Below are 55411 nucleotides of genomic sequence, written 5' to 3'. Positions count from 1 at the left end.
CGCCAACCCGCGGCGTAACCGAGATCCCATGCCCTGGCCGCCGGATGCATCGGTCACCCGCCTGCGGCCTGCGTCGTTTCGTCGGTCGCCATGGCAGGAGTTGCGGCGATAGCGTCGCTGAATACGGGCAGATCGACCGCGCCCGGCATCGGCGCGCTGGTATCGACCGGCTCGCTCCGATGGCTGAACAGGTCAGATGAGGGTCGGTTACTTCGATACATTCCGGGGTTCTCCGCTCACTCGCGATCGATGGCACCCGACTGGGTGGCGTACCGCGAAGACACGATCGCCGCCGCCGCGAATTCGGCGGTCACCTCGAGAACTCCACACTACGCCTGCGCAGATCAAACGGAATGGTTTTATCGGAAGTGCGCCGAACCGCTCCTTGGAAGAGATCCGCGATAATGGCGACGACCGCGGCCGGTTCCCTTCGCGATGTCCGACGACGAGGACAACCACCGCGGCTGCTGTCGACGGGCAAGCCGCTGCATCGATGTGTCAATGACACGATCACGCCAATCCACGTTCATCCCTGGACAGACGCGCCCCGGCCGAGGCAGCCTATCGCCCTGAGTCGCTGGATCGACGAATCAGCGGACGTCTCTTCACTCGAGCAGTACCAGCAAACTTCAAGGAGAACTGGTTATGCAACGATTGAGTTTCACGCGTCGCCTCGCCACCGCTTTGGCCGCCTCGGCAGTGTTGGCAGCGCCCTTCGCCGGACACGTCGCCGCCCAACCCGCTACGGTCGATTGGTCCGCCGCCGCGCAGCAACTGCGGACCGCCGCGGCCGGTAATCCGGCGGCGGAGCAGGCGGTGGATCGGCTGATCGCCTCCGGACAGCTCGCGAAGGCAGGTCAGGTCGCCTTGCCCGCCCAGCCGTTCCAGGTTCCGGCGCAGTCGGATATCGGACGCGGTGAGGGGCCGGGCGTGTACGGATCGGGAATCGCCCTCGGGATGGACGGATTCCGCATCGGGTTCTTCGGCGGGCCCGGCACCATCTCGCCGAACCAGGGCGGCGCGAAGCTCGAGGCGCTGTGGATCAATCTCGCGAACGGACGCAGCGGCACCGAGTTGCTCTACGAACACAACGACGTTCCGGTGGACACCACCATTCGCAGCCGCGCCCTGGACACCGGCGCGGGCCCGGTGGTCGCCGCGGTGTACGGATCGCTGTGGCATCGTTGGTCGGTGCCCGTCAGCGACATGAACCCGGATGGGTACGCCTACCGGTTGGGCACCATCTCGGTCCCGTCGTTCGGCGCCGTCTACAACTGAGTACGAAAGCCCCGGCTCCCGCCGCCACGGGAGCCGGGGCCATCGGTTTGTCGGAAGTTATGGAATTCCGTAGCTTTTGGGTTCGTGAGCCTGGAAGACCGAGTCGCCGAGTTGGAACGGCGGCTCAGCGCGCTGGAAGAAAGAATTCGCCCCGAAGATCTCCCGCCGGGCGCCGAGCAGTGGGCGGTGGCTCGTCTGCGGGACGAGTTCGCCGCGGCCGACGAGCCCGACGGCGGCGTGGTCTTCGCCGGGTCGGTCCGTCTGCCCAACGACCAGCAGCGCGAGTGGCAGGCCCGGTTCACCACCGGCGACCTCATCGAGGACGACTGGGCCGAGACGGCGGAATGCCTTGCGGCGCTGGGCAGCCCGGTGCGGCTGCGGCTGCTGCGCGAGATCATGGGCGGGCGGCGAACCGCGGCCGAACTGGCCGGAGTCGACGGTGTCGGCGACTCCGGCCAGATCTATCAGCACTTGCGGCAACTGGCCGCCGTCGGCTGGCTGCACACCGCGGGGCGCGGGCGATTCGAGGTGCCCACCGCCCGGGTGGTGCCCTTACTCGTCGCCCTGGCCAGCGCTCGCCGCTGATTCCGGCGGCACTCCGGCGGCCACGTATCCGGCGGTGGCGAGCATCCCACCGATCTGCTCGTAGGTCGCCCGCTCCTTGGGCGCGACCGTCGCCAGGCCGTCCACATAGCGGTTGAACATGCAGAACGCCGAAGCGATGAGGACCGCGTCGTGGATGTCCTCGTCCTTGGCGCCCGCGGCGCGCGCGTTCTCGACGTCCTCCGCGGTCACCTCGAGTCCCGACCGGCGCACCTTGTCCGCGATGCGCAGCAGCGCACGCAGTTTCGGATCGATCGGGGCGGAGTCCGCGTCTTCGATGACGGCGTCGATCAGCTCGCGACCGCCGTCGACCAGCGCCGCCGCGGTCGCCGCGTGCGACTGGGTGCAGAAGTAGGTCTGGTTGCGCGACGACACGTACGCGGCGATGGTTTCGCGCTCCCCCGGCGTCAGCGGGGACGACCCACGCAACAGGGTCTGCGCGAATTCGCTGAGCGCCGTTCCGGTTTCGGGCTTGAAAGCGAACAGGCCGCGGATGCCGGGCAGATCGCCGGGAATGTCGATGAACGGTGCACGGTCCTTCGGGTCGGACATTGGCCGCGTCTCCCTTCGAGCGGTCTCGAGACGTTGCGAGGGTAGCGCTACCGGCCGGTAACGGCGGGCGAAAAGACCGAAATCGGACCGGCGACCGCTCTCACCTGCGGTGGCCGCGACCGAACCGAGACGGGTTTGTCCGTTTCTGTTGTGACCTGTCACACTCCGCACTGCTACGGTGTCAAGTCACACGCCGTACCGGTTCGCTAGGTCGAGGACCGACGCGAGGGTTTTGTGGAGGTTGTTCGACATGAATTTGGCCCACACGCTGGAGGCCGTGAAGGCGCTGGGTGTGCTGCGCAGCCGGGGTGTCACCGATCCCCGGAAGCCGCTGGAGACACTGCGGACCATGAAGGAGTCGCGCATCCTCGGCCCGCAGGCCACGCTGATCCGGCACTCCGCGCGGGTGGCGCCGGACGCTCCGGGCATCGTGGACGAGGCGGGCGCCCTGACCTACCGCGAACTGGACGACCGGTCGACGGCCGTCGCGCGCGGCCTGCAAGCGGCGGGCATCTCCGAAGGCCAGGTGATCGGCGTGCTCGCGCGCGACCACCGCGGGCTCATCATCGCCATGGCCGCCGCGGGCAAGCTCGGCGTGCGAGTCGCGTTGATGAACACCGGATTCGCGAAGCCGCAGTTCGCCGAGGTGTGCGCCCGCGAGAAGGTCAAGGCGGTGCTGCACGACAGCGAGTTCCTCGGCCTGCTCGACGCGTTGCCCGCCGACTTGCCGCGCTACATCACCTGGGTCGACGAGGGCGCCACGCTCCCCGAGGGTGCGCAGACGCTCGACGACCTGGTGGCCGCCAACTCCGCCGAGCCGCTGCCCGCGCCGAGCAAGCCCGGTGGCTTCATCATCCTCACCAGCGGCACCACCGGCCTGCCGAAGGGCGCTCCGCGCACCAAGGTCACTCCGCTGTCGACGGCGCAGATGGTCGACCGCATCCCGTTCCCGCAGCGCGGCACTCAGGTGATCGTCTCGCCGATCTTCCACAGCACCGGACTGGCCACCTGGCTGGTCGGCGCGGCGCTGGCCAACAAGGTCGTGGTGCGCCGCAGGTTCGACGCCGAGGCCACGCTCGCCCTGGTCGCCGAGCACAAGGCCGACATGCTGGTGGCGGTGCCGACGATGCTGCACCGGATGGTCGAACTCGATCCGGCGATCCGGGCGAAATACGACACGTCCTCGCTGAAGTCGATCGTGCTGGCCGGTTCGGCGCTGTCGCCGGAACTGACGATCAAGGCCACCGAGGCGTTCGGTCCGGTGCTCTACAACCTTTACGGCTCCACCGAGTGCGCCGTGGCGACGGTGGCCAACCCGGAGGATCTCGCCCTCGCGCCCGGCACCGTCGGTCGCGCGCCGATCACCTGCGAGGTTCGGCTCTACGACGACAACGACCAGCGCGTCACCGCCACCAACACCACCGGCCGCATCTTCATCCGCAGCGGCGCTCCGTTCGAGGGCTACACCGACGGCAGGCACAAGCAGATCATCGACGGCTACATGTCCAGCGGCGACGTCGGCCACTTCGACGAGAACGGCCTGCTCATGGTGGACGGCCGCGACGACGACATGATCGTGTCCGGCGGCGAGAACGTCTTCCCGCAGGAGGTGGAGAACCTGCTGCTGGAACGGCCCGACATCTTCGACGTGGCCGTGGTCGGCGTGGACGACGTGGAGTTCGGCAAGCGCCTGCGCGCCTTCGTCGTTCCCGAGCCGGGCTCCTCGCCCGACGGCGAGGAGATCAAGGCGTACGTGAAGAACAACCTGGCGCGCTACAAGGTGCCGCGCGAGGTGGTCTTCCTCGATGACCTGCCGCGGAACGCGACCGGCAAGTTGCTGCGCCGCGTGCTGGCCGAGTACGAGGTCAAGGCCTGATGAACAGCGGGCCGGGCCACCGTGCCCGGCCCGTTACCAGCGGGTAGCGTCCGCTGAGATACATGACACAACCGGTTACACAAGCTTGCTAGTGTTAGCACCAGCACTGGGTATCGAAATTGCGGTCCGCACCACCCGGAGGATCACCGGGTGATACCGCCGGAAGGTTGTCGTCGATGTCTCTTTCCCTCCCCGCGTTGGGCGGCGCCGCCCGCAAGGCGGGCGATCTGGCCCTTGGCGTGAACGTGATGGTCAAGCGGCGGCTGTTCAATCCGCTGCGCCCCGACCATGCCGCTCGGTCGGCGTTCAACATCTTGAAATTCGGGCCGTTCGCGGGTGTCGTCATGCATGCCGCGCAGACGAGGCCGCACGCCGTCGCGATCGTCGACGAGCGCGGGGAGCTGACTTTCGGCGGTCTCAACGAACAGTCGAACGCCTTGGCCCGCGGCTTGCAGAGCAAAGGCATCAATCCCGGTGACGTGGTGGCGATCCTGGCGCGCGACCACCGCGGCATGGTGCTGAGCCTGCTGGCCACCGGCAAGCTCGGCGTGCGCGGCGTGCTGATGAACACCGGGTTCGCCAAGCCGCAGTTCGCCGACGTCGCCGAGCGCGAGAACGTCAAGGCCGTGCTGCACGACAGCGAGTTCATCGACCTGATGAGCGCCATCCCCGCCGCGATCCCGCGCATCCTCACCTGGGTGGACGAGAAGGACAACGCCGACCCGGCGATCCCGACCGTCGATTCGCTGATCAGCGGGCAGTCCGGCGCATCGCTGCCCGCCCCGGCCAAGCCCGGCGGCATCGTCATCCTGACCAGCGGCACCACCGGCACCCCGAAGGGCGCCCCGCGCGACCGGGTCAGCCCGTTCGCCTCGGCTCAGTTCGTCGACCGGGTGCCGCTGCCCGCCAACGGCACCATGATCATGGCGGCGCCGATCTTCCACGGCACCGGCTTGTCCCAATTCACCCTCGGTCTCGCGCTGGGCAACCGGGTGGTCTTCCAGCAGCGCCGCTTCAATCCCGAGCAGACCTTGGCGAACATCGAGAAGTACCGGGCGGATTCGCTGGTCGTGGTGCCCACCATGCTGCAACGCATCCTGGACCTGGATGCGGACGTGCTGGCGAAGTACGACGTCAGTAGCATCAAGGTGATCTTCGCGGCGGGCTCGGCCATCGCGCCGGACGTGGTGACCCGCACGCTGGACCACTTCGGCGACAGCCTCTACAACCTCTACGGCTCCACCGAGTGCGCCGTCATGACCGTCGCGACGCCCGAGGACCTGCGCAAGGCGCCGACCACCGCCGGTAAGGCTCCGGTCGGCATCCGGATCGTGCTGCTCGACGAGAAGCGCAAGCCGATCACCGAGCCGAACGTGACCGGAACCATCTTCGTGGACAACGGCTTCGCCTTCACCGGCTACACCGACGGTCGCGGCAAGGAGATGGTCGACGGCATGATGTCCAGCGGCGACGTCGGGCACTTCGACGCCGACGGCCTGCTCTACATCGACGGCCGCGACGACGACATGATCGTCTCCGGCGGCGAGAACGTCTTCCCGCTCGAGGTGGAGAACCTCATCGCCGGTCGCGACGACATCTTCGAAGCCGCGGTCGTCGGCGTCGAGGACCGCGAGTTCGGCAAGCGGCTGCGCGCGTTCGTCGTTCCCGGTCCCGATTGCAAGCGCGATCCGCAGGAGATCAAGGACTACGTCAAGGCGAATCTCGCCCGCTACAAGGTGCCGCGCGAGGTGGTCTTCCTCGACGAGCTGCCCCGCAACGCGACCGGCAAGCTGCTGCGCAAGCCGCTCATCGAGATGGAGATCGACGCGGGCTGAGCGGCGCGCGTCCACGGTCTTCCTGGCGGTGCGCCTGCCGACCACGCTGGAGGCCTGAGTATTTTCGGGGCCTGCCGATGCGGTCGGACGCGTGCAATCGGTCCGCTATCATCAGCGGGTGAGTTACGAGTTCGACCGGTCTGCCGCGGGACGTCGCGGCGCCGTCGCGCGGGTGCGCGGTGGCTCGGCCGGTGCGATCTCGGGGGCCATTTCCGTCGCGGCGCACGGCTGGGCTTCCGGCGGCATGCTGCCGGACACCACCGCGCTGGCCCTGCTCGCCGCCGCGTCCGCCGTGATCGGCGCGCTGGTCGCCGGCCTGGCGCCGCTGCGCGAGACGTCGTCCGGGCTGGTCGCGGCGCTGGTCGCCGGGCAGCTGCTCGGGCACTTCACCATGGGGATCAGCTCGGGACACCTGCATCACGGTGATGCCCAGCTGACTCCGGCTATGCTGGCCGCGCACGTGTGCGCGGCATTCGCGGCGGCCATCGTGATCCGGGGTGCGGAGGCCGCCTACCGGATCGGCACAGCGGTGCTGCGCCAGGTGCTGCCGGTGCGGCACACCCCGCCCGTCGTCGCGGACCGCGCTCCTTTGCGTACGGCCCATCGTGACCGGGTCGTCCTGCGTGTTTTCGCCGCCGAGGCGCTGCGCACACGCGCTCCGCCGCTCGCGGTCGTTCTCTGAATTCTTTCCACACCCGGTGCACGCGTGGCGTGAGTATCGCTCATCGTCACGGTCTTTCCTCGTGCAGCGCAGCGTCGCCGCGCACTCTCGTGCCCACGCCTGAGCGTGCCGACGCGACGCCGTCCACCGGGTCGCACACCTTCCTTCCGTGCGGTGCCGAGATCGCGCTTCCGTCGAATGAGCGCGTCCGCAGGTGATTCCGCGACGGCTGTCCGCGCAGGACGGTCGCCGCGGCGGTCGCGTGCCCACGGCCGTCAGGAAAAGGGTTGCGTCCCACCCGGGTTCCGCCGTCAGAAACGAAATGATCGTGAGCACAACAGAAACTATTTCCGACGCCGACTTATCGGAGCCGTCGGATTCCTCCGGCCCACGCCGGGCCACCGCGCGTAACAGTTTGTACGCGCTGGCCATGCGGCTGCACTTCTACGCGGGAGTGTTCGTCGGGCCGTTCATCCTCATCGCCGCCGTCACCGGTGCGCTCTACGCGATATCGCCGACGCTCGAGTCGATCGGGTCGCGCGACCTGCTGACGGTCACCGCGACCGGAACGCCGAAGCCGCTGTCGGAGCAGGTCGGCGCGGCCGTCGCCACGCGGCCGGATCTCCAGCTCGTCGCCGTCGCCCCGGCGGGGGGCGCCGAAGACACCACCCGGGTGCTGTTCAGCGACCCGTCGCTGGGGGAATCCGAGCGGCGGGCGGTGTTCGTGAACCCGTACACCGCGCAGCCGGTGGGTGATTCCGTCGTATACGGCAGCTCGGGTGCGCTGCCGATGCGCACCTGGATCGATCGGTTGCACCGGGACCTGCACCTCGGCGAACCCGGTCGGCTCTACAGCGAGCTCGCCGCGTCCTGGCTGTGGATCGTCGCGCTGGCCGGGCTGGTCATCTGGGTGCGCCGGGTGCGCAGCCGACGGGCCCGCAACGGCTGGGGCTGGCTGTTCGCGGCCGATCGGTCGCAGCGCGCGCGAGGCCGCACCCTGAACTGGCACGGTGCGGTCGGCATGTGGGTGCTTCCACTGGCGCTGCTGCTGTCGGCGACCGGCATGACCTGGTCGACCTACGCGGGTGCGAACGTCACAGAACTGCGTGAGCAGCTCAGCTGGACCACACCCGCGGTCAGCACCGCGCTGCCCGGAACCGCTGCTTCGAGTCATGATTCGGGTTCCGAGCACCACGGCGGCGGACACGCCGGGCACGCGCCCACCGCCCCGGCCGAGCGGATCGCCCAGCTGGACCGGGTCTACGCGACCGCCCGCGCCGAAGGCATCACGCAGCCGGCCGAGATCGCCGTACCGGCCGCGCCGGGCAAGGCGTTCGCGGTGAAGGAACGCCGGATGCCCGGCACCTACACCGTCGACTCCGTGGCCGTCGACGGCGCGACCGGCGCGGTCACCGACCGTCTGCCGTACGCCGACTGGCCGCTGATGGCCAAGCTCACCAACTGGGGCATCCAGTTCCACATGGGGCTGATGTTCGGGTTGTTCAATCAGTTGTTGCTGCTCGCGGCGATGATCGGCCTGATCACCGTGATCGTGCGCGGCTACCTGATGTGGTGGCGGAGGCGGCCGACCCGCGATACGGGGCGGTTCGTGCTGGGCCGAGCCCCGCGACGCGGCGGGTTGCGCAAGACCTCGCTCTGGCTGGTCGTGCCGCTGGTGGCCGCCGTGCTGGTGGTCGGCTGGTTCATCCCGCTGGTCGGGTTGAGCCTGCTCGCCTTCCTCGCGATCGACGTGCTGCTCGGCCTCGCCGGGCGGATGCGCGCCGCCGCTTAACCACACATTCGCGGGCGAAGGCCCGTCACCCTCAACGACCTACCGAAACGTCACAGGTATGGCCGTCGCTTCGCCATGCCTTCGAAACCAAGGATTCCCCATGCAGATCACGAAACTAGCCCTGGCCGCCGCGTTCACCACCGCTGCCGTGAGCATCGCCGCTGGCACGAGTTCCGCCGCCCCCGAGGTCGCTGCGGTGGACAGCGCTTCCGTCGAAGCCACATCCACGGAGGCCGCCGAGGCCGTCGGTTTCACCGCCCACGCCACCGAGACCGCCAGCATCATCAGCGTCGATTCCGGCTCGCTTGTGGTCGAGGACCAGATGCTGAAGGTGAAGGCCGCCGACGGCACCGTCGTCGCGGGCACGCCGTTGACCTTCCTGGTCGACGAGTTCGAATTCCCCATCGCCGCAGAGATCTCCGGCCGCACCGCGACGCTGACCCCGCAGTTCGACATGGCGCACGCGGTCTACAAGCCGGTCGCCCTGCCGTTCGAGGACAAGGCGCCGTGGAAGACGGAGTACGACCGTGAGCAGGCGGCCTGGTCCCGGATGACCAGCACCATCTCCATGGGCGCCACCATCGGCACCCTGGTCGGCGGCATCGGCGGCGCGGCGGTGGGCTGCGTGCTCGGCGGCATCGCCGGAGCGACCGTCGCCGCCGCCACCATCGTCGGCATGTTCGGCCCGTTCATCCCGGCCGCCGCCGTCGGCTGCCTCGGCGGCATCGTCGCCGTCGGCGCGCTCGGCACGGTCGCGGGCCAGATCCTGGTGACGGCCCCCGTCGCCATCGGCGCGGCGATCATGTACTTCTCCACGATCAACGCACCCATGCCCGCTCCGCTGAAGTGATCTCCGGCCCGGCATCGAGCGCGAGTCACTCGGTGCCGGGCCCCGCTTCATCCGTTATCCGAAGACCGATTTCGGCGAGCAGGTCGCGGACGTGTCGTTCTATCTCGGTGCGGATCGCGCGCACGGTGGCGCGGTCTTGTCCGGCGGGGTCGTCGAGCTTCCAATCGAGATAGCGTTTTCCGGGGTAGTAGGGGCATGCGTCGCCGCAGCCCATGGTGATGACGACGTCGGATGCTTCGACAGCTTCGGGCGTCAGGATCTTCGGCTTCCGGTCGGTGATGTCTATGCCGATCTCGTTCATGACTTCGGCGACGACAGGGTTGATCTCGTCGGCGGGGGCCGAGCCCGCGGAGCGGACCTCGATTTCGTCTCGAGCGAGGTGGGCGAGCAGGGCGGCGGCCATTTGGGAGCGTCCGGCGTTGTGGACGCAGACGAACAGCACGCTCGGTGTGGCTGACATCGCGGCCTCTCAGTGCGTGTCGATGGTGTCGCGAGGGATGACGGCGTTGTCGGCAGCGGCGGCGGTGGCCGGGTAGAGGATGGCGACGAGGGCAAGGCCGGTCAGTGCGCCGAGGAGTTGGGCGGCGAGGTAGCCGGGCACGGAGGCGGGGGCGATTCCGGCGAAGGTGTCGGAGAAGACGCGGCCGATGGTGACGGCTGGGTTGGCGAACGAGGTGGAACTGGTGAACCAGTACGCCGCTCCGATGTAGGCGCCGACCGCTGCCGCAGACAGGGCCGCTCGCCCGCTGCGGGCCAGGCCGAAGACGACGGCGATCAGTCCGGCCGTGGCGACGACTTCCGCGATCACATGACCGGTGGTGATGCGATGGTGGGTGGAGATCTGCATCGCGGATCGATCGAACATGACGTTGGCGAGAATCGCTCCGACGACGGCTCCGGTCGTTTGGGCGAGGATGTAGCCAGGGAGGTCTCGGCCGGAAAGGCCGGTGCCTTGGCTTCGCCCGAGTAGCCAGTCCACCACGGAGACAACGGGATTGAAGTGTGCGCCCGACACCGGCCCGAAGACCAGGATCAGCACCGCGAGTCCGAGAACGGTGGCGGTGGAGTTCTCCAGTAGCTGCACGCCGACGTCATCGGGCGACAGTTGCTCGGCTGAGATGCCGGAGCCGACGACGACCGCGACGAGTAGAGCGGTGCCGAGGAATTCGGCCAGTAGCCGCCGCGTCAGGTCGGTCATCGCGCCGCTTCCGGAACGGTGATGTCGAGCAGGCGGGACAACTGCCGAAGCGCGGCGGGTTCGATGCGGTAGTACACCCACGACCCACGCCGCTCGCTGCTGAGCAGTCCGGCTTCGCGCAACACCTTCAGGTGATGGGAAATGGTCGGCTGGCTGACGTCGAAGCCTTCCGACAGGTCGCACACGCACGCCTCCCGCCCTGCATGGCCGGCGACCACCGACAGCAGCCGCAAACGGACCGGGTCCGACAGCGCTTTGAAGACGCTGGCCAGCTCGATGGCGGCGTCGGCGGTCAGCGGTTGGCGGATCATCGGCGTGACCTCACACGATGGCGCGGCCACGCCGACGAGCGGTAACTCCTGTTTCGACACGGATCGATATTGATATATATCGAATCCACAGGCAAGCGAACACCTGGTGAACGCCGCCCGGGGTCAGTGGCAGCAGGTGACGCCCGAGTCGATTGCCTCCTTCTTGGCGGCCGAGCCGCAGCACGCACCTTCGGCGGCGGCTTCCTCGGCCGTGCCGCAGCAGGCCTGAACCGCCTCGGCGTCGGAAGGCATGGCCGCACCGGCGAGTTCGGGTGCCGTACCGAAGGTTTCGCTGTCGGCCAGCACGGTGTAGACCTCCCAGCGTTCGGCGTCCGGCGCGGTGACCCAGACTTTGTCCTGCGTGGCGAAGCAACAGGTGGTGGCGATCTGCTCTTCGGTGAACAACCCGGCTTCCGACAGGCGGGCGATCTCGGCGTGCACCTGGTCGGAGGTTTCGACCTCGACGCCGAGGTGGTTGACGCTGCCGCCGTGGCCGGGGTTCTCGATCAGCACGAGTTTCAGCGGTGGTTCGGTGACGGCGAAGTTGGCATAGCCGGGCTTGCGCTTGGCGGGCTCGGTGCCGAACAGGGTCGAGTAGAACCGCACGGCTTGGTCGATGTCGTCGACGTTGAGGGCGAGTTGGATGCGGGACATGACTACCTCCACTTGTGTTACATATATCGAAGAACCGGTTCGATGCCGAGTCTGCCACCTTTTCGACATATGTCAACAAAGTGGGTAGAGTCGATCGCATGCCCAAGACGCTGCCCGTGATCGACATGTCCGCCCCGGTCTGCTGCACGCCGGTCGCGGCCGGGCCGATCGACGACGACGCCGCGCTCGCGGTGGCGCTGCGGTTGAAAGCGATCGCCGACCCGGCGCGAGTGAAGCTGCTGTCACTGCTGTTGACCAGCACTTCCGACGAGGAGAACGGCGGCGATCTCGCCGCGGCGGTCGGATTGTCGGAGTCGACGGTGAGCCATCACCTCGGCCAGCTCCGTAAAGCCGGGCTGGTGGAATCCGAACGGCGCGGCATGAACACCTTCCACCGCGCCCGCCGGGACGCCCTAGCGGCACTGTGCTTCGTCCTCGACCCCAACTGCTGCCGCTGACCCTGTTCTGAACAACAAGATCAACGGCACATGGTGGAGCGGCTTACTCGCGAAATGCCGCAGTCATGCGCCGTTGATCTTGAACTTACTTGGGAAGCGCGGTGACGCATTCGTACATGTGGCCGTCGAAGGAGCCGAGCGGGGCCACGCTCCAGAGCATTCCGGTCTCTTCCATGCTGGGGGTGTAGATTTCGCTGCCCGCGCTGTTGAAGTAGCCGAAGGACGTTCCGGGGAACTTCTTGCCGGAGGAATTCAGGTATTCCGTCATCGAGTCGACGAAGGCGGAGAAGCGCGCGGAGTCGCTGGATTCCTCTTCCGCTACCGCGGCGGCGTTCTGCGACCAGTCGTCATATTGCTCCATCAGCGAACCGGAGGGCGCGGGTGTGCCGGACGGGAAGGCGATGGCCTCGTAGATTCGGGAGCGGTCGCGGAACCCCGACAACGTCCAATAGATCGACGACGCGTCGCCACGATCGACGCCCGCGTTGTCCGACATGTGGCACACGCCGTACGCATGGACGTCAAGTTTCAAGCCGAGGCGGCTCAGCCAGCCGGGGAGCGCGTCTTCGAATTGGCTCAGACACGCCTCGTCGTCGCTGCCGTCCTCTTCCGCCTCGGTGGCAGCCATCAGGCAGGCGAGCTGGTACGCGCCGTAGGCGTCGTCCCGGCCGCCGTTGGAGCCCTGAATGCGCTTCTTCAGTGCCTCGGGATCGCGCCTCTCACTGCGGGTGGGCATGTCGAAGATCTCGACCTTCTTCATTGGAACCCTCCTTCACTCGATCATCCGGCATCTGTTCGTCCTCAACCCTGACCACACGCGGGCCTGCCGTCCTCGCACATTCCGGGTGGTTCTCACGCTCGGGATGTGTGGCACGTCGGTTCCGGAGACGCCCGGGGCGGGCTGGTTGGGCCGGTGGCGGGAACGGCGGAGCATGGCGAGACCGCCATGCTTCCCGACGCCAGGCGGCAATACCGCTGAAACGATCGCGCGAGCCCTCGATTGTGTTGTGCCAGAAGGATTGTCTGAACCAGGGGGCATCTCGATGACGTCGAAGTCCGTACTCGCTGGAACAGTCGTCCTGTGCGTGCTGGCTGCCTGCGGTAACGACAGCCGATCCGATTCGAGCCCCGAGGATCAGAGCAACCCAGGAACCTCCGACACAAAGCTGGCAGTGCCCGAACTGTACGACGCGAACAAGGGCTGGCGGATAGAAGTACGCGAGGAACCGGCCATCTTGCCCCACTCGAAGGCCGTCGCGGTCTGGCGCGGCGAGCCGGCTGGACGAAGGCGCTTTCGCCGTGCTGGACGCGACCACCGGGAAGGCGCGCTGGAGCCGACAGCGGTACGCGCGCTGGACGCGTTGGCCGCCGACGTCCTCGTCTGAATTGATTCGGGAAGAAAACATGGCCTGATCGGGCCGGAGACCTGGTCCGACGGCGCTGGGCGGCACGTGTGACGAGGGTTCCGCTCTGTTTGCCCCCCAACGACCCGGGTAAGCGACCAATGTCCCGAGTCGCCCCACAAGGGAGCGCTTGTCAACCGAGAGACGCCGACCCGCGAAAGACGCGGGTGGGCGAGGAAAGGGGTAGCAAGTGAGCACAATGGCCGCCACGGTGGACGTCGAGGTTCCGGTTCGCACCGCCTACAACCAGTGGACGCAGTTCGAGTCGTTTCCGCAGTTCATGGAGGGTGTCGAAGCGGTACAGCAGATCGATGACCGGCATATGCACTGGCGTGTCCATGTCGGCCCGTCGACGCGGGAGTTCGACGCGACCATCACCGAGCAGCATCCCGACGAACGCATCGCCTGGAAGTCCGACAGCGGACCCAAGCACGCGGGCGTCGTCACGTTCCATCGGCTCGACGACACCCACACCAGGGTGACCACGCAGATGGACGTCGACCCGGAAGGGTTCGTGGAGAACGTCGCCGACAAGCTCGGTGTGCTGAAGCACCGGGTGAACAGTGACCTGGAGCGCTTCAAGCACTTCATCGAGCATCAGGGCAGCGAGACCGGCGCGTGGCGCGGCGACATCCCGCGTCCGGACGCCGGCGGCACCGCGACCGAACGCGGCACGGCTCCCCGGCCCGGCGTCGGCGGAACCGGCATGCCGGGCGCAGGCGGAACCGGGACCCCGGGAACGGGCGGAACCGGCAGCCCGGGTGTCGGTGGGACCGGCACACCCGGCACGTGGCCCGGCGGAACCGGTAGCCCGGGCGTCTGACCAGTGCGATGACGACGCCCCCTGGGTCTCCCAGGGGGCGTCGTTCGCGTCAGGCTGAGTCGCGCTCCTCATCGGTGTCCGCCGGATGCGCTTCCGGTGGCACCTGGACCGGGCGCAGCAGCGCCCAGGCCACGAAGGCCACCGCCACCACGCCCATGCCGAGCCCGGCCCACAGGTTCACGTTCACCCCGCCGGTCTTGGCCTGCTCGGCGGCGGTGTCGTGCACCAGTCCGGTGACCACGAGAACGATCGCGTAGCAGCCGAGCAACCCGCCGACGATGGTACGGATATCGAAAAACATTGCGGCGATTCCTTATCCGACGAAGATGTTGAGCGCGATCACGAGCACGAGCGCGATGCCTGCCAGCAGGACCGGGCGCTGGTACCAGGGCAGCGTGTCGGCCTCCGGGTCGGTGCGCACTTCCTTCGGCGTCTCCGAGTACACCAGCCCGATCAGTTCCGCCGCCGGTTTCGGCTGGGTCACCTGGGTGACCAGGACACTGACGAGGATGTCGACCACGAACGCGACACCGGCGGCGACGAAGCTCGCCCCTTGGCCGGACAGCTCGAAGACCTTCGTCTCGTGCAGGATGAAAACGACTATGGCGGAGGCTGTTCCGCAGACCAGGCCGGTCCAGCCCGCGGTCGGCGTCATCCGTTTCCAGAACATGCCGAGGATGAACGTGGCGAACAGCGGCGCGTTGAAGAAGCTGAACAAGGTTTGCAGGTAGTCCATCATGTTGCTGAATCCGGAGGCGATGAACGCGGTGAAGATCGCGGCCACGGTCGCGCCGATCGTCGCCAGCCTGCCCACGCCGAGGTAGTAGCCGTCCGCCCGGTCGCGCCGCACGTACTGCTGCCACAGGTCGTAGCTGAACACCGTGTTGAACGCGGAGACGTTGGCCGCCATGCCCGCCATGAACGCCGCTAGCAGGCCGGCCAGCCCCACACCCAGCAGGCCGTTGGGCAGCACGTCCTTCATCAGGTACAGCAGCGCCTGGTTGTAGGTGGTGTCGCTCTCGAAGTCGGGATTCGCGGTCACCGCCGCCTTGTACTCCGCCATCTGCGGCACCAGCACCGCGCTGATCATGCCGGGGATCACCACGATCAGCGGGATGAACATCTTCGGATACGCGCCGATGATCGGCGTGCGCCGCGCCGCGGAGATGGAGTGCGTCGCCATCGCGCGCTGTACCTCGACGAAGTTCGTGGTCCAGTACCCGAACGACAGCACGAATCCGAGGCCGAACACGATGCCGAGGATCGACAGGAAATCGTTGGAGAATCCGCTGAGCGCGTTACCGGGCCACGATTCCAGCTGCGCCGCGCCGCCCGGCGACGCGGTCACTTTGTCGCGCAGCCCGTCCCATCCCCCGACCCGGTGCAACCCGACCAGGGTGAGCGGCAGCAACGCGGCCACGATGACGAAGAACTGGAGCACTTCGTTGTAGATCGCCGCGGACAGACCCCCGAGGGTGATGTAGGACAGCACGATCACCGCGGCCACGATCACCGAGACCCACAGCGGCCAGCCCAGCAGCACGTTCACGATCGAGCCGAGCAGGTACAGGTTGACCCCGGCGATGAGGATCTGCGCGACGGCGAAACTCAGCGCGTTCACCAGATGGGCTCCGGTGCCGAAGCGGCGGCGCATGAATTCCGGCACGCTGCGGACCTTGGAGCCGTAGTAGAACGGCATCATCACCACGCCGAGGAACAGCATGGCGGGCACCGCCCCGATCCAGAAGTAGTGGAAGGTCGGGAAGCCGTACTCCGCGCCGTTGGCGGACATGCCCATGATCTCCACCGCGCCGAGGTTGGCGGAGATGAACGCCAGGCCGGTCACCCAGGCAGGCAGCGAGCGCCCGGACAAGAAGAAGTCGATGCTGGATGACACCCGTTGCCTGGCCAGAAGGCCGATGCCGAGCACGAACACGAAATACAGGGCGACCAGCGCGTAGTCGACGGGCTGCGCGTCCAGGCGGAGGGTCTCGGCGGCTTCGAGGTGCGGTGGCGAAGCGGCCGAGTGCAGGCCGGGCACGGCGGCGAGAACGGACGAATCGACGAGCGGCACAGCGTTCCTCCTGGCGGTGAAACCGGGGCGGCGAGCGAGGTCGTTCGTCGTGCGAGAGCCGCGTCGTGCTGGTCCTGCCCGGCGCGCGCGACCTCCTCGTCGCCCGCCGAATGGTGTCGGCAGACACCACTGTGCGCGATCATGCCCAACGGCGTGGCACATTCGCGCACAAATCCGGTCGGTCGCTCAGTCGACCCGGTGGGCTCCAGAAGCGGGGACCACCACGAAAGTGCGCGGATCGGGCAGATCCGCGTCGGCGAAACGCTGCCGCACCGACTCCGCCACCGCCGCGGTGCGGTCCCGGTCGACGAGCGCGATGACGCTGCCGCCGAATCCGCCGCCGACCATCCGCGCGCCGTGCGACCCGGCCGCCAGCGCGGCGCCGACCGCCGCGTCGAGGGTCGGAGTGGACACCTCGAAGTCGTCCCGCAGCGAGACGTGTCCGGCGGTGAGCACCGGGCCGATTCCACGCGGGTCGAGCCCTTCCCGCAATTTTTCGGCAACTGCGACCACTCTGGCGTTCTCCGTCACCACATGCCGGGCGCGCCGACGCAGCACGTCGTCGGCGATCCGGGTGGTGTCCGTCGCCGACGCCACGTCGCGCAAGGTCTCGACGCCGAGCGCCTCGGCCGCCGCAGCGCATTCCGCGCGGCGCTCGGCGTAGCGGCCGTCGGCCAGTTCGTGCGGCTGGCCGGTGTCGACGACAAAAAGTTCCAGCCCGAAAGCGCCGAGATCGAAAGGGATCTGCTCGACGCCGCGCGGCGCGGCGGTGTCGGCGGCGAATGCCCGCACGTCCAGCAGCAGCGCGTGCCCGGCGGTGCACAACATCGCGGCCGATTGGTCGAGCAAGCCGGTCGGCGCGCCGACGTAGTCGTTCTCGGCGGCGCGGGCCATGTCGATCAGCGTGCGATCGGTCAGGCCCGGCGCGAACAGATCACGCAGCGCGATGGCCACCGCGCAGGACAGCGCCGCCGAGGACGACAGGCCCGCACCGATCGGCACCGCGCCGTCGAGGTCGAGATCCACGCCGGTGATACGGTGTCCGCGCCGGGTGAACTCGGCGACCACGCCGAGCGGATAGCGCGACCAACCAGGCACCCGCGCCCGCACGCCTTCGATGTCGGACACCGCGACGAGCACCGGCTCGCCGGGACGCTGCCGCGAGCCGACCCGCACCAGCCCGTCCGTGCGCGGCGCCGCCGTACACCGCGCCACCAGCGGCAACGCGATCGGCAGGACGTAGCCGTCGTTGTAGTCGGTGTGCTCACCGATGATGTTGACCCGCCCCGGCGCCACCCATGTCCGCACACTCGCTCCTCGCTGTCCCGGTCGGTGCCAGGGTACGAGACACGCCGCCCGGACATCGTTTTCGACCCGGTTGGCTGCGGGATCGGCGTTCGTGCCGCAGAGTCGAATTCGACGCAAGTCCGGCCTGCGAAATCTGGTGGCCGCGGCGGATCGGGAGGGCACCATGATTCACGACACCTCACGCGGCGACCTACGCGCGCGGCCTCGCCCGGATCGGCTGCGGCCGCCGCTGGAGCGGACGTTCCCGGCTTCGCTGACGATCGAGATCGGCGCGGCGACCGGCGTGGGACCGACCGCCATGTCGGCGTTCGACGCGGCGCTGCGCGATCTCGGGGTGGGTGAGGCGAACCTGATCCGGTTGTCGTCGGTCATCCCGCCGCGCGCCACCGTCGAACGGATCGGCCGGGTACGCAAGCCGATACCGTGGGGTGACCGGCTGTACTGCGTCTACGCGGTGCGGCACGCCTGCGAACGCGGCGCGACCGCCGCGGCGGGCATCGGCTGGGCGCTGCGCGACGACGGCTCCGGCGCGGGATTGTTCGTCGAGCACGAGGCCGACACCTGCGACGAAGTCGCCGCCCTGATCCGCGCCAGCCTGGCGGACATGACCCGCCACCGCGGCGGCGGCTTCGGCCCCGTCCAGTTGTGCACCGTGGACGCCACCTCCGACGGTGACCCGGCGTGCGCGCTGGTCCTCGCCGCGTATCACACCATTCCGTGGGGTCCGCGATGAGCGAGATCACCGTGACCGTCGAGGCGGCGATTCCGGAGGAACGGATCGCGATGTTCCATCGCCTGTACGAGGAGGCGTTCGGCCCGTTGCGCGCGAAGGCCATCGCACGGCAGGTGCTGCACCCGGAGGAGTTCCGGGAGGAGATGGTGGATCCCCGCGTGCAGAAGTACGTGGCGCACGCCGACGGCGAGCCGATCGGCGTCACCACGCTGACCAGGCATCTGGAGACCGTGCCGTGGATCAGCCCGGACTATTTCGCGGCCCGCTATCCCGAACACGCGGCGCGCGACGCGATCTACTACGCGGGTTTCACCCTTGTTGCGCCAAGTGCCCGCCAAGGGGCGGCGTTCCATGCCATGATCAAATCAGTTGTCCAGATATTGGTTGCCGAGCGCGCCGCGGTCGGTTGGGACATCTGCTCGTACAACAACACTCGGTTCTCGTTCGCCGACAGCATCAGGGCGGTGCTCGACGAACAGGCGAACGTCGAAGTCGCGGTGGAGGATTCACAGACCTATTACGCGGCCCGGTTCACCGGGGATGGAGCGACCAAGGGGGGCTGATGACACCAAGTGAACAGCCACAGACCAGCCGTCCGCGCGGCATCGGATCGGGCTGGTACGCGGTACTTCTGGGGGGAAGCGCGGCCGCGATCGCGGTCCATCTGGCGCTGGACTCGCACGTGGCGGCGTTCGTGACGATGACGATCATCGTCGGCGCGACCCTCGCCATGATCGCGGTCGGCGTGCGCACGCACCGGCCCGCGCACCCGTTGCCGTGGTATCTGCTGTCCGGCTCGGCGATGCTGTTCGCCACCGGCACCACGCTGCGCGACATCGGCGACCACACGGTCCATCCGCTCGACGACGCGTTCACTCTGCTGGGTTATCTCGGCGTCGGGCTCGCGGCGCTGATCTGGTTGTGGCCGCGCCAAGTGCACGGCGACTACGACCTGCTCCTGGACTCGGCCCTGATCGGGCTCGGCGCGCTGCTCGCCTCCTGGACCTTCCTCATCTCCCCGATCCTGCAATCCACCGCGACCGGGCTGGACGCGCTGTTGGCGGCGACCTACCCGGTACTCGACGCGCTGCTGCTGACCTTGGTGGCGCACTCCATGGCGACCTCCACGCGCGCGGAGACCTCGCTGTGGTTGCTGCACGCCGGACTCGTCGCGGTGCTGCTCGGCGACTTGGGCTACAGCCTGGAGACCGCGGGCGCGACCGTGTTCGGGCGTGAAGTGCTGCTGGCTCCCCTGCTCGCCGCCTACGCCACCGTGGGCGCCGCGGCGCTGCACCCGACCATGACCGCGCTCGGCACGCCACGGCGCATCCACCCACACCACTCCAGGCAGCGCGCCAGCCTCATCGCGATCGCGCTGATCGTGGCCTCACTGGTGCCGGTGGTCGGGTCGAGCCTGCGCCCGCTCGATCGCGTGGTGGTGTCGTCGCTGTTCGGGTTACTGCTGATCGGCATGCTGGTGCGCAGCGAGCGCGCCATCGTGCGCAGCGCCCGCAGCGAGCGGCGCGCGCAGTACCAGGCCGACCACGACATACTCACCGGATTACTGAATCGAGCCGCACTGCTGCGCGCGCTGCGGCAGCGCGGCGAACAGTGGGCCGAGCAACCGATCTCGCTGCTGTTCATCGACCTCGACGGCTTCAAGCGGGTCAACGACAGCTACGGGCACGCCGTCGGCGACGAACTCATCTCGACGGCGGCCGGCCGGATCAGGCGAGTCGCGCGCCACGAGGACGTGGTGACCCGCTACGGCGGCGACGAATTCGTCGTACTCGCCCGGCTCGCCCGGCCGGAGGCCGCCGTGCTGGCCGAACGGCTGCTCGGCGCGTTCGTCCGGCCGTTCGGGCTGAGCGCCGGGGAGATACCGATCACCGCGAGCGTCGGCGTGGCGTGCGCCGGTCCGCGCAGCTCGGACACCGACGTGCACGGCCTGCTCCGGGACGCGGACGCGGCCATGTACCACGCGAAGCAGTACTCGCTCGGTTACGCGTTCCACGACGACGTGCGGCACACGCCTCCCGGCACCGAGCGACGGATCTGGCGCACGGCTGCCCGATCCGCCAGTCCCGCGGTGTGACTCAGTCGCTCAGCTCGTTCAGCAGGCGCTTGGCCTCCTCGAGCTCGGCCTGTAACTGCTGCACCTTGGCCTCCTGCACCCCGCGCAACGCGTCCAGGACGCCCGCGACCACCTCGGCGACCTCCGGATGCAGGATCTTCGCCGCCTGCGCCACCGTGGAACCGGCCACCGGAAGACCGCGCAGGGTGCGCTTCTTCCCGCTGACCACGTCGATGGACCACTCGCCGTCGGCGGTGCCGGTGAGCGTCACGGTGACCTCGGGCGCCTTGGCCTTGCGGGCGGCGGCCGCTTTGGCCGGTTTGGGCGCCGCGGCCTGCTTGGCCGCGCTGTCGGCTCGACTCGCTTCCGCGGCCGCCGCGGGCTTCGGGGTGGCCGCGGGCGCGGGTGCGCTCGGCCGCGCGGGCTCGGTCGTGGTGCTCGTCGTGGTCGACGACTGCGTCACAGGGGATTCCTTCCGTGTTGTCGACTTCTGCTGGGCGGTGGCGCCCGCCGCCCCTCGCGGCGGCTTGGTCAAGGTCACCTCGGTGGGAGAGAAGGACAGTACATCCTTCGATCCGGTCGGCCGGACCTGGAGGAAGTCACCGTCGGCAGGGTCGCCGAGCGCGATCACCTTGCCAGAGCGCCCCTCCGGCACGCCGACCGCGGCGGAGGTGAACCACACCATGGGCGGGCTGCCACCGGCTATCTCCGCGGCGATCTGTTGAATCTCGCTGTCCGACAAGGGCTGCGGCTTGGTTCGTGGGGACGACATGGGTAACTCCGAGCGATTTCGTGGTTGGCTGCGTGCACAGATGATGCCGCACGACGCCGACAGATTCGCGAGCCACCGTCGAATAGGGGCGGCGGACGGCACCGTTCACGCATCCAGCGAACAGTGGGCAACACATGCCGTCACCCTGCGGACAGCCCCACAGACCACAACGCTTCGGCGTCCTTTGCGAGAAAACCAGTGCTGGAGGCCTTCTCGCACCTCAACCGGCCCGACGTCACCGACTGGCCTGCCCAGGTAGGTCGACTGCGCCGAACAAGCCCGCTCAACTCGCGTCCGTCGGCGCGCGCAGCGCCGGAAACCAGATGTCGGTGAGTACTTCGACGGCTTGCTCCACCGAGACGTCGATGGTGCCCTGCATCGCCCATCGGGTGAAGAACCGCTCCAGTTGCGCGACGAGCAATTCCACGCGTAACCGCGCCTCGTCGCGCCGGTCGGCGGGCCACGCCGCGAGGTAGGCGGTCATCGCGTTGGGCAATGCGAGGATGCCGTCGCGGGCGATCTCGCGAAACTCCGGTTCCAGCGCGGTCGCCTCGTCCCAGGCGGGCAGCAGGTCTTTGTACTCCTGGAACCACTCGATGGCGCGGGCCATCCAACGGGCGAACTCGGCGCGCGAACCGGTCTCCAGCACCCGATCGAGGTCCTGATAGGAGTGCAGCACGGTAGACAGGGTTCCCTGCTGGGCGATCGCGCGCAGGATCTCCTGCTTCCCCGCGAAGTGCAGGTAGAACGTGGCGCGGCTGCAACCGACGGCGGCGACGATGTCGTCCACCCGCACCGCCGCGTAGCCGCGGGTGGCGAACAGCTCCTTGGCGCCCTCCATCAGCCGGACCCTGGTCTGCTGCTTCTGCTCGTCCCGCAGGTTCGCGCTCGCGTTCGTACGCATGGTGAACAGGTACCCCGTATCCGTGAAAAGAGGGACTGACGTGCGGTTGACGCCGCCCGAGTCTACGCGGCAAAGGGATTGATGGACAGTGCGTCACTCACTAGACACAGTGTCTAGCGAGTGTTACTTTGTTGCCTACGTCACTCCGGCGCGTGAGCCGCACCGGACGGTTCGGCCGTCACCGACGACGGCCTCCAGCACGAGGACAGTGAATGACGTCAACCGCACTCCCCCGCGTCTGCGTGATCGGGGCGGGTCCCTCCGGGATCACCGCCGCCAAACGCCTGAACGATTACGGCATACCGTTCGACTGCTACGAAGCGTCCGACGAAGTCGGGGGCAACTGGTACTTCAAGAACCCCAACGGCATGTCGGCGTGCTACCAGAGCCTGCACATCGACACGTCCAAGTTCCGCCTGGCCTTCGAGGACTATCCCGCGCCCGACGAGTGGCCGGACTTTCCCCACCATTCGCAGCTGTTCCAGTACTTCCGCGACTACGTAGACCATTTCGGCATCCGCGACCGGATCGTGTTCGACACCAGGGTGACCGCCGCCGAGCGCGGGACGGACGGCCGCTGGCTGATCAGCACGAGCGACGGGAGCACCAAGGACTACGACGCGCTCATCGTCTGCAACGGGCACCACTGGGATCCCCGCCTTCCGGACTACCCGGGCGAATTCGACGGCACGCTGCTGCACAGCCACGCCTACAACGACCCGTTCGACCCGGTCGACATGCGCGGCAAGCGCGTCGTGGTGGTCGGCATGGGCAACTCGGGCCTGGACATCGCCTCCGAGCTGTCGCAGCGGTTCATCGCGACGAAGCTCTACGTCTCCGCCCGGCGCGGAGTCTGGGTACTGCCGAAGTACGTCAACGGCAAGGTCGGCGACAAGCGCTCGATGCCACGGTGGATGCCGCCGAAGCTGGGCCTGAAACTCAAGCAGCGTTTCGTCCGCAAATTCCGCGGCAACATGGAGGACTACGGCCTGCCCAAGCCCGACCACCTGCCCTTCGAGGCGCATCCATCGGCGAGCGAGGAGTTCCTGCACCGCGCGGGCTGCGGCGACGTCACGTTCAAGCCCGCGATCACCGCGCTGGAAGGTTCGCGGGTGCGCTTCGCCGACGGCAGCGCCGAGGAGGTGGACGTGATCGTCTGCGCCACCGGTTACCGCATCTCCTTCCCGTTCTTCTCCGATCCGGAACTGCTGCCCGACAGCGACAATCGCTTCCCGCTGTTCAAGCAGATGGTGAAGCCCGGCATCGACAACCTGTTCTTCCTCGGGCTGGCCCAGCCGCTGCCCACGCTCGTGAACTTCGCCGAGCAGCAGAGCAAACTGGTCGCCGCCTATCTGACCGGCCGCTACCACCTGCCGCCCGCGGAGGAGATGCGGGCGGCCATGCGGTCCGCGGAGTCGGCCAGGTCGGGGCGCTACTACGACTCGCCCCGGCACACCATCCAGATCGAATTCGAACCGTACGTGCGGGACATGCGGCGGGAGCTGGCGCGCGGCGCGAAACGCGCCACCGCCGCGGGAAACGCGCTGCCGGTTCCCGGCCGCACGCCCGAACACGTGTGAGGCGGCGATGACCACTACCACGGGCACCGAAATCTCGGGATTCTGCGCCGAACGATTCGCACGGGTCCGCACGGAACTGGAGTCCCGGCTCGCCTCCGGCGACGAGCTGGGCGCATCGATCTGCGTCACCGTCGACGGCGAAACGGTCGTCGACCTCTGGGGCGGCTACCGCGACCGGGAACGCACGCAGCCGTGGACCGAGGACACCTTGGTCAACGTCTTCTCCATCACCAAGACCATGACCGCGCTGTGCGCCCTGCTGCTGGTCGAGCGCGGCGAACTGGACGTGCACGCGAAGGTGGCCAGGTACTGGCCGGAATTCGCGGCGAACGGCAAGGGCGACATCGAGATTCGTCATCTGCTCGCGCACACCTCCGGCGTCTCCGGGTGGCAGCCGCCGATCGAGCTCGCCGATATCTACGACGCGGAAGCCTCCGCCGCCCGTCTCGCGAGCCAGCCGCCGTGGTGGGAGCCCGGCACCGCCTCCGGCTACCACGCGCTGGCCTACGGCCACCTGATCGGCGCGGTGATCCGCCGCGTCACCGGACGCTCGCTGGGCGAGTTCTTCGCCGAGGAGCTCGCCGGGCCGCTGGGCGCGGACTTCCACATCGGCACCGCGCCCGAGCACCACGGGCGGATCGCGACCTTGATCCCGCCCGCCATGCCGGAATTCGACATGGCCGCGCTCGACCAGGAAAGCGTGCTGGTCAAGACGCTCACCAGCCCGCTGCTCGACATCGCCGAGACGGCGAGCGCCGGGTGGCGGCAAGCCGAGATCGGTGCGGTGAACGGCCACGGCAACGCCCGTTCGGTGGCGCGGGTGCAATCGCTGGTGTCCTGCGGCGGCGAACTGGACGGACGGCGGCTGCTGTCGGAGCGGACGATCGAGCTGATCTTCCAGCAGCAGTCCGACGGCGTGGATCTCGCGCTTGCGGTGCCGCTGCGATTCGGCATCGGCTACGGTCTGCCGCAGCGGCAGACCGCCCCGGAGGTTCCCGACGGCCGGGTGTGCTGGTGGGCCGGGTACGGAGGCGCGATGGTGGTCAACGACCTCGAGCACCGCACCACATTCGCCTACGCCATGAACCGGATGGCGCCGGGGCTGATCGGCTCCGACCGCGGCGATGCCTATCTGCGCGCGACGTTCGCGGCGGTGCGCGGATGATGCGGGCACTGCAGCTCACCGAGCCCGGTGTGCTGGAACTGCGCGAGGTACCGATTCCGGAGATCGGTCCCACCGATCTGCTGCTGCGGGTGGGCGCGGCGGGCATCTGCCATTCGGATCTGCACGTGCTGCACATCCCCTTCCGGATGCGCGAGGAACCGTTGACCCTCGGCCACGAGATCGCGGGCACCATCGAAGCCGTCGGCGCCGGGGTCGGCGGCCGCCGGGCGGGCGAGCGCGGCATCGTGTATCTGTGCTGGTCGTGCGGGGTCTGCCGGGAGTGCGTCGGCGGCAACGAGAACGTCTGCCTCGCCGCGGGCCGCACCGCCATGCCGCCGTGCCCCGGACTCGGGCCGGACGGCGGGATGGCCGACTACGTCCGGGTGCCCGCGAGTTCGTTCGTGCCGATCGGCGACCTCGATTTCGCCGAGGCCGCACCGCTGGCCGACGCCGCGCTGTCGAGCTACCACGCCATCCGCGGCGCCCGTGATCGGCTGCGGCCGGGGTCGGTGGCGGTGGTCGTCGGGATCGGCGGCCTGGGCCACCTCGCGGTGCAGATCCTCGCCGCGACCACGGCGGCCAGGGTGCTGGCCGTGGACGTGAGCGCCGACAAGCTCGAACTCGCCGCGCGGTGCGGTGCGGCCGAAGGACTTCTCGCGGGCGACGACACGGCGAAGGAGATCCTCGACCGGACCGCAGGTCGCGGCGCGGACGCGGTGTTCGACTTCGTCGGCGTCGACGCCACCGCGCGGCTCGCGGTGGAATCGGTGGCGCCCGATGGGGCCTACCGCATGGTCGGCCTCGGCGGTGGCGCGCCGGAGATCACGGCGGCGCCCGCCACCGGCATGGGCTGGCCGTGGGGCGCCACGGTCCGGAAATCCTACGGCGGCACCAGGTCCGACTTGATCGACTCCGTGGCGTTGGCCGCGGCGGGCAAGCTGCGCGCCGAAGTGGAGCGCTATCCGCTGGCCGACGGCCGCGCGGCCCTCGACCGGCTGGAGCACGGGCTGATCACCGGCCGCGCCGTGCTGATCCCAGAGCCGTGACGAATCAACCCTTGCGCAGTGACGAGGAAGTATCCGATATGACAAAAGCAATCGACCCGCAGACGTTCGTGGCACAGGCCGCGAGCAGGCTCACCGGACCCGGCGGTCGATTCGAGATGGTGGTCGAGGACGTGCTCGGCGCGCCGCTGCCGGTGGTGCGCCATCGCAAGTCCTCGCTGCGGGAAGTGCTCGTCGCCGCGCCCGCGCACGGCGACCGGGACTATCTGGTCACCGCGGACCGCAGGATGTCGTTCACCGAGCACGCCGCCGCGGTCGCGGCGCTGGCCACGGCCCTGCGCGACCGCTTCGGCGTCGGCAAGGGCGACCGCGTGGGCATTCTCGCCGCGAACACCCCCGAGTGGGTGCTCACCTTCTGGGCGGCCCAAGCGCTCGGCGCGATCGCGGTGGGTTACAACGCGTGGTGGGCCCCGCGCGAGATCGCCTACGGCGTCGAGCACACCAGCCCCACCGTGCTCGTGGTCGACGCGAAGCGCGCGGCGCTGGTGGCGGAACTGGATATCCCGGTCCCGGTGCTCACCATGGAACACGACATACCCGCGCTGCTGGCCGAATACCGCACCGACGACCTGCCCGACACCGAGATCGACGAAGACGATCCCGCGGTGATCCTGTACACCAGCGGCACCAGCGGACGACCCAAAGGGGCGGTGCACTCGCACCGAAACCTGGTGGCGGTCACCGACTATCACGTCTTCAACGACGCGCTGGCCGCCGCGCTCACCGGGGCGGGCGAACTGCCGAGCGGGCGGCGCTTCCTGCTCACCTCGCCGCTGTTCCACATCGCCAGCCTGCACAACCTGGTGGTTCCCCGGCTGGTCACCGGCGACGCGGCGGTGATCCACCAGGGCTCGTTCGACGCCGACCGGGTGCTGCGGCTGATCGAGGCGCAGCGGGTCACCAACTGGGGCGCCATGCCGACCATGGCGACCAGGATGCTCGAACTCGACCTGTCCGACTACGACCTGTCCTCGCTCGCTTCCTTCTCGCTGAACTCCGCGCCGTCCTCGGCCGCGTTGCAGGAGAAGCTGCGCGATCAGCTGCCCGTCGCCCGCAACGCGCTGGTGACCAGCTACGGGCTCACCGAATGCAGCACCGCCGCGACGCTGGCGAGCCCGGCCGAGCTGGCGGCGTTCCCGGACACCGTCGGTCGTCCGGTCGTCGGGGTCGCGCTGGAGATCCGCGACAGCGCGGGCAACGTGGTCCCCGACGGCACCGAAGGCGAGATCTGCGTGCGCAGCCCTTACGTGATGCTGGGCTACTGGCAGAACGAGGCGGCGACCGCCGCGGCGATCACCGCCGACCGCTGGTTGCGCACCGGCGATATCGGGGTGCTGGAGGACGGCAGGCTGCGCTTGTCCGGGCGTCGTTCGGATCTCATCCTGCGCGGCGGGGAGAACGTCTATCCCACGGAGATCGAGCAGTGCCTCGAGGAGCATCCCGCGGTGCGCGAGTGCGCGGTGCTCGGGGTACCCGACGCCGACCTCGGACAGCAGGTCGCCGCCGTGGTCGTGGTCGAAACCGCCACGGCGGCCAGCGAAGAGGAGCTGCGCGCGTTCGCCGCCGAGCGGCTCGCCTACTACAAGGTGCCCGCCCGCTGGCGGCTCACCACCACCGCACTACCGCGCAACGCGACCGGCAAGGTCATACGCGCCGATCTCGAGGTGTAAAGCCATGTACGACATCATCATCGCGAACGGCCAGTGGTTCGACGGCACCGGCGCGCCCTCGGCGATCCGGCACCTCGGCATCCGCGACGGGCGCGTCGCGACCGTCTCGGCCGACCCGATCGAGGACCCCGACTGTCCGAACATCGTGGACGCCACCGGGAAATGGGTGATCCCGGGCATGCTCGACATCCACACCCACTACGACGTGGAGGTGCTCCAGCATCCCGCGCTGACCGAATCGCTGCGCCACGGCATCACCACGGTCCTGCTGGGCTCGTGCTCGCTGTCGACCGTCCACGTCGACGCCTCCGACGCGGGCGACCTGTTCGCGCGGGTCGAGGCGATTCCGCGCAAGCACGTCCTCGCCGCGGTCGGCGAGCACAAGACCTGGCGCTCGGCGCACGAATACGCGGCCGCCCTGGAACAACTGCCGCTGGGCCCGAATGTCGCCGCGTTCATCGGGCATTCGGACATCCGCGCCGCGGAAATGGGTCTGGAGCGCGCGACCCGCAAGGACGTCCGGCCCGATGCCGCCGAACTGGCGGGGATGGCGGCGAAGCTGACCGAGGCGCTGGACGCCGGGTTCGTCGGCATGTCCTCCCAGCAGCTGCTGTTCGACAAACTCGACGGCGCGGTGTGCCGATCGCGCACCCTGCCGTCCACCTACGCGACCACCCGGGAACGGCGCAGGCTCAACGCCATCCTGCGCCGGCGCGGGCGGGCACTACAGGGCGGACCCGACGTGTCCCGCCCGCAGAGCCTGGTGACGATGGCGGCCGGTAGCCTCGGCCTGTTCCGCAAGCCGCTGAAGGTCAGCCTGCTCTCGGCCGCCGACCTCAAGGCCATTCCCGGCATCGCGTACCTTTTCCCGCTGATCGCGCGAGTGCTCAACGCGCTGGGCGGCGATTTCCGCTGGCAACACCTTCCGGTGCCGTTCGAGGTCTACGCCGACGGCATCGACCTGGTGGTGTTCGAAGAGTTCGGTTCCGGCGCCGAAGCGCTGCACCTCGCCGACCAAGTGGACAAGCGCCGGGAACTGTTGCGCGACGCGCAGTACCGGCGCCGCTTCCGCAAGGACTACGACAAGAAATTCGGTCCACGGGTGTGGCACCGGGATTTCTTCGATGCGCGGATCGTGGAATGCCCGGACGCGAGCGTGGTCGGCAAGACCTTCGGCGAGGTGGGCGCGGAGCGCGGCGGCACGCACCCGGTGGACGCGTTCCTCGACCTCGTGGTGGAACACGGCGGGAAGGTCCGCTGGCGTACGACGATCTCCAACCATCGACCCGAGGTGCTCGATCGGCTCGCCGCCGACCCCGGCGTGCAATTGGGCTTCTCCGACGCGGGAGCGCATCTGCGCAACATGGCGTTCTACAACTTCGGGCTCCGCTTCCTGCGCCGGGTGCGCGACGCCGCGAACGCGGGCCGTCCGTTCCTGTCGATGGAACAGGCGGTGCACCGGCTCACGGGCGAACTCGCGGACTGGTACGGCCTGGACGCCGGACATCTGCGGGTGGGCGACCGAGCGGACGTCGTCGTGCTCGATCCGGCTCGCCTGGACGATTCGCTGGACGCCTACCACGAATCCCCCATCGCGCCCTTCGACAACCTGTCGCGCATGGTGAACCGCAACGACGAGGCGGTCACCGCGGTCTTGGTCGGCGGCGTGCCGGTGTTCGGCGGCGGCGCGCCCGCCGCGAAGCTCGGCGCCCGGCGGACCGGCCGTTTCCTGCGCGCGGCGACCGCCACCGGATAGTCCAACCGCCCGCTCGGTCCGGTTCGTCCACGTAAAATCGCTGGTACTCGGCGCTTCGTTCGCCGGTGGTTCGTAGGGAGTCAGCGTGGACGTATTCGAACATCGGGGCAGGTCCGTGGTCTTCGACCGCACGGGCAGCGGGTCTCCGGTCGTGTTCCTGCACAACGCGGGCACGCAACGCCGCATCTGGGACGACCAAGTCGCGGCACTGCGGGACTCGCATGAGGTCTTCGCGCTCGACCTGCCCGGCTACGGGCAGTCCGACCAGCCCGCGACCGGCTACCGCCTCACCGATTACGTCGACATGCTCACGGCGTTCCTCGACGCCCAACGCGTCACCGACGTGGTGCTGATCGGCAACTGTCTCGGCAGCGCCACCTCGCTGCGCTACGCCATGGGTCATCCCGACCGGGTGCGCGCGCTCGTCCTGATCAATCCGCTCACCTTGGACACCGTGAGTTCGGGACAGTCGGCGGGCCTGGCCTGGCTGGACGCGCGGCTGCCGCTGGCGCCGCTGGCCCGCCGGATCAGCCTGCCGAACCCGGTGGTCTCGCTGATCGTCGGCAATCAACTCGGCCCCCGCGGCCGGCGCCTGCGCACTCAGCACGAGCCGCGCGTGCGGGCGTACTGGACCGATCGGGGCAGGCTGCGAGCTCTGCACGGCTTGGTGCAGGATTTTCCGTCCTACCGCGCGTTGGACACCTTCGAGCCGCCCGCCGGTTTCCCGCCGATCTGCACGATCTGGGGGCGACGTAACCGCATCCTGTCGGCGAAGGCGGGCGGACGGCTGAACGGCAAGCTGCGCCCGCACACGGCGGTGGAACTACCGGACTGCGGTCATCTTCCGATGGTGGAGGCTCCGGAGCGAGTCGCTTCGATCATCACCGGCTTCCTGGCCGCGACCGACGTCCCCGCGCGCGAGCGGTCCGGCGGCCGCTGAGCCACACTCACAGCGGTGCCACGGTCGGGCACAGTTCGGCGAAACTGGCCGAGCGCACCCCGCATCCGGCGCATTCGAACACCATGCCCATGTCCAGCATCCAGTGGATGCGGGTATGGCAGGTCTCGCAGAGGAAATCCACACCCGCCGGATGGCAGCAGGACCGTTTACGGATGAACCATTCCGCGCGATGACGGCAGGGCACGGAATCGAAGCGGAACGTGCACTTCGGCGCGGCGGGCAACTCGGCGACGACGGCATCGAAAGCCGTTGTGGCCGTACGGGTGTTCACAGCGGATACCTTCCGGCGGAGCAGGGGCGGGAGAACGAGCGGTGCGGCGGCGCCTTCTACCCCCTGGATCGATCTCTCTCGATCAGCTGTTACCCGGATGAGTCCGCTTTCACACGGCGGCGGACCGGCTTGTTTGGTCACGAATCGCGCGGGAATCCGAATTGTGACGCCATCGAGGGAAGGGGTTCTATCATGTTGTTGCGCCGACTCGCCCGGCCGCTACTGGCCACCGTGTTCGTGGTCGACGGGGTCGATACGCTGCGGCACCCGGACGAGCGGGTGAAGTCCGCGAACGCACTGCTGGAGCGGGGGCAACGACAGCTGCCCGCGGAGGTCGCCGCGAAATTGCCATCGAATCCGTCGACCGTCGTGCAGGTCAACGCCTTCGCTCAGGTGGGCGGCGGCGTTTTGCTTGCCCTCGGCAAGGCACCGCGACTGGCCGCCTTGGTGCTCGCCGCGACCGTCGTGCCCGCGGCCGTCACCGAGCAGGACTTCTGGAACGAACAGGATCCCGCCCGCAAGTCGGCGAAGCGCAACGCGTTCCTCAAGGATCTCGGGCTGCTCGGCGGACTGATGATCACCGCCGCCGATACCGAGGGCAAGCCTTCGCTGGGCTGGCGCGGCCGCAGGGCCGCACGCGATGCCGCCGCCGCGGTAACCGCGGCGTTGCCGTTCGGCGCGGCCTCTGACACCGCCACCGGCGCGGCACTGCGCAAGCACGCGCACGAGGCCGCGGACAAGGCGCGGGCAGTGGGCGCGGTGGCCGCGAGCAAGGGGGCGGAACTCGCCGAATCGGCCCAGCGGCACCGGCCCGGGTGGGCGGAATCGGCGAAAGAGCACGGCAGCGACTGGGCCGAGACCGCCAAGACGCACGGGCAGGAGTGGGCCGAGATCGCCAAAGAACACGGTGCCGACTGGGCGGAGATCGCCAAAGAACGCGGCGCGGACTGGGCGGAAATCGCGAAAGAGCGCGGCGCGGAATGGGCCGAGATCGCCAAGGAGCGCGGCGCCGAATGGGCGGAGGTCGCCAAGGAGCAGAGCGTTCACCTCGCGGATCTGGCGAAGCAGCGCGGCGCCGAATGGGCGGAGATCGCGAAAGAGCGCGGACCTGAGCTCGCCGACGCCGCCAAGGAACGCGGTGTGCACGCGGCACACCTGGCGCGCGAGCGTGGAGCCCAGACCGCGCACGCGGCCCGCGACGCGATCGAGTCACGTCGCCACTGACGCTTCGCGACAGGCTTCGCCTCGGCCCGGCAGCGAGGGACGTGCCCGGCGAGCCAGTCGTGCACAAGCGGGCCAGCTGGGGCCCGGCTCGGCCTCATGAGCGTTCGGTAGCGGGCGTCGCGCGACGCCCGCTACTTCGCGGACGAGCATCCGTTTCTTCGCTCACGCCTTCGAGCGACTTGCGGTTGCGCGCCGGTCGGGCGGTCTCGCCGTAATCGTGCGCGAGGTCGATGAGTGCCGCGCCGAGCGAGGAGACCCGCTGGAACCGGTCGGCCAGGCCGGTGATCTCGATCGCCCGGTAACCGGCCGCACGGTGGTGGTTCAGCATCATCCGGCCGCGCGAGCGCGCCGCCTCGGTCTGCGCCTCGACCAGGACGCTCAGTCCAGCCGCCGCAAGGAAGGCGACCGGCGAGAGTCAGCGCCACCGCGCGAACTTCGTGCGGGAAGCACTTTTGCGGCCGGAGCCCTAAGAGGTGCTCGCGCTCCCGCCGCAGGAGATGGTGACGGCTTCGCCGTTGAAGTGGCGGCCGTGCTCGGAGACCAGCAGCAGCATCGCCTCGGCCACCTCGGCGGGCTGGATCAGATCACCGTTGGGCGGCCCGGATTCGATGATCGCCATCCAGTCCTCCCTGGTGGGATTCTCCTTGTCCGGCATCATGAGCCGCCAGGTCGCCGGATTCTGGATCATGTCGGTGTCCACGCCGGAGGGCAGCAGCGCGTTCACCGTGATGCCGTACTCCGCCACTTCCAACGACAGTGACTTCACCAAGCCGAGCACGCCCCATTTGCTCGCGGCGTAGTGCGCCGCATTGCGCACGCCCATCTTCGCCACGATGGAGGAGGTGGCCACCACGCGACCCCAACGGCGCTCGATCATGTGCGGGACGACCGCGCGGAAGCTGTGGAACACGCCCGTCAGGTTCGTGTCGATCATGTCCCGCCACAACCGCTCGTCCATCTCGGCTACGGGCGAGTTGGACGCGATGCCCGCATTGGCGACGAGGATGTCGATGCGGTCGAACTCCTCGAGCGCGCGCTCGGCGACCGTCCGCATCTGTTCCAGGCTGCGCACGTCGGCTCGGACGGCGACACAGCGGCGGCCGGTCCGCTCGACCAGCGCGGCGGTCTCGGCCAGGTCGCCGGGGGTGCTCAGCTCGTAGGGCAGGCCGGGCACCGGTGCGGCGATATCGCACACCACGATGTCCGCGCCCGCGTTCGCCAGCGCCAAGGCGTGCGCGCGCCCCTGTCCGCGGGCGCCGCCGGTGATCACCGCCACCCGGTCGTCGAGGTTGCCCATGACTGGCCCTTCGTCGGTCGGTACCTGCTTCGGCCGCCCCCATCGTGTCATGGGCGAACGAGCTGAACTCCCGGTTTTCCGCCGGCCGCGTCGCCAAGGCGATATTTCCCAGAGTTGGGAACCGAGCCGCACCCGCTGCCGGGCACGACGTGCGCTTCTGCGTGCCGCAGCACGTCCGCAACCTGCGTAGACGGGGGTCGCTGCGCCGAATTGTCCAGGGAGAGTGGAACAATGGGCACGATCTCGGCGCCGGAGCGGGCACGGCCATGGCACGGACGAGCCGACCCGACTGCGGCACGGAGACCACATGCACCCATTTCGACCCGGTCCAGCGACCGACCGTCCGCGATGTACGCTGCGCCCCGGAACGATCTCGCCCGTGCCCACGCGTCGTTCCAGGCACGAGCATCGCATTGACATGGTTTCCTGGGGGCCCGATGACCGATTGTGAGTACCTTCCCGTGAATCTCGACCGACAGCTCGACGCCGAACCGACCGAGCACGACAACACCCTCGCTGACCGGCTCGCCAGCCCGCGGCTGCGCAGGCTGCTGCACACGGCCATCGGCCTGTCCGAGGACTCCGTCGACCTGCTGACGACCATGACCACGCGCCTGCGCGCGGCCGAGGGCATGATCCTGCGCGACCCGCTCGAGGACTACTGACCCACGGGCGGTCGCGGCCGGGGACACCGGGCGGGCAGCCGGCGGGGCGGGTTGCCGAACCGGCAACGATATTTGCCGTTCCGGTCGGCCCGATGGATGGTGGGACGCATGAGTGCGACACCCCATCACCACGCCGACCGGACGACGCCGACGACTGTCGAGTACTGGGAGGCCTTCTACCAGGAGCGCGACCAGATCTGGTCCGGACGGCCGAACTTCTTGCTGGTGCGTGAGCTCGAAGCCGTCCCCCCTGGCACCGCACTGGACCTGGGCTGCGCCGAGGGCGCCGACGCGATCTGGCTGGCCGGGCGCGGCTGGCGGGTCACGGCGGTCGACGTGTCGGAGACCGCGCTGGCCCGAGCCAGGACGAACGCGGCCCGCCAGGGAATCGACGGCGAAATACATTGGCAGCGGCACGATCTGGACCACACCTTCCCCGCGGGAAGTTTCGACCTCGTCACGGCGCAGTATCTGCACTCACCGGCGGCGAAGGACGGCGAACGGACGCGCATCCTGAGCCGGGCGGCCGATGCGGTGGCTCCCGGCGGGCTGTTGCTGATCGTCGGTCACGCGCAATGGCCCTCCTGGGTACTGGAACCACCCGCCGACGTGCATTTCCCGACCACTGCCGAAGTACGGGCCGGTCTCGCGCTGGATCCGGCCGAATGGCACGTGGAAGTGGACGAGGAGGTCGAGCGCGAACACGCGAGCCCCGAGGGCAGGCCGGGCACGCGAAAAGACAACATCCTACGAATTCGCCGCAGCTGACGGGGAAGAGCAAATAACGGGCCAATCTCCTTGCAGCCGAGGAGAATTCGCGGAGCCCGCGCACGGAATTAACTCCGATATTACTCAGGATTCATGGTGCCGAGACGGATTTCTCGCTACTGTGGACGAAGCCTACAGTGCGGTGGGAATCGAGAATCTCACGTCGGTCGGGGGGAAATTCGCCCGTAGGAGAGTTCCCAGTGAAGTATCCCGTATGCGCTCGCGTGCTAGGCCCGTTGACGCTTGCCCTGAACAATCACAATGCGACGCCGACCGCGCAGAAGCAGCGGCAGTTGCTGGCATTACTTTTGGTCCGGCACGACACCGTTGTCCCGGTGACGACCCTGATCGAAGAACTGTGGAACGACGATCCGCCGCGCAGCGCGGTGACGGTCGTGCAAACATATGTGCTCGGCATCCGCAAGAAGATGGCGGAGCAACTCGGAGTCGGACAGGCGGAGGTGGCCGAACGCTATCTGCGCACGCGCAGCAAAGGCTATTCCTTCGACGTGCGGGACTGTGTATTCGACCTGCGTGACTATCAGTCCATGTCCGACGCAGCCCGATGCGCCGCCAAGACCGGCGACGACGAGCGCGCGGTGGACCTGTTCAGCGCCGCGGAAGCGCTGTGGAGCGGTCCCGCGCTGGTGGACGTGGAGGGTGGCATCCCGCTCGCCGCCGAGATCTCGCATCTGGATCACCTGCGGCTGACCAACATCGAGTTGCGCGTGGAGGCGGAATTGCGACTGGGCAGGCATCGTGAGGTCTGTCCCGACCTGGCGCGGCTGACCATGCAGCATCCGCTGCACGAGCGGCTCCAGGCGTACTACATGTTCGCCCTGTGCCGGTCGGGCCAGCGCGCTCGCGCCCTGGCCTCCTACCAGCGGTTCAGCCGTTCCATGCAGGACGAACTGGGGCTCGACCCCTGCCAGAAGCTGCAGAAGTTGCACCGGGACATCCTGACCGCCTCCGACGACTCGGTGAGCGCGATGCTCAACAGCCGCCACGCCGGTTACCTGATCGGGTGGTACTCCCCCGAGCACCGCGCCGCCGCCGAGACCGCCTGACGCCGACGCCCGGCCGCGATCGCCGCGGGCCGGGCGAACCTCCGGCGCGCTCATCCCCGCCCGAGGAGCTCGTCCACCAGCCCGGTGGTGTGCGTGGCGGCGCGCATGGCTGGATGGTCGAGCACCTCGTACAGGAAATCCCGGGTGGTCGCGACGCGGGCGCCGGAAATCCGGAATTCCGCCAGCGCCCGCCGCATCCGGGCCAGCGCCCGGTCCCGGTCCGGCGCCCACACCACCAGTTTGGCCAGCAGCGAATCATAGTGCGGAGGTATCGAATATCCGGCGTGCGCATGGGTGTCGACGCGGACGAAGGGGCCGCCGGGCGGGGTGAATTCCGCCAGGATTCCCGGAGCGGGCGCGAATTCCGCGGCAGGGTCTTCGGCATTGATCCGGCATTCGATCGCCGCGCCGCGCAGGACGATATCTTCCTGATCGATGCCGAGCGATTGCCCCGCCGCGACTCGAATCTGCTCGGCGATGAGATCTATACCTGTCACCATTTCGGTGACCGGATGTTCGACCTGAATTCGGCAGTTCACTTCCATGAAATAGTAATTGCCGTCCCGATCGACCAGGAATTCCACGGTTCCCGCGCCGGTATACCCTGCCTCGAGCACACCGTGCACGGCGGATGCGCCCATTCGCTCGGCCAGACCGTCCGGCAGCAGCGGGGCAGGCGATTCCTCGATCAATTTCTGGTGCCTGCGCTGCACCGAGCAGTCGCGTTCACCCAGGTGCACGCCATTGCCGTAGGCATCGCACAGCACCTGGATCTCGACGTGCCTGGCGGCGGCGAGGTACTTCTCCAGGTACACCCGGCTGTCGCCGAACAGCATCCGCGCCGTCGCCCTGGTCTCCTGATATGCGCGCGGGAACGCCGCACTCTCGTGCACCACCTGCATGCCGCGCCCGCCTCCGCCCGCGGCCGCCTTGACGATCACCGGGTAGCCGATCGAATCCGCGAGCGCGTGCGCCTCGTCGAGTTCGAGCGGATCGAGGCTGCCCGGCAGCAGCGGCAGTCCCGCCTTCGCCATCAGCGTGCGCGCCGACTGCTTGTCGCCGAGCTGGGCCATCACGTCGGCGGGCGGCCCGATCAACGTGACGCCCGCCGCCCGGCACGCGTCGGCGAAATCCGGTGACTCGGAGAGGAATCCGTATCCGGGATGGATCGCGTCCGCGCCGGTGAGCTCGGCGGCGGCCAGGATCGCCGCGGCGTTCAGATAACTGCGCTTGGCCGCGGACGGGCCGATCTGCACCGCCTCGTCGGCGAAACCCACCACCGCCGACTCGGCGTCGGCGACCGAGTGCACCGCGACGGTGCGCACGCCGAGTTCGCGGCAGGTGCGCGCGACGCGCAGCGCGATCTCACCACGGTTGGCGATCAGGATCTTCTCGAACATTGCGCCACTCCTACGCGACCGACCGGACCAGGACCTGCCGCCGCGCGCCGAAGCGCCGGAACCGGGCGCGGCGCTCGTCGGCCAGCTCCGCACCGCTGCGACCGGACAGTTCGCCGAGGGTCGCGGTCAGGGCCCGGTGCAGCTGTTCGGCCGCGGCCACGGGGGTCGCGCCCACATCGTCGCCCGGCTCGGGCAGCACCGCGTCGACGACACCGAGACGCAGCAGGTCCCGCGCGGTCAGCGACAGCGCGGCCGCGGCCTCCGGTGCGGCGGCGGGATCGTTCCACACGATCGCCGCGCAGCCTTCCGGGCTGATCACCGAGTACGTGCCGTTCGCGAACATCAGCACCCGGTTGGCGACGCCGAGCGCCAGGGCCCCGCCGCTGCCGCCCTCGCCGATCACCACGCTGATCACCGGCACCCGCAGCGCGGACATCAACCGGATGTTCTCCGCGATGACGATCGCCTGCCCCTGCTCCTCGGCGGTCGCGCCCGGATACGCGCCGGGCGTGTCGATCAAGGTGACCACGGGCAGCCCGAGCTTCTCGGCCAGGCGCATCAGACGAGCCGCTTTGCGATAGCCGGCCGGAGTCGGCATGCCGAAGTTGCGTTCCATCAGCTCCTTGGGGTCGTGTCCTTTCTGGTGGCCGATCACCATGACCGGCCGCCCGCCGAGCCACGCCGTTCCGCCGACCACCGCGGCGCAATCGCCGGAGATCCGGTCGCCGCGCAACTCGCGGAACTCGTCGAAGGCGAGTGCGAAGTAGTCCAGCGCGGTCGGCCGCTGCGGAGACCGCGCCCGGCGCACTTGTGTCCAGGGATCGGTCGCGGGAACGCGGGCCGGATCGGTGATCACGCCCGCGTCGGCGGGGACGAAGGTCTCGGCGGAATCGACCGGTCCTGCGGCCCGCAGCAGTGCGCCGAGCGCCTGGCGCAGGCCCGCGCGCGGCACGATCATGTCGACGAGCCCGCGTTCCAGCAGGAATTCGGCGGTCTGGAACTTCGGCGGCAATTCCTGCCGGATAGTCTGCTCGATCACTCGCCGTCCGGCGAACCCGAGCCGGGCGCCCGGTTCGGCGATCAGCACGTCGGAGAGAGTGGCGAAGGAAGCCGCGACGCCGCCGTAGGTGGGATCGGTGATCAGGGTGACGGTGAGGATGCCCGCCCGGTCCAGTTGCTCCAGCGCCGCGCTGGTCTTGGCCATCTGCATCAGCGACAGCGGGCCCTCCTGCATCCGGGCGCCTCCGGAGGCGGTGACAATGATCAGCGGAACACGTTGGGCCAGCGCGGTTTCGGCGGCGGCGGTGATCATTTCGCCGACCGCGGTGCCGAGACTGCCGCCCAGGAAGCGGAAGTCCATGGCGGCGATCACCACCGGCCTGCCCTCGATCGCGGCCAGCGCGCACAGCACCGCGTCGTGCATGCCGGTGCGGGAGCGCGCGGCGGCCAGCCGGTCCGGGTAGGGCTTGGTGTCGGTGAAGGTCAGCGGGTCTTCGTCGGTGGCGGCGACCGGCAGCGGCTCGAAGCGTCCCTCGTCGGCGAGCTGCTCGATGCGCTGCCGCGCGGTGATCGGCGTGTGCCTGCCGCATTCGCCACAGACGCCGAGGTCGCGGGCGAACCGCTTGCCGTACAGCGGGATCAGGCATGCCGGGCAGAGCACCCAGTCCGCGGCGCCGTGCTGGCCGTGTGCTGACTTCATCACGCGTGTCTCCTGTGCTCGGGAACAGGTGATCGGTCCGGGCGGCGCCGGCCGGGCGATCACAGCGACAGCCTGCGCCCCACCGCTCGAGAACAACTCGACTCGCTCGCTCGAGCGAGGTTCGAGGACCGTCCCCGATGCTCGATCGCACCATCGAAGGGAGAACGCCATGAACACCAATGCATCCGGTGGTGTGCGATGAGCCGCCGCGTTGTCGTCACCGGGCTCGGCGTCCGCGCGCCCGGCGGGTCGGGCAAGGACGAGTTCTGGAAGCTGCTGTCCGAGGGCCGCACGGCGACGCGCCGGATCTCGTTCTTCGACGCCTCGCCGTACCGGTCCCAGGTGGCCGGTGAAGCGGACTTCGACGCGGCGCTGGAAGGGCTGTCTCCCAGGGAGATTCGTCGCATGGACCGGGCTGTGCAGTTCGCCGTGGTCTGCGCGCGGGAGGCGGTGTCCGACAGCGGGCTCGACCTCGCGACGGTCGATCCGCACCGTCTCGGCGTGAGCCTCGGCAGTGCGGTCGCCGCGGCCACCAGCCTGGAGCGCGAATACCTGGTGCTGTCGGACTCCGGGAAGAACTGGCTGGTCGACGAGACGTATCTCTCTCCGCACATGTTCGACTACATGATCCCCAGCGTGATGCCCGCCGAAGTGGCCTGGAGCGTGGGCGCCGAGGGACCGGTGGCGATGGTCTCCAACGGATGCACCTCGGGACTGGACTCGGTGGGCCACGCGGTGCAGCTGATCCGCGAGGGCTCCGCCGACGTCATGGTTGCGGGCGCGTCGGACACCCCCATCACACCGATCGTGGTGGCCTGCTTCGACGCGATCAAGGCGACCACCCCGCGCAACGACGAGGCGGAGGTGGCCTCGCGGCCGTTCGACAACTCGCGCAACGGGTTCGTACTCGCCGAAGGCGCCGCGATGTTCGTGCTGGAGGAGTACGAGAGCGCGCGCAAGCGTGGCGCGCACATCTACGCCGAGATATCCGGGTACGCGACCAGGTGCAACGCCTACCACATGACGGGCCTCAAGGCCGACGGCCGCGAGATGGCCGAGGCGATCCGGGTCGCGCTCGACGAATCCAGGATCGACCCGACCGGTGTGCACTACATCAACGCGCACGGCTCCGGCACCAGGCAGAACGACCGGCACGAGACCGCAGCGGTGAAGCGCAGTCTCGGCGCGCACGCTTACGCCACGCCGATGAGCTCGATCAAGTCGATGGTCGGGCATTCGCTCGGCGCGATCGGCTCGGTCGAGATCGCCGCCTCGCTGCTGGCGCTGGAATACCAGGTGGTGCCGCCGACGGCGAACCTGCACGAACCCGATCCCGAATGCGATCTGGACTACGTGCCGCTGGTCGCCCGCGACCATCGGATGGACACCGTGCTCACCGTGGGCAGCGGGTTCGGCGGCTTCCAGAGCGCGATGGTGCTGCGTAAGGCGGAGGCGGTGGCGGCATGATCCTCGTGACCGGAATGGGAGTGCTCGCGCCGAACGGCATGGGCGTGGAGCGTTTCTGGGACGCCGTGCTGGCCGGGCGCGGCGGGATCGCGCCGCTCACCCGGTTCGACACCAGCGGTTCGTCGGCGCGACTGGCCGGACAGGTGGCCGATTTCGACGCCGGTGAGCACCTGCCGAGCAGGCTGCTGCCACAGACGGACGTCTCGACCCGGATGGCGCTGGTCGCCGCGCAGTGGGCGCTGGACGACGCGAAGGTCGACACGGCGACGATGACCGACTACGACATGGGCGTGGTGACCGGAAACGCTTCCGGCGGTTTCGAATTCACCCATCGCGAATTCAACAAGCTGTGGTCGCTCGGCTCCGAGCACGTCAGCGTGTACGAGTCCTTCGCGTGGTTCTACGCGGTCAACACCGGCCAGATCTCCATCCGGCACGGCATGCGCGGGCCGAGCAGCGCCTTGGTCGCCGAGCAGGCGGGCGGACTGGACGCGATCGGCCACGCGCGGCGCACCGTGCGGCGCGGGACGCCGCTGGTGGTCACCGGCGGCGTCGACTCGGCGCTGGACCCGTGGGGCTGGGCCTCGCATCTGTCCAGCGGCGGGGTGAGCGCCGCGACCGACCCCGACCGCGCCTATCTGCCTTTCGACGCCCGCGCCGCCGGCTACGTGCCCGGTGAAGGCGGCGCGATGCTGGTCGTGGAGGACGCCACCGCCGCGCGTGCCCGTGGGGTGCCCAAAGTGCACGGTGAGATCGCCGGCTACGCCTCGACCTTCGACCCGCCGCCCGGCTCCGGCCGTCCGTCGGGCCTGCGCCGCGCCGCCGAACTCGCGCTGGCCGACGCCGGGATGACGCCAGGTGACATCGACGTGGTGTTCGCCGACGCCTCCGGCATACCCGATCGCGACCGCGACGAGGCCGCCGCCATCGAGGCGCTGTTCGGGCCGGGCGGCGTTCCGGTCACCGCGTCGAAACCGCTGACCGGACGCCTGTTCTCCGGTGCGGGTCCGCTCGACGTCGTCACCGCGTTGCTGGCCATGCGCGACTCGGTGATCCCGCCGACCGCCCGCACCTCCACGCTCGCCGAGGACTACCGGATCGATCTGGTTCTCGGCGCCCCGCGCTCCGCCACCGTCGGCGGCGCGCTCGTCCTGGCACGCGGGCGCTGGGGTTTCAACTCCGCGGTCGTCGTGCGCGCCGTGTCCGATCGAGATCTGCCGAGGAGCGAATCATGACCATGACCATCACCGAACTACGCCGCATTCTGGTGGACTGCGCGGGCGGCGAGGACCTCGCCGAACTCGGCGGCGACATCGCCGCCGTGGAATTCGAGGAGCTGGGCTACGACTCGCTCGCGCTCATCGAGACCGCGGCGCGGATCCAGCGCGATTTCGGCGTGACGATCCCGGAGGAAGAACTCGTCGAGGTCAAGACGCCGCAAGAGCTGGTCGACATCGTGAACGCCCAACTGCGCGGTGCGGCATGAGCGGCGAAGTGATGTCCCACAGCAGGGTGGTGCAGGCCGCCCCGGACGTCGTCTACGGTCTGGTCGCCGACGTGACCAGATGGCCGGTGATCTTCGAGCCGAGCGTGCTGGTGCGCCACCTGCACCAGGGGCCGGACGAGGAGCGCTTCCGGCTGTGGGCGACCGTCGGCGGCGCGGTGAAGAACTGGACGTCGCGGCGGGTGCTGGACGCCGAGCAGCGCCGCATCGTGTTCGAGCAGGAACGCAGCCAGGCGCCGTTCGCGTCGATGGGCGGCGGCTGGTCGTTCCGCGAGATCGGTCCCGGCGCGACGAAGGTCACCTTGGACCACCACTTCGCGGTGGTGGACGGGGCCGATGCCGCGCAGGTCGCCGCGTCGGTCGATCGCAACAGCGTGGTCGAGCTCGCGGCGCTGGCCCGCGTCGCCGAGCTCGGCCACCCGGTGGACGAGGTGATCCACACCTTCGAGGACACCGTGACGCTGGAATGCTCGTCCTCCGAGGCGTATGACTTCGTCTACCACAGCGAACGCTGGCCCGAGCAGGTGCCGCACGTCGGCCGTATCGAGCTCACCGAGGATGCCGAGGGCGTGCAGCTGATGGAGATGGACACGGTGACGGCGGGCGGTATCCCGCACACCACGAAGTCGATCCGGGTGTGTGTGCCCGGCGAGCGAATCGATTACAAACAGCTGGTGCCGCCCGCGATCCTGTTCGGCCACAGCGGTGCGTGGGAATTCGCCGAGGGTCCGGACGGCGCGGTGGTGACCGCGCGGCACACGGTCGCGATCAATCCCGAGGCCGCGCGCGAGATCCTCGGCGCGAACACCGATCTCGCCGACGCCCGCGCGTACCTCACCGAAGCGCTGTCCGCCAACAGTCGCAACACGCTGCGGTGCGCGGAACGCTGTGCCGCGACGACGAAGTCACCGACATGACCGCCACCGAGACGACCGCGACGCCGCGCGTACAGGAGATCGCCGACGGCGTCCACGCCTACACGCACAGCCGCGGCGGCTGGTGCGTCAGCAACGCCGGCGTGCTGACCGGGCCGGACGGCGCGGTGGTGATCGACACGCTGGCGACGGAAGGGCGCACCCGCGCACTCGTCGAGTTCGTCGACGGGCTGGGTACCGGCCCGGCCCGCGTCATCGTGAACACCCATCACCACGGCGACCACAACTTCGGCAATCACCTGTTCGGCCCGGCCGCCGTCGTCGTCGGCCACGACCGGATCCGGCCGGAGATGATCGAGACCGGCCTGGCGCTGACGAAGCTGTGGCCGGATGTCGAATGGGGCGATGTGCGGGTCACGTTGCCGAGCATCACGTTCAGCTATCACCTGACCTTGCACCAGGGCGAGCGCCGGGTGGAGCTCATTCACTTCGGCACCGCCGCGCACACCACCAACGACGTGGTGGCGTGGCTGCCCGAGGAGCGCGTGCTGTTCGCCGGAGACCTGGTGATGGCGGGCGCTGCGCCGTTCTGCCTGATGGGGTCGGTCAGGGGTTCCGTCAACGCGATCCGGCGGCTGGCCGCGCTGGGCGCCGAGACGGTCGTCGCCGGACACGGCCCCGTCACCGGACCTGAGATCTTCGACCAGACGCTGCGTTATCTGCGCTGGGTGCAGGACCTGGCCACGGAGGGACGCGCACTCGGGCTGACGCCGCTGGCGATCGCGCTGGAGGCCGATCACGGTGAGTTCGCCGACCTGGTCGACCAGGAGCGGTTGGTCGGCAACCTGTATCGCGCCGATGCGGAACTGTCCGGCGGCGAACTCGGCGAGCCGCTGGACGTGCTGGCGATTTTCGACGAGATGGTGCTCTACAACGGCGGGCAGGTCCCCACATGCCTGGCGTGAGCACCGAATCCGTGCGGGTCTGCGTGATCGGCGGCGGCCCCGCCGGACTGATGACCGGCCTGCTGCTGGCGCGTTCCGGCGTGGAAGTGCTGGTGCTGGAGAAGCATCCGGACTTCCTGCGGGATTTCCGGGGCGACACCGTGCACACCTCGACACTGCTCGCGATGAACGAACTCGGCTTGGCCGAGGAATTCCTCGCGCTGCCGCACGTCGAGCTGCCCCGGCTGCCGATGGCGACCGCCACCGGTCCGGTGGTGTTCGCCGACTTCAGCGCGCTGCCCGGGCCCTTCCCGTTCGTGGCGTTCATGCCGCAGTGGGATGTGCTGAATTTCCTCGCCGAGGCGGGCGGGCGCTATCCCGGCTTCCGGTTGGTGCAGGAAGCGGAGGTCACCGAGCTGATCCAGCGCGGCGGTGCGGTGGCGGGCGTACGCGCCGAGACCGCTGACGGTCCGCTGGAGGTCAGCGCCGACCTGGTGATCGCCGCCGACGGGCGGCACTCGATCGTGCGCCGGTCGGGGCTGCTCGAGGTCGCCGCCAGCGCGGCGCCCATGGACGTGCTCTGGTTCCGCGTCGGCAAGCCGGAGGGCGAGCGCCTGCCCACCGTGCGCAGCGGGAAGGGATTCTTCATCGTCTGTATCGATCGCGGTGACTATCTCCAGGTCGCGTACATGATTCCGAAGGGAGGGTTCGCGACGATCCGGGCGGCGGGGCTGGCGCGGTTCCGTGCGGATCTGTCCGGCATCTATCCCGTGCTCGCGCCGCGTCTGGAGGCGGAGATCCTGGACTGGGACGACGTGAAACCCCTCGACGTCCGGGTGGATCGGCTGCGCCGCTGGTACCGTCCCGGCCTGCTGGCGATCGGGGACGCGGCGCACGCGATGTCCCCGGCGGGCGGGGTGGGCATCAATCTCGCGGTGCAGGACGCCATCGCGACCGCTCGCCTGCTGGCGCCGATCCTCGCCGCGGGCGCGACCGCGTCCACGACGCAGCTGCGCACTGTTCAGCGCCGCCGCGAATTCCCGATGCGCGTGGTGCAATTCGCGCAATTGCACTTGCTGTCGGACCTGTACCCCAGTGCGGGACGGCCCGGGACCGACAAGCCGCTGCTGGTGCGGCTGCTGCGCCGTTTCCCGCGCCTGCCCCGGCTGGTGGCCAGGGTGATCGGCCTCGGCATCCGCCCGGAGCCGGTGCCGCCCGCGACCGAAACCGTTGCGACCCTAACGAAACTCAGGGAGAACTGATCGTGTCGACCTACCTGCTCATTCACGGCGCCTTCCACGGCGGATGGGTCTGGCAGCGAGTGACTCCGCTGCTGGAAGACGCCGGTCACCGCGTGCTGGCCCCCTCGCTGGTCGGTCTGGGGGACCGCGCGCACCTGCTGACCCCGGATGTCGGGCTCGACACCCATGTTCAGGACCTGATCGAGCTGGTCACCGCAGAGGACGCGACCGAAGTCGTCCTGGTGGGTCACAGCTACGGCGGCATCGTCGTCACCGCGCTGGCCGACGCCGTGCCGGACCGCATCGCCGAACTCGTCTACATCGACACGTTCGTGCCGCGCGACGGCGAGGCGGTGGCCGACATCATGCCGGGCATGGTCGACGCCTTCGCCACCGCGGCGGCCGCCACCGGCGACGGCTGGCTGGTGCCGCCGCAGACCGAACCGACCGGCGACGGCGGCCTCTACGGCGTCACCGAGGAGCCCGATCTCGGCTGGCTGGCGTCCATGCAGACGCCGCAGTCGCTGAAGACCTTCCAGCAGCCGATGACACTGACGAATCCCGCGGCACTGGCGAAGATTCCGGTGACGCACGTCCACTGCGGCGAAGGCGGCGAGGACTTCAAGGCGATGCGCGCGGCCATGCCCCGCACCCTGCCACCGGCCGATCTGCCTCCCGCCCGCCTCCATGTACTCCCCACCGGGCACGACTGCATGATCACGATGCCGCGCGAGTTGGCCGGATGCCTGCTCGAACTCGCCGCTCGACCAGCGCCCGCACCGTAGCGCCACCGCGCTCGGCGCTCGTCCGCGATGGCCGGCGCAGTGACAGCGGCCGCCCTGGACCACGGATCACTCGTGTCTTCGGTAGGGCGGATCAGCCCGGGGTCTCTCCCGCGTCGTAGGCGGCGCGGGCCGCGAGGACCTCGCCGAGGTGTTCGGACGACCAGGTCACGATGCTGCTGAACACCGGGGTGAGCGTTCTGGCCAGTGGGGTCGCCTCGTATTCGACGCGCGGCGGGACCTCGGGGTGGTAGGTGCGCGCGACCAGGCCGTCGCGTTCGAGCTGGCGCAGGCGCTGGGTGAGGACCTTGGGTGTCAGGCCGGGAATGCGCTGTTGCAGTTCGGTGAAGCGCAGCTTGCCGTCGTGGGTGAGCACCCAGAGCACCTGGGTGGACCAGCGGCCGAACACCAGGTCGATGACGGGTGTGATCGGACAAGGGTCGACCGGCGCGGTTGTCATACGTCCTCCCGGTAAGTCACTTTCCCCTTGGTTACTACTATACTTTGGAAAGTAATGTGTTTCCAGGGGTCGCGAATACGCGAAATCCGAAGGGAGCACAGTCATGACGACGACAACAGTGGACGGCCGCCTGGATCTGCCACGGCGCTCCGGTGACCGGCCGCGCACTCGTGCGCACAATCCGCACCAGCAACTCGACCAGATCGCTCCGCCGGAGTTGCAAGAGGAGCTGTGGTCGCGGATGACCACGCTCGACGGCGTTCTGCTCGGCCGCAGTGGAGTCTCCCTGCCCGACACCCGGGCCCTGCACCTGCGGCCGACGATCGCCCATGGACCCCGCGAGGCGTATCTCGCGGGCACCGAATTCGCCCACCTGCACGGGCACGGGGACGGCAGTCTGCACATGTGCCTGCCGAAAGACACTGTGGCGCAGCCGGTTCGGCTGGGCTGGGCGGAGGCGCATCCGATGGCCCGGCGGGGATACCTGCCCGGGACGCTGGTGATGGTGTACGGGCCGCGCGATCGCGAGGAGCTGGACGTCGTCTGGCAGCTGGTGCGGGCCAGTCACCGCTTCGCCCGGCAACCGGCTACAGCGTGATTAGAGCGGCGGCCGCCATCGTCGGTGTCATGAACGCAACCGATCTTGTCGGCACCTGGGAACTGGTCTCCTACTACGACATCGACGAGCAGGACGTCACCAGCACGGGCCCGCTCGGTGACGCACCGCGCGGCCTGCTGATCTACGGCGCGCACGGTTACATGTCGGTGAGCATGATGCGCACCGACGGAGCCCAGGGAGCCACCCCGTTCATGGGGTACGCGGGCACCTGGCGGCGCACCGGCACGGAGGTGGTGCACGCGATCAGCGTCTGCTCCAACCCGGCATGGGCGCGGACCGAGCAGGTGCGGCAGATGTCGCTGAACGGCGACGTGCTGACGCTCATCGGCGCCGCACAGGTCGGCGGGCGGACACAACGCCGGGTGCTCACCTGGCGTCGCGGCCGCCCGCTCGAAACACACCGTCATTCCGGCGAATACGAGAACAGGGGCTCGTCGAATTGAACCGGTTCGCCGTCTTCCTTGAGGATCCCGGTGATCACGCCCGCCTGCGCCGTCACCGGGATCATCAACTTCATCGCCTCGACGATGCCGACCTGCTGCCCGGCGCTCACCCGTTCGCCGACCTCGACGAACGGGTCCGCGCCCGGCTCAGGGCATCGATAGAACACGCCGACACTGGGCGCGCGGACGACCGCGCCGAGCGCGGGAGCCTCCGGCGCGGCGACGGCTTCCACCGCGGCCGCCGCGATCGGTGCGGGCACGGCCGCCCACTCGGCCTCGACGGTCACCTCCCCCACCTGGAAGCGCAGTGCGCTCGGCTGCTGCGGAAAGCCCGCGAGCAACTGCAACGCGCCGGTCTGGATCGCCTCCAGCACCCGCAGATAGTCCTCGTGTCCGGTGGTGGGGACGTTCTCCTCCACTGCGGTCATTGCCGTCACTCCTTGTCAGTAATTACCCAGGCCGCCGCAGACGTTCAGCGCCTGCGCGGTGACGGCGCCCGCTCCGGGCCCGATCAGATAGTCGACCATCGCCGCCACCTCGAACGGCTGCACGTAGCGGCCGATCGGCACTCGCGCGCTGACCCGGGCGTGCACCTCGTCGGTGTCCACGCCCCACAGCCCCGAATACACCTCCCGCACCCGCTCGGCCATCGGCGTCTCCACGAATCCGGGGCACACGGCGTTCACGGTGATCCCGGTCTTGGCCAGCTCGAGGCCGAGCGCTTTGGTGAAGCCGACCACGCCGTGCTTGGACGCGGAATACGGGGCGCCGTGCACCACGCCCTGTTTACCGCCGGTGGAGGCGATGTTGACGATGCGGCCGCTGCCGCGCTCGAGCATGCCGCCCGCGTTCAGCACCGCCTTCGTCATCAGGAACACGCTGTTGAGATTGGTGTTGATCACGTCGAACCACAGTTCGTCGGTCACCTGCGCGGTGACGCCGCCGCCGCTGCGGCCCGCGTTGTTGATCAGGATGTCGATCGGGCCGTAGCGCCGCACACCCGCGTCGACGTACTCGCGGACCTGCGCGGCGTCGGCGACGTCGCAGACGGTGCCGTCCACCTCGTGACCGTCGTCCTGCAGACTCTTCACCGTGTCGGTCACCCGCTGCTGATCCCGAGCGCAGAGGAACACCGCGATCCCCTGGGCCGCCAGGCTTTTGGTGATCTCCAGGCCCATTCCGCTGGTCGCTCCGGTGACCAGCGCGACGCGCCGATTTTCCGCCATGACTCCTCCATCGGTCGAACTTCCGAACTCGCCGGGCTTCTCGACCACCAGGGTCGACCCGCGTCCTATAGATCCGGTCAACCGCGGACGACGGAGGTCGGCTCAACCGAGGCTCTAGCGGCGTGGACCACGCTGGCGTGCAGCCGAGCCCCGCCGCGACCACAGGAGCAACCATGACCACCGTCGCCAGCCGCACCGAGTTGTACGCCGAGGTCCAGCAGTTCTACGCCGAACAGATGCAGCGGCTGGACAACCGCGACATCCCCGGCTACGCCGCGACTTTCACCGAGGACGCGGAATTCGAGCACACACCGGGCATTCCGCCGGCCCGGACCAGGGCCGGGATCATCGCCGACCTGGTCGAGTTCCACAAGCGCTTCGAAACCGACCCGATGCAGCGCAGGCATTGGTTCAACATGATCAACCTGCAGCCGCAGGACGACGGGACCATCGTGTCCACCGCCTACTGCCTGGTGGTGAAGATCCGCCCGAACAGCAAGCCGGAGATCGCGCCGAGCTGCGTCGTGCACGACGTGCTCGTCCGCGCCGACGGCGCCTTGCTGACCCGGTCGCGGCGCGTCGTCCACGACTGATCCGACCACTATCGAGGAGAAACCCTGTGAACTCCGTTCAGCCGGATTTGCTCACGCTCGCCGCCGACGCCGGGGACCTGCTGTTCCGGGAGGCCCGCACGGCGAACGCCTTCACCGACGAGCCGGTCACCGACGAGCAGATCCGCGCGATCTACGAGCTGGTCAAATACGGACCGACCTCGATGAATCAGCAACCGCTGCGGATCGTTCTGGTGCGCAGCCCCGAGGCCAGGGCCCGGCTGGTCACCCACATGATCGACAACAACAAGCCGAAGACGGCCGCCGCGCCGCTGTCGGCGATCCTCGCCGCCGACCTGAATTTCCACGAGCACCTGCCCACGGTGTTCCCGCACGCGCCGGAGGCCAAGGACTACTTCGCGGACGCCGACTACCGCGCGGAGTCCGCGCGCTTCAACGCCCTGATCCAGATCGGCTACTTCATCCTCGGCGTCCGTGCCGCCGGTCTGGCGGCGGGCCCGATGAACGGCTTCGACGGCGCGGGCCTGGACGAGGACTTCTTCCCTGGCGGCGAATACACCGGCCTCGTCGTGGTCAATATCGGCAAGCCGGGCCCGAACGCGTGGTTCCCGCGTTCGCCGCGACTGGCGTACGAGGAGGTGGTCAGCACGGTCTGATCCCGCCGAGCGAGTGACGAGGGCCGCTCGGCCGCACAGCGCACTCCCAGGTTTGCCCCAGCTTGCGGGCAGGCTGCCTTCCTAGCCTTCGAGCAGAGGTTCAGACGAAAGGAAGGCGAAATCATGGCGCTGATCACGAGCGTCCCGCCGGGCGTTGCGGCCGACGAGCGACTCGTCGGCGCCCATCGCGCACCGGCACGCCGGTCCCGGGCGGATCGCGTGTTCTTCGGGCCCGCGACCCAACCGCGATGGGCGCGCCCGGCGTTGTTCGCGCTGCTCGGCGCGACCGCGGTGCTGTATCTGTGGAATCTGACGGTATCCGGTTGGGCGAACGAGTATTACGCCGCCGCGGCGCAGGCGGGCACGCAGAGCTGGAAGGCACTGCTGTTCGGCGCGCACGACGCGGGCAACGCGATCACGGTGGACAAGCCGCCCGCGGCGCTATGGGTGATGGGGCTGTCGGGGCGGCTGTTCGGATTCGGCTCGTGGTCGCTGCTTGCGCCGCAAGCGTTGATGGGCGTCGGCTCGGTGGCCCTGCTGTACGCCGCGGTGCGGCGTTGGAGCGGGCCCGGCGCGGGCCTGCTGGCGGGTGCGGCGCTGGCGGCGACTCCCGTCGCCGCGTTGATGTTCCGCTTCGACAACCCGGACGCGCTGCTGACCCTGCTGTTGATCGCGGCGGCCTACTGCACGGTGCGGGCGATCGACTCGCACGACCCGCGCTGGCGTTCGGCGAGCACCGGCTGGCTCGCGCTGGCCGGTGTCGCCATCGGTTTCGCGTTCCTGACCAAGATGATGCAGGCGTTCCTGATCCTGCCCGCCCTGGGTTCGGTGTTCCTGGTCGCGGGAGCGGGCGGATTCTGGTCTCGCATCGGCAAATTGGTCACCGCGTGCGCGGCCATGGTGGTCGCGGGCGGCTGGTACGTGCTGCTGGTGGAGTTGTGGCCCGCGGATTCGCGCCCGTACATCGGCGGGTCGACCGACAACAGCCTGTGGGAACTGGCGCTCGGCTACAACGGCATGGGCCGGTTGCTCGGCGGCAGCGGCAATCCGAGTGGAGGGGGATCCGGCGGCCCCGGCGGCGGGGGCATGGGCGGCGCGTTCGGCGGCGACACCGGACTGGCCCGGCTGTTCAGCGGCACCATGGCGACCGAAGTCTCCTGGCTGCTTCCGGTCGCGCTGATCGGCTTGGTCGCCGGGCTATGGCTGAGTGGCCGCGCGCCGCGCACCGATCGGCTGCGGGCGGGGTTGATCCTCTGGGGCGGTTGGTTGCTCGGTACCGGCCTGGTCTTCAGCTACATGAGCGGCATCATCCACCCGTATTACACGGTGGCCCTGGCGCCGGGCGTCGCCGGTGTCGCCGCGATCGCGGTGACGCAACTGTGGCGGCGGCGCGGGCACGTGACGGCCAGGATCACCTTGGCACTGCTGTCGGCGGTCACCGGCGCCTGGGCTTTCGTGTTGCTGAACCGCACGCCGGACTGGCTGCCGTGGCTGCGCTGGACCGTAGTGGCCGCGACGGCGATCGCCACGGTGGCGCTGCTGGTCGGCGCGCACCGCCGGATCGCCGTCGCGATCGCGGCCACGGCGTTACTCGCCGGATTCGCCGGGTCGACGGCCTACGCGGTCGAAACGGTCACCCACGCGCACAGCGGCGGCATCCCCACCTCCGGGCCCGCGCAGGCGGGTTCCATGGGCGGGCCCGGTGCGGGCGGAGCCGGTGGTCCGGGCCCGGGAGCGGACGACGGCCGCGCCGAGGCCGCCGACGGAGCGTCCGGGGCCGGCCGCGTGGCTCCTCCCGGCACAAGCCGGCCGACCGGAGACGCGGCTCCCACCGGCAGCGAACTGCCCACCGGAGACATGACGGCCGACGGCGGCATGCCGACCGGTGACGGGGCTCCCACGGGCGGTGCTCCCGGCGGCGGTGGACCGGGCGGCAGCGCCGACAACGCCGAGCTGAACGCCCTGCTGAAGAACACCGACAGCCGGTGGTCGGCGGCGAGCATCGGCTCCGGCACCGCGTCGAGCTTGGAATTGCGCACCGGCACGTCGGTGATCGCGATCGGCGGCTTCAGCGGCGGCGACGACGCGCCGACATTGGCTCGGTTCCAGCAGTACGTGGCCGATGGCGAGGTGCACTGGTTCATCGCGCAGGGGCAGGGCATGCGGCCCGGCTCCGGGGACGAGAAGTCGGCCGCGGACGAGATCACCGAGTGGGTGAAGGCGCACTACACCGCGAAGACGGTCGGCAACGTCACGGTCTACGACCTGACCGCACCCACCAGCTGACGATTCCGATCCCTGCCGACGGAGTATCGCCGCGTCCCGCGACGCGGCGATACTCCGTTCGCGTGTCCGCGCCCGCGTGGCTCCCAGGAAATACCCAGCTTGCTCGCAGGTCGCTCCGTGCCTGCGGCGCAATCATGGGATCATGACCGGCACCGAACCCGAAGCCCGCGTCCTCATCGTGGACGACGAACCGATGATCATCGAACTGCTCGCCGTGAGCCTGCGGTTCCAGGGCTTCGAGGTGGCCACCGCGCTCAGCGGAACCGAGGCGCTGGACCGCGTGCGCACCTTCCGGCCGGACGCGCTCGTCGTCGACGTGATGATGCCGGGCATGGACGGGTTCGGGATGCTGCGGCGACTGCGCGCCGACGGGGTCGACGCCCCCGTGCTCTTCCTGACCGCGCGTGACGACGTCGACGACAAGCTCACCGGCCTCACCCTCGGCGCGGACGACTACGTGACCAAGCCGTTCAGCCTGGATGAGGTCATCGCCCGGCTCCGAGTCATCTTGCGCCGCAGCGGAATACAGTCCGTCCAGGAGAACGCCAGCAGGATGTCGGTCGGCGACCTCGTGCTCGACGACGACAGCCACGAGGTGTGGAAAGCGGGCGCGCCGGTGTCGCTGTCGCCGACCGAGTTCACCCTGCTGCGGTACTTCATGGTCAACGCGGGCAAGGTGCTGAGCAAGCCGAAGATCCTCGACCACGTCTGGCGCTACGACTTCGGCGGCGACGCGGGCGTGGTCGAGTCGTATGTGTCGTACCTGCGGCGCAAGATCGACACCACCGAACCGAAGCTGCTGCACACGCTGCGTGGCGTGGGATACGTGCTGCGCGAACCGCAGGCGAGCCGGACGTGAGCGTACGGGAGAAACTCGCGCGGCGAGTGTCGGCGGTCCCGCTGCGGATAGGGCTGGTGATCGTGCTGCTGCTGTTGACCGCGGCGGCGTTGTTCGCGTCGGGCGCGGCGGTGACCTCGGCGCTGAGCCGATCGCTCACCCAGCGCACCGACGAGCAGCTCTACGACGCGGCACGGCAGTGGGCGGAACCGCGTCCGATGCGCCAAGTGACGACCAGCGACGGTCGAGTGCAATGGCTTCCGGCCGATCTCCCGGCCCTGCCGGTACAGCCGAGATCGGCGGGCGAACAGCCGCGCCGGTTCTTCGAACTGCGTACCGGCGCCGACGGGCAGGTGTATCAGGACCTACCGGGCGCCAACAGCGCCGCGGGCAACCCGGATCTCAGCGGCGCGAAAGCCCACACCCCGCAGACGGTGGGTTCCGCGGACGGTTCCTCGGTGCGCTGGCGCGTACTGACCACCACCAACCAGTACGGCTCGACCACCATCGGCCTGCCACTCACCGACAACCAGGAGACGGTATCGCGGCTGATCTTCTTCGAGATCGGCACGGGGGCGGCGGCACTGCTTGCCCTCGGCGCCGTCGGCTACCTGGTCATCCGGCGCAGCCTGCGGCCCTTGCGCGAGGTGGAGCAGACCGCGGCGGCGATCGCAGGCGGCGACCTGCACCGGCGGGTCCCGGTGCGCGGCGTCGACACCGAGGTCGACCATCTGGCGCGGTCGTTGAACGAGATGCTCGCGCAGATCCAGCACGGCGTGGCCGCGACCGAGGCCTCGGAGGAAGCGGCCCGCCGCTCGGAGACGCGGATGCGCCGCTTCGTCGCGGACGCCAGCCACGAACTGCGCACGCCGCTGACCACGATCCGCGGTTTCGCCGAGCTGTACCGTCAGGGCGCCAGCAGCGACGCGGGGATGGTGGTCGGCCGGATCGAGGCCGAGGCCGAGCGGATGGGTCTGCTGGTCGAAGATCTGCTGTTGCTGGCGCGACTGGATGAGAAACGCCCGCTGGAGCGCAAACCCGTCGACCTGCTCGCCCTCGCCGGCGACGCCGTGCACAACGCCAGGGCCATCGCCGCCCGCCAGAAACCCTCGCCCGACGCGCCGGATCGCCCGATCACACTGGCACTCGGCGACGGCGAGGGAACCATGGACGTCATCGGCGACGAGGCCCGCCTGCGCCAGGTACTGGGCAACTTGCTCGGCAACGCCCTGACCCACACACCGCAGGAAACGCCGATCACGGTGCGGCTCACGGCCGCTCCCGATCGTGTCCGGGTCGACGTGATCGACGCGGGCCCCGGCCTGTCTCCCGAGGCCGCCGCCCGGGTGTTCGAACGCTTCTACCGCGCGGACGCGTCACGCACCCGTACCAGCGGCGGCGCCGGCCTCGGCCTGTCCATCGTCCAAGCCCTGGTGACGGCCCATGGCGGACGGGTGTCGGTCGACAGCGAACCGGGCCGCGGTGCGACCTTCACCGTGGTGTTGCCTCGGGAACCCGCCGATACGCGCTCCGCAGGTGAGCGCATGCCACCGCAGTAGGCCGCCGCGAGAGAGGCTTCCGCGCCGAACCTCACCGCTCACCTGACGCAACCGTCGAACACCGGTCGGCTTCCCGTTCACGCGCGGGCAACCACCGACCGTGCTCTATCGGCATCGACGCACCGGCTGGTAGCGCCCGGGTTCGGCGCGGTCCCAGCGGCGCTCGTCCGGATCCAGTCGGACCAGCCCGCGCATCACGACCCGCGCCGGAATCGAATGCTGCTTGCTTCGGAAAATCTCGTCGGCGCAATCGCACAAGTAACGCGGTGGGTCGCGAACCTGAGAGGGCACACCGCTCAGCGGGACGCGGGCCGGAAGATGTCGTCGAGCGGAGTTCCCGAGGTCGAGGTAGCGCCTTCTTCGGCGAACCACTCCCAGCGCATCACCCGGGCGAGCACCGGCGTCGGCATGCGGAGCAGCACCTTCGCGATGGCCGCGAAGCGGCTGGAGCCCTCGATGATCGACCGGTGGGCGGCCAGAGCGGTCTTGCGACGGGCGGCTTGGGCGGAGACGTCGATCCGGTGGGTGATCGCCGAACGTGGACTGTAGAACGAGTCGAGCACCGACAAGTCGTAGTGGAAAGGAAGTCCCAGCCGCGTCAGCGAACGCACGAGGCGTGCGTAACCATCGCGGGGCAGGGTGGCGTCCAGAACGCGCGGCACTTCAGCGAATTCGGCCGCGCGTTTGCCCACTTCGTGCACGCGGATGTGGTCGCGGTGGCCGTACCCTCCGTTGCGGTCGTAGCTGAGCAGGATCTCCGCGTTCTCCTCGCGCAGGATCGCGGCCAGCCGACGCGCCGCGTCCTCGGGGTCCGCGCGGGCGAATCGCATCCGGTCCGGCGGGTCGGCGTACAGCACCGGGCCGTGCCCGCTGTCGGCGTAGCCGAGGTGCGCTACGCGGTGCACGCCGAGGGCGGCGGCGCTCGCCTCCAACTCACCGAGCCGCAGCGCCTTCCGGCCGTCGAGATCGGCCATATGGCCGTCGGTGGCCACCACGATGACGGTCCGGTGCCCGGCGGCGGACAGTCCGGCCAGCGTCCCGCCGGTCAGCAGCGTCTCGTCGTCGGGGTGCGCGTGGAATGCCACAACGGTCGCCATCGCACCAGTGTGCCAAAGACATTCACAGCAGATCCCTGGCCAGCCTGGTCGCGCCGACGAGCATGTACCCGCCGGTCAGGGCGACCAGCGCGACCG

Annotated in this window: 58 protein-coding genes and 1 pseudogene (2 of these 59 running past the window's edge); 37 read left to right on the top strand and 22 right to left on the bottom strand. The window is 69.1% G+C overall.

What is annotated here, in order from left to right:
• On the bottom strand, window positions 1–50 hold the start of the coding sequence (locus tag ACFV2O_RS20810; RefSeq protein WP_379253214.1) for a phosphatidylinositol mannoside acyltransferase. It extends 853 nt beyond the left edge of the window; only the first 50 of its 903 coding nucleotides appear in the window; the start codon lies at window positions 48–50; its stop codon lies off the left edge, out of view.
• A gap of 595 nt (window positions 51–645) precedes the next feature.
• On the opposite strand from ACFV2O_RS20810, the gene ACFV2O_RS20805 reads away from it, so the two are divergent.
• Window positions 646–1278 carry a hypothetical protein gene (locus ACFV2O_RS20805; RefSeq protein WP_379253213.1) on the top strand — a complete coding sequence of 211 codons (633 nt, stop codon included), beginning with the start codon at window positions 646–648 and terminating at the stop codon, window positions 1276–1278.
• Window positions 1279–1362: 84 nt separating this feature from the next.
• Window positions 1363–1863 carry a winged helix-turn-helix domain-containing protein gene (locus tag ACFV2O_RS20800; RefSeq protein WP_355077877.1) on the top strand — a complete coding sequence of 167 codons (501 nt, stop codon included), beginning with the start codon at window positions 1363–1365 and terminating at the stop codon, window positions 1861–1863.
• Here the strand turns inward: ACFV2O_RS20800 and ACFV2O_RS20795 are convergent.
• Complete coding sequence (locus tag ACFV2O_RS20795) at window positions 1831–2433, bottom strand: carboxymuconolactone decarboxylase family protein (protein WP_379253212.1); 603 nt, start codon at window positions 2431–2433, stop codon at window positions 1831–1833. The two genes, ACFV2O_RS20800 and ACFV2O_RS20795, sit on opposite strands and share 33 nt — an antisense overlap.
• A gap of 250 nt (window positions 2434–2683) precedes the next feature.
• Here ACFV2O_RS20795 and ACFV2O_RS20790 point away from each other — a divergent pair, with 250 nt between their 5' ends.
• The 5 genes from ACFV2O_RS20790 to ACFV2O_RS20770 all read left to right on the top strand — a co-directional run bounded on the left by ACFV2O_RS20790 (window position 2684) and on the right by ACFV2O_RS20770 (window position 9447).
• Window positions 2684–4309: an acyl-CoA synthetase gene (locus ACFV2O_RS20790; protein ID WP_379253211.1), complete on the top strand. Its 1626-nt coding sequence runs from the start codon at window positions 2684–2686 to the stop codon at window positions 4307–4309.
• Between the two features lie 176 nt (window positions 4310–4485).
• Window positions 4486–6144 carry an acyl-CoA synthetase gene (locus ACFV2O_RS20785; protein ID WP_379253210.1) on the top strand — a complete coding sequence of 553 codons (1659 nt, stop codon included), beginning with the start codon at window positions 4486–4488 and terminating at the stop codon, window positions 6142–6144.
• 118 nt (window positions 6145–6262) lie between these two features.
• Window positions 6263–6826, top strand: a complete 564-nt coding sequence (locus tag ACFV2O_RS20780) for a hypothetical protein (protein ID WP_379253209.1) — start codon at window positions 6263–6265, stop codon at window positions 6824–6826.
• A gap of 301 nt (window positions 6827–7127) precedes the next feature.
• Window positions 7128–8597 (top strand): PepSY-associated TM helix domain-containing protein, encoded by a 1470-nt coding sequence (locus ACFV2O_RS20775; RefSeq protein WP_379253208.1) that lies wholly within the window; start codon window positions 7128–7130, stop codon window positions 8595–8597.
• Between the two features lie 100 nt (window positions 8598–8697).
• A complete protein-coding gene (locus tag ACFV2O_RS20770; RefSeq protein ID WP_379253207.1) occupies window positions 8698–9447 on the top strand; it encodes a hypothetical protein in 750 nt (249 codons plus the stop codon).
• 25 nt (window positions 9448–9472) lie between these two features.
• On the opposite strand, the gene ACFV2O_RS20765 is transcribed toward ACFV2O_RS20770, so the two are convergent.
• The 4 genes from ACFV2O_RS20765 to ACFV2O_RS20750 form a co-directional block, all read right to left on the bottom strand.
• Entirely contained in the window at window positions 9473–9907 is a 435-nt protein-coding gene (locus ACFV2O_RS20765; protein ID WP_379253205.1) for an arsenate reductase ArsC, read from the bottom strand.
• Window positions 9908–9916: 9 nt separating this feature from the next.
• Complete coding sequence (locus ACFV2O_RS20760) at window positions 9917–10645, bottom strand: aquaporin (protein ID WP_379253204.1); 729 nt, start codon at window positions 10643–10645, stop codon at window positions 9917–9919.
• Window positions 10642–11016, bottom strand: a complete 375-nt coding sequence (locus ACFV2O_RS20755) for an ArsR/SmtB family transcription factor (RefSeq protein ID WP_379253203.1) — start codon at window positions 11014–11016, stop codon at window positions 10642–10644. Before ACFV2O_RS20755 ends, ACFV2O_RS20760 begins: the two co-directional genes overlap by 4 nt.
• A gap of 63 nt (window positions 11017–11079) precedes the next feature.
• A complete protein-coding gene (locus ACFV2O_RS20750; protein WP_379253202.1) occupies window positions 11080–11610 on the bottom strand; it encodes an ArsI/CadI family heavy metal resistance metalloenzyme in 531 nt (176 codons plus the stop codon).
• 98 nt (window positions 11611–11708) lie between these two features.
• Here ACFV2O_RS20750 and ACFV2O_RS20745 point away from each other — a divergent pair, with 98 nt between their 5' ends.
• Window positions 11709–12068 carry an Rv2640c family ArsR-like transcriptional regulator gene (locus ACFV2O_RS20745; protein WP_039800120.1) on the top strand — a complete coding sequence of 120 codons (360 nt, stop codon included), beginning with the start codon at window positions 11709–11711 and terminating at the stop codon, window positions 12066–12068.
• An 85-nt stretch (window positions 12069–12153) separates the two neighbouring features.
• On the opposite strand, the gene ACFV2O_RS20740 is transcribed toward ACFV2O_RS20745, so the two are convergent.
• Entirely contained in the window at window positions 12154–12828 is a 675-nt protein-coding gene (locus ACFV2O_RS20740) for a hypothetical protein (protein WP_379253201.1), read from the bottom strand.
• 412 nt (window positions 12829–13240) lie between these two features.
• On the opposite strand from ACFV2O_RS20740, the gene ACFV2O_RS20735 reads away from it, so the two are divergent.
• Window positions 13241–13453: a hypothetical protein gene (locus tag ACFV2O_RS20735; protein ID WP_379253199.1), complete on the top strand. Its 213-nt coding sequence runs from the start codon at window positions 13241–13243 to the stop codon at window positions 13451–13453.
• A gap of 208 nt (window positions 13454–13661) precedes the next feature.
• Window positions 13662–14117 (top strand): annotated as a pseudogene (locus tag ACFV2O_RS20730) (SRPBCC family protein); the annotation flags it as partial.
• 226 nt (window positions 14118–14343) lie between these two features.
• On the opposite strand, the gene ACFV2O_RS20725 reads toward ACFV2O_RS20730, so the two are convergent.
• The 3 genes from ACFV2O_RS20725 to galK form a co-directional block, all read right to left on the bottom strand.
• Entirely contained in the window at window positions 14344–14595 is a 252-nt protein-coding gene (locus ACFV2O_RS20725) for a hypothetical protein (protein WP_364431513.1), read from the bottom strand.
• Between the two features lie 12 nt (window positions 14596–14607).
• On the bottom strand, window positions 14608–16326 hold the full coding sequence (locus ACFV2O_RS20720; protein ID WP_355077926.1) for a sodium:solute symporter family protein: 1719 nt from the start codon (window positions 16324–16326) through the stop codon (window positions 14608–14610).
• A 228-nt stretch (window positions 16327–16554) separates the two neighbouring features.
• Window positions 16555–17676 (bottom strand): galactokinase, encoded by a 1122-nt coding sequence (gene galK, locus ACFV2O_RS20715; RefSeq protein ID WP_379253198.1) that lies wholly within the window; start codon window positions 17674–17676, stop codon window positions 16555–16557.
• A gap of 163 nt (window positions 17677–17839) precedes the next feature.
• Here galK and ACFV2O_RS20710 point away from each other — a divergent pair, with 163 nt between their 5' ends.
• The 3 genes from ACFV2O_RS20710 to ACFV2O_RS20700 are packed head-to-tail and all read left to right on the top strand — an operon-like array spanning window position 17840 to window position 20504.
• Window positions 17840–18409: a pyruvoyl-dependent arginine decarboxylase gene (locus ACFV2O_RS20710; protein WP_379253197.1), complete on the top strand. Its 570-nt coding sequence runs from the start codon at window positions 17840–17842 to the stop codon at window positions 18407–18409.
• The gene (locus ACFV2O_RS20705; protein WP_379253196.1) at window positions 18406–18972 is read left to right on the top strand and encodes a hypothetical protein; all 567 of its coding nucleotides are present in this window, start codon (window positions 18406–18408) and stop codon (window positions 18970–18972) included. Before ACFV2O_RS20710 ends, ACFV2O_RS20705 begins: the two co-directional genes overlap by 4 nt.
• Window positions 18972–20504, top strand: coding sequence for a diguanylate cyclase domain-containing protein (locus tag ACFV2O_RS20700; RefSeq protein WP_379253195.1), 1533 nt, complete (start codon window positions 18972–18974; stop codon window positions 20502–20504). Before ACFV2O_RS20705 ends, ACFV2O_RS20700 begins: the two co-directional genes overlap by 1 nt.
• Window position 20505: 1 nt before the next feature.
• On the opposite strand, the gene ACFV2O_RS20695 is transcribed toward ACFV2O_RS20700, so the two are convergent.
• Window positions 20506–21255, bottom strand: a complete 750-nt coding sequence (locus tag ACFV2O_RS20695) for a DUF6319 family protein (RefSeq protein ID WP_379253194.1) — start codon at window positions 21253–21255, stop codon at window positions 20506–20508.
• 283 nt (window positions 21256–21538) lie between these two features.
• Window positions 21539–22159: a TetR/AcrR family transcriptional regulator gene (locus ACFV2O_RS20690; RefSeq protein WP_379253192.1), complete on the bottom strand. Its 621-nt coding sequence runs from the start codon at window positions 22157–22159 to the stop codon at window positions 21539–21541.
• Window positions 22160–22371: 212 nt separating this feature from the next.
• Here ACFV2O_RS20690 and ACFV2O_RS20685 point away from each other — a divergent pair, with 212 nt between their 5' ends.
• The 6 genes from ACFV2O_RS20685 (at window position 22372) to ACFV2O_RS20660 (ending at window position 30334) form a co-directional block, all read left to right on the top strand.
• Window positions 22372–23739 carry an NAD(P)-binding domain-containing protein gene (locus tag ACFV2O_RS20685; protein ID WP_364431499.1) on the top strand — a complete coding sequence of 456 codons (1368 nt, stop codon included), beginning with the start codon at window positions 22372–22374 and terminating at the stop codon, window positions 23737–23739.
• 7 nt (window positions 23740–23746) lie between these two features.
• Window positions 23747–24904 (top strand): serine hydrolase domain-containing protein, encoded by a 1158-nt coding sequence (locus ACFV2O_RS20680; protein ID WP_379253190.1) that lies wholly within the window; start codon window positions 23747–23749, stop codon window positions 24902–24904.
• On the top strand, window positions 24904–25950 hold the full coding sequence (locus ACFV2O_RS20675; RefSeq protein ID WP_379253379.1) for an NAD(P)-dependent alcohol dehydrogenase: 1047 nt from the start codon (window positions 24904–24906) through the stop codon (window positions 25948–25950). Before ACFV2O_RS20680 ends, ACFV2O_RS20675 begins: the two co-directional genes overlap by 1 nt.
• A 38-nt stretch (window positions 25951–25988) precedes the next feature.
• Entirely contained in the window at window positions 25989–27638 is a 1650-nt protein-coding gene (locus ACFV2O_RS20670; protein ID WP_379253188.1) for a class I adenylate-forming enzyme family protein, read from the top strand.
• Window positions 27639–27642: 4 nt separating this feature from the next.
• Complete coding sequence (locus ACFV2O_RS20665; RefSeq protein WP_379253187.1) at window positions 27643–29394, top strand: amidohydrolase family protein; 1752 nt, start codon at window positions 27643–27645, stop codon at window positions 29392–29394.
• An 85-nt stretch (window positions 29395–29479) separates the two neighbouring features.
• Window positions 29480–30334 carry an alpha/beta fold hydrolase gene (locus ACFV2O_RS20660; protein ID WP_379253186.1) on the top strand — a complete coding sequence of 285 codons (855 nt, stop codon included), beginning with the start codon at window positions 29480–29482 and terminating at the stop codon, window positions 30332–30334.
• A gap of 7 nt (window positions 30335–30341) precedes the next feature.
• Here ACFV2O_RS20660 and ACFV2O_RS20655 read toward each other — a convergent pair whose 3' ends face one another.
• Window positions 30342–30626: a hypothetical protein gene (locus ACFV2O_RS20655; RefSeq protein ID WP_379253185.1), complete on the bottom strand. Its 285-nt coding sequence runs from the start codon at window positions 30624–30626 to the stop codon at window positions 30342–30344.
• Between the two features lie 192 nt (window positions 30627–30818).
• Here ACFV2O_RS20655 and ACFV2O_RS20650 point away from each other — a divergent pair, with 192 nt between their 5' ends.
• Entirely contained in the window at window positions 30819–31850 is a 1032-nt protein-coding gene (locus ACFV2O_RS20650) for a DoxX family membrane protein (RefSeq protein ID WP_379253184.1), read from the top strand.
• Between the two features lie 94 nt (window positions 31851–31944).
• On the opposite strand, the gene ACFV2O_RS20645 is transcribed toward ACFV2O_RS20650, so the two are convergent.
• Together ACFV2O_RS20645 and ACFV2O_RS20640 are read right to left on the bottom strand one after the other, a co-directional pair.
• Window positions 31945–32181, bottom strand: a complete 237-nt coding sequence (locus ACFV2O_RS20645; RefSeq protein WP_379253183.1) for a hypothetical protein — start codon at window positions 32179–32181, stop codon at window positions 31945–31947.
• A gap of 135 nt (window positions 32182–32316) precedes the next feature.
• Window positions 32317–33147, bottom strand: coding sequence for a mycofactocin-coupled SDR family oxidoreductase (locus ACFV2O_RS20640; RefSeq protein ID WP_355077904.1), 831 nt, complete (start codon window positions 33145–33147; stop codon window positions 32317–32319).
• Between the two features lie 461 nt (window positions 33148–33608).
• On the opposite strand from ACFV2O_RS20640, the gene ACFV2O_RS20635 reads away from it, so the two are divergent.
• From ACFV2O_RS20635 to ACFV2O_RS20625, 3 genes are all read left to right on the top strand, one after another.
• Window positions 33609–33812 carry a hypothetical protein gene (locus ACFV2O_RS20635; RefSeq protein ID WP_355077905.1) on the top strand — a complete coding sequence of 68 codons (204 nt, stop codon included), beginning with the start codon at window positions 33609–33611 and terminating at the stop codon, window positions 33810–33812.
• Between the two features lie 108 nt (window positions 33813–33920).
• Entirely contained in the window at window positions 33921–34580 is a 660-nt protein-coding gene (locus ACFV2O_RS20630) for a class I SAM-dependent methyltransferase (protein WP_379253182.1), read from the top strand.
• Between the two features lie 200 nt (window positions 34581–34780).
• Window positions 34781–35647, top strand: coding sequence for a BTAD domain-containing putative transcriptional regulator (locus ACFV2O_RS20625; RefSeq protein ID WP_379253181.1), 867 nt, complete (start codon window positions 34781–34783; stop codon window positions 35645–35647).
• 50 nt (window positions 35648–35697) lie between these two features.
• On the opposite strand, the gene ACFV2O_RS20620 is transcribed toward ACFV2O_RS20625, so the two are convergent.
• Together ACFV2O_RS20620 and accA are read right to left on the bottom strand one after the other, a co-directional pair.
• On the bottom strand, window positions 35698–37047 hold the full coding sequence (locus ACFV2O_RS20620; RefSeq protein ID WP_379253180.1) for an acetyl/propionyl/methylcrotonyl-CoA carboxylase subunit alpha: 1350 nt from the start codon (window positions 37045–37047) through the stop codon (window positions 35698–35700).
• A 10-nt stretch (window positions 37048–37057) separates the two neighbouring features.
• A complete protein-coding gene (accA, locus tag ACFV2O_RS20615; RefSeq protein WP_379253378.1) occupies window positions 37058–38746 on the bottom strand; it encodes an acetyl-CoA carboxylase carboxyl transferase subunit alpha in 1689 nt (562 codons plus the stop codon).
• 198 nt (window positions 38747–38944) lie between these two features.
• On the opposite strand from accA, the gene ACFV2O_RS20610 reads away from it, so the two are divergent.
• From ACFV2O_RS20610 to ACFV2O_RS20580, 7 genes are read left to right on the top strand one after another with little or no spacing between them, the layout of a single operon-like run.
• Window positions 38945–40213 carry a beta-ketoacyl-[acyl-carrier-protein] synthase family protein gene (locus ACFV2O_RS20610; RefSeq protein WP_379253179.1) on the top strand — a complete coding sequence of 423 codons (1269 nt, stop codon included), beginning with the start codon at window positions 38945–38947 and terminating at the stop codon, window positions 40211–40213.
• Entirely contained in the window at window positions 40210–41448 is a 1239-nt protein-coding gene (locus ACFV2O_RS20605; RefSeq protein WP_379253178.1) for a ketosynthase chain-length factor, read from the top strand. Before ACFV2O_RS20610 ends, ACFV2O_RS20605 begins: the two co-directional genes overlap by 4 nt.
• Entirely contained in the window at window positions 41445–41699 is a 255-nt protein-coding gene (locus tag ACFV2O_RS20600) for a phosphopantetheine-binding protein (protein ID WP_355077911.1), read from the top strand. Before ACFV2O_RS20605 ends, ACFV2O_RS20600 begins: the two co-directional genes overlap by 4 nt.
• Window positions 41696–42634: an aromatase/cyclase gene (locus tag ACFV2O_RS20595; RefSeq protein WP_379253177.1), complete on the top strand. Its 939-nt coding sequence runs from the start codon at window positions 41696–41698 to the stop codon at window positions 42632–42634. The genes ACFV2O_RS20600 and ACFV2O_RS20595 overlap by 4 nt, the downstream gene beginning before the upstream one ends.
• Window positions 42631–43557 (top strand): MBL fold metallo-hydrolase, encoded by a 927-nt coding sequence (locus tag ACFV2O_RS20590; RefSeq protein WP_379253176.1) that lies wholly within the window; start codon window positions 42631–42633, stop codon window positions 43555–43557. The genes ACFV2O_RS20595 and ACFV2O_RS20590 overlap by 4 nt, the downstream gene beginning before the upstream one ends.
• Window positions 43554–44798 (top strand): FAD-dependent oxidoreductase, encoded by a 1245-nt coding sequence (locus tag ACFV2O_RS20585; protein ID WP_379253175.1) that lies wholly within the window; start codon window positions 43554–43556, stop codon window positions 44796–44798. Before ACFV2O_RS20590 ends, ACFV2O_RS20585 begins: the two co-directional genes overlap by 4 nt.
• A 2-nt stretch (window positions 44799–44800) precedes the next feature.
• Window positions 44801–45562 (top strand): alpha/beta fold hydrolase, encoded by a 762-nt coding sequence (locus tag ACFV2O_RS20580; RefSeq protein WP_379253174.1) that lies wholly within the window; start codon window positions 44801–44803, stop codon window positions 45560–45562.
• Between the two features lie 91 nt (window positions 45563–45653).
• Here the strand turns inward: ACFV2O_RS20580 and ACFV2O_RS20575 are convergent, their stop codons facing one another.
• On the bottom strand, window positions 45654–46019 hold the full coding sequence (locus ACFV2O_RS20575; protein WP_379253173.1) for a winged helix-turn-helix transcriptional regulator: 366 nt from the start codon (window positions 46017–46019) through the stop codon (window positions 45654–45656).
• Window positions 46020–46122: 103 nt separating this feature from the next.
• Between ACFV2O_RS20575 and ACFV2O_RS20570 the strand changes: the two genes are divergently transcribed.
• Both ACFV2O_RS20570 and ACFV2O_RS20565 read left to right on the top strand, forming a co-directional pair.
• The gene (locus ACFV2O_RS20570; protein ID WP_379253172.1) at window positions 46123–46617 is read left to right on the top strand and encodes a luciferase family protein; all 495 of its coding nucleotides are present in this window, start codon (window positions 46123–46125) and stop codon (window positions 46615–46617) included.
• Window positions 46618–46646: 29 nt separating this feature from the next.
• A complete protein-coding gene (locus ACFV2O_RS20565; RefSeq protein ID WP_379253170.1) occupies window positions 46647–47081 on the top strand; it encodes a lipocalin-like domain-containing protein in 435 nt (144 codons plus the stop codon).
• On the opposite strand, the gene ACFV2O_RS20560 is transcribed toward ACFV2O_RS20565, so the two are convergent.
• Together ACFV2O_RS20560 and ACFV2O_RS20555 are read right to left on the bottom strand one after the other, a co-directional pair.
• Window positions 47042–47509 (bottom strand): acetyl-CoA carboxylase biotin carboxyl carrier protein, encoded by a 468-nt coding sequence (locus ACFV2O_RS20560; RefSeq protein WP_379253169.1) that lies wholly within the window; start codon window positions 47507–47509, stop codon window positions 47042–47044. The two genes, ACFV2O_RS20565 and ACFV2O_RS20560, sit on opposite strands and share 40 nt — an antisense overlap.
• Window positions 47510–47524: 15 nt before the next feature.
• On the bottom strand, window positions 47525–48307 hold the full coding sequence (locus ACFV2O_RS20555) for an SDR family NAD(P)-dependent oxidoreductase (protein ID WP_355077920.1): 783 nt from the start codon (window positions 48305–48307) through the stop codon (window positions 47525–47527).
• 173 nt (window positions 48308–48480) lie between these two features.
• Between ACFV2O_RS20555 and ACFV2O_RS20550 the strand changes: the two genes are divergently transcribed.
• The 5 genes from ACFV2O_RS20550 (at window position 48481) to ACFV2O_RS20530 (ending at window position 54218) form a co-directional block, all read left to right on the top strand.
• Entirely contained in the window at window positions 48481–48900 is a 420-nt protein-coding gene (locus tag ACFV2O_RS20550) for a nuclear transport factor 2 family protein (protein ID WP_355077921.1), read from the top strand.
• Window positions 48901–48926: 26 nt separating this feature from the next.
• Window positions 48927–49535, top strand: coding sequence for a malonic semialdehyde reductase (locus tag ACFV2O_RS20545; protein WP_355077922.1), 609 nt, complete (start codon window positions 48927–48929; stop codon window positions 49533–49535).
• A 123-nt stretch (window positions 49536–49658) separates the two neighbouring features.
• On the top strand, window positions 49659–51821 hold the full coding sequence (locus ACFV2O_RS20540; protein ID WP_379253168.1) for an ArnT family glycosyltransferase: 2163 nt from the start codon (window positions 49659–49661) through the stop codon (window positions 51819–51821).
• Window positions 51822–51963: 142 nt separating this feature from the next.
• Window positions 51964–52680 (top strand): response regulator transcription factor, encoded by a 717-nt coding sequence (locus ACFV2O_RS20535; protein ID WP_379253167.1) that lies wholly within the window; start codon window positions 51964–51966, stop codon window positions 52678–52680.
• A complete protein-coding gene (locus tag ACFV2O_RS20530) occupies window positions 52677–54218 on the top strand; it encodes a sensor histidine kinase (protein WP_379253166.1) in 1542 nt (513 codons plus the stop codon). Before ACFV2O_RS20535 ends, ACFV2O_RS20530 begins: the two co-directional genes overlap by 4 nt.
• A gap of 296 nt (window positions 54219–54514) precedes the next feature.
• On the opposite strand, the gene ACFV2O_RS20525 is transcribed toward ACFV2O_RS20530, so the two are convergent.
• Window positions 54515–55315 carry a PIG-L deacetylase family protein gene (locus ACFV2O_RS20525; protein ID WP_379253165.1) on the bottom strand — a complete coding sequence of 267 codons (801 nt, stop codon included), beginning with the start codon at window positions 55313–55315 and terminating at the stop codon, window positions 54515–54517.
• Window positions 55316–55337: 22 nt separating this feature from the next.
• On the bottom strand, window positions 55338–55411 hold the final stretch of the coding sequence (locus ACFV2O_RS20520; protein ID WP_379253164.1) for a hypothetical protein. 322 nt of this gene lie beyond the right edge of the window; the window shows 74 of its 396 coding nt (coding positions 323–396); its start codon lies off the right edge, out of view; the stop codon is at window positions 55338–55340.

The organism is Nocardia sp. NPDC059691, from assembly GCF_042733915.1.
GTDB lineage: Bacteria > Actinomycetota > Actinomycetes > Mycobacteriales > Mycobacteriaceae > Nocardia > Nocardia sichangensis.
Note: the sequence above shows the minus strand (reverse complement) of the source record. Positions and strands in the feature narration are given on the sequence as shown.

Bases quoted from the DNA above. Each gene is read 5' to 3' on its own strand.
- ACFV2O_RS20610 (WP_379253179.1), top strand. From the start codon at position 38,945: ATGAGCCGCCGCGTTGTCGTCACCGGGCTCGGCGTCCGCGCGCCCGGC.
- ACFV2O_RS20805 (WP_379253213.1), top strand. From the start codon at position 646: ATGCAACGATTGAGTTTCACGCGTCGCCTCGCCACCGCTTTGGCCGCC.
- ACFV2O_RS20675 (WP_379253379.1), top strand. From the start codon at position 24,904: ATGCGGGCACTGCAGCTCACCGAGCCCGGTGTGCTGGAACTGCGCGAG.
- ACFV2O_RS20770 (WP_379253207.1), top strand. From the start codon at position 8,698: ATGCAGATCACGAAACTAGCCCTGGCCGCCGCGTTCACCACCGCTGCC.
- ACFV2O_RS20740 (WP_379253201.1), bottom strand. From the start codon at position 12,828: ATGAAGAAGGTCGAGATCTTCGACATGCCCACCCGCAGTGAGAGGCGC.
- ACFV2O_RS20710 (WP_379253197.1), top strand. From the start codon at position 17,840: ATGATTCACGACACCTCACGCGGCGACCTACGCGCGCGGCCTCGCCCG.
- ACFV2O_RS20680 (WP_379253190.1), top strand. From the start codon at position 23,747: ATGACCACTACCACGGGCACCGAAATCTCGGGATTCTGCGCCGAACGA.
- ACFV2O_RS20700 (WP_379253195.1), top strand. From the start codon at position 18,972: ATGACACCAAGTGAACAGCCACAGACCAGCCGTCCGCGCGGCATCGGA.
- ACFV2O_RS20745 (WP_039800120.1), top strand. From the start codon at position 11,709: ATGCCCAAGACGCTGCCCGTGATCGACATGTCCGCCCCGGTCTGCTGC.
- ACFV2O_RS20690 (WP_379253192.1), bottom strand. From the start codon at position 22,159: ATGCGTACGAACGCGAGCGCGAACCTGCGGGACGAGCAGAAGCAGCAG.
- ACFV2O_RS20795 (WP_379253212.1), bottom strand. From the start codon at position 2,433: ATGTCCGACCCGAAGGACCGTGCACCGTTCATCGACATTCCCGGCGAT.
- ACFV2O_RS20670 (WP_379253188.1), top strand. From the start codon at position 25,989: ATGACAAAAGCAATCGACCCGCAGACGTTCGTGGCACAGGCCGCGAGC.
- ACFV2O_RS20775 (WP_379253208.1), top strand. From the start codon at position 7,128: ATGATCGTGAGCACAACAGAAACTATTTCCGACGCCGACTTATCGGAG.
- ACFV2O_RS20560 (WP_379253169.1), bottom strand. From the start codon at position 47,509: ATGACCGCAGTGGAGGAGAACGTCCCCACCACCGGACACGAGGACTAT.
- ACFV2O_RS20725 (WP_364431513.1), bottom strand. From the start codon at position 14,595: ATGTTTTTCGATATCCGTACCATCGTCGGCGGGTTGCTCGGCTGCTAC.
- ACFV2O_RS20785 (WP_379253210.1), top strand. From the start codon at position 4,486: ATGTCTCTTTCCCTCCCCGCGTTGGGCGGCGCCGCCCGCAAGGCGGGC.
- ACFV2O_RS20765 (WP_379253205.1), bottom strand. From the start codon at position 9,907: ATGTCAGCCACACCGAGCGTGCTGTTCGTCTGCGTCCACAACGCCGGA.
- ACFV2O_RS20640 (WP_355077904.1), bottom strand. From the start codon at position 33,147: ATGGGCAACCTCGACGACCGGGTGGCGGTGATCACCGGCGGCGCCCGC.
- ACFV2O_RS20550 (WP_355077921.1), top strand. From the start codon at position 48,481: ATGACCACCGTCGCCAGCCGCACCGAGTTGTACGCCGAGGTCCAGCAG.
- ACFV2O_RS20685 (WP_364431499.1), top strand. From the start codon at position 22,372: ATGACGTCAACCGCACTCCCCCGCGTCTGCGTGATCGGGGCGGGTCCC.
- accA (WP_379253378.1), bottom strand. From the start codon at position 38,746: ATGAAGTCAGCACACGGCCAGCACGGCGCCGCGGACTGGGTGCTCTGC.
- ACFV2O_RS20650 (WP_379253184.1), top strand. From the start codon at position 30,819: ATGTTGTTGCGCCGACTCGCCCGGCCGCTACTGGCCACCGTGTTCGTG.
- ACFV2O_RS20600 (WP_355077911.1), top strand. From the start codon at position 41,445: ATGACCATGACCATCACCGAACTACGCCGCATTCTGGTGGACTGCGCG.
- ACFV2O_RS20705 (WP_379253196.1), top strand. From the start codon at position 18,406: ATGAGCGAGATCACCGTGACCGTCGAGGCGGCGATTCCGGAGGAACGG.
- ACFV2O_RS20595 (WP_379253177.1), top strand. From the start codon at position 41,696: ATGAGCGGCGAAGTGATGTCCCACAGCAGGGTGGTGCAGGCCGCCCCG.
- ACFV2O_RS20575 (WP_379253173.1), bottom strand. From the start codon at position 46,019: ATGACAACCGCGCCGGTCGACCCTTGTCCGATCACACCCGTCATCGAC.
- ACFV2O_RS20760 (WP_379253204.1), bottom strand. From the start codon at position 10,645: ATGACCGACCTGACGCGGCGGCTACTGGCCGAATTCCTCGGCACCGCT.
- ACFV2O_RS20570 (WP_379253172.1), top strand. From the start codon at position 46,123: ATGACGACGACAACAGTGGACGGCCGCCTGGATCTGCCACGGCGCTCC.
- ACFV2O_RS20790 (WP_379253211.1), top strand. From the start codon at position 2,684: ATGAATTTGGCCCACACGCTGGAGGCCGTGAAGGCGCTGGGTGTGCTG.
- ACFV2O_RS20620 (WP_379253180.1), bottom strand. From the start codon at position 37,047: ATGTTCGAGAAGATCCTGATCGCCAACCGTGGTGAGATCGCGCTGCGC.
- ACFV2O_RS20750 (WP_379253202.1), bottom strand. From the start codon at position 11,610: ATGTCCCGCATCCAACTCGCCCTCAACGTCGACGACATCGACCAAGCC.
- ACFV2O_RS20555 (WP_355077920.1), bottom strand. From the start codon at position 48,307: ATGGCGGAAAATCGGCGCGTCGCGCTGGTCACCGGAGCGACCAGCGGA.
- ACFV2O_RS20665 (WP_379253187.1), top strand. From the start codon at position 27,643: ATGTACGACATCATCATCGCGAACGGCCAGTGGTTCGACGGCACCGGC.
- ACFV2O_RS20590 (WP_379253176.1), top strand. From the start codon at position 42,631: ATGACCGCCACCGAGACGACCGCGACGCCGCGCGTACAGGAGATCGCC.
- ACFV2O_RS20525 (WP_379253165.1), bottom strand. From the start codon at position 55,315: ATGGCGACCGTTGTGGCATTCCACGCGCACCCCGACGACGAGACGCTG.
- ACFV2O_RS20695 (WP_379253194.1), bottom strand. From the start codon at position 21,255: ATGTCGTCCCCACGAACCAAGCCGCAGCCCTTGTCGGACAGCGAGATT.
- ACFV2O_RS20540 (WP_379253168.1), top strand. From the start codon at position 49,659: ATGGCGCTGATCACGAGCGTCCCGCCGGGCGTTGCGGCCGACGAGCGA.
- ACFV2O_RS20605 (WP_379253178.1), top strand. From the start codon at position 40,210: ATGATCCTCGTGACCGGAATGGGAGTGCTCGCGCCGAACGGCATGGGC.
- ACFV2O_RS20630 (WP_379253182.1), top strand. From the start codon at position 33,921: ATGAGTGCGACACCCCATCACCACGCCGACCGGACGACGCCGACGACT.
- ACFV2O_RS20565 (WP_379253170.1), top strand. From the start codon at position 46,647: ATGAACGCAACCGATCTTGTCGGCACCTGGGAACTGGTCTCCTACTAC.
- ACFV2O_RS20645 (WP_379253183.1), bottom strand. From the start codon at position 32,181: ATGATGCTGAACCACCACCGTGCGGCCGGTTACCGGGCGATCGAGATC.
- ACFV2O_RS20535 (WP_379253167.1), top strand. From the start codon at position 51,964: ATGACCGGCACCGAACCCGAAGCCCGCGTCCTCATCGTGGACGACGAA.